Source organism: Stenotrophomonas sp. C3(2023), from assembly GCF_032911385.1.
Classification (GTDB): Bacteria; Pseudomonadota; Gammaproteobacteria; order Xanthomonadales; family Xanthomonadaceae; genus Stenotrophomonas.
On sequence record NZ_JAWJLO010000001.1, the window covers coordinates 1,975,445 to 2,033,115 of the forward strand.

The following is a 57,671-nucleotide window of genomic DNA, read 5'->3' on the forward strand; positions in this document are numbered from 1 at the left end:
TGCCGCTGCCCTGCTGGCAGTTGTGCTGTGCCACGCCGCAGATGCTGCGACGGACCCAGCCGTAACCGATCGGCCGGCGCCTGTGCGGCCGACGCCAGCAGCGACCCGGCCGTGGCCGCCGCACTTGGCCGGCCCGCGCCGGCGCCGACGGCCGAGCTGAGCTGGGACGAGCTGCGGCCGGTCGATCCGCTCGGCCTGGAGGTGGGCTACCGGCTGATCCCGCTGGTCGATGCCGCCCAGGGTGGCGAGCTGATGGCGCGCATCAAGGGCGTACGGCGCAAGCTGACCCAGGACATCGGCTTCCTGGTTCCCTCGGTCCACATCCGTGACAACCTGGAACTGCCGGCGACGGGCTACCGCCTGCTGGTGCACGGCGTGCCGGTGGCCACTGCCGAAATTCATCCCGACCGTGAGCTGGCCCTGGACCCGGGCAGCGCGCTCGGCGCACTGGACGGCATCGCCGGCAAGGACCCCGCGTTCGGGCTGGACGCCACCTGGATCCAGCCGCACCAGCGTGCGCAGGCCGAGTCGATGGGCTACACCGTGGTCGATCCGGCCACCGTGGTCGCCACCCACCTGAGCCATCTGATCCGCGAGCATGCACCGGAACTGCTGGGTCACGAGGAGGTGCAGCACCTGTTGGCCAACCTGGCCAAAAGCGCGCCCAAGCTCGTCGAGGATCTGACGCCCAAGGCGCTGCCGCTGTCGGTGGTGGTGCGCGTGCTGCAGAACCTGCTGATCGAACGCATTCCGGTGCGCCAGCTGCGTCGCATCGCCGAGGCACTGGTCGAGAATGCCGCGATCAGCCAGGACCCGGCCACCCTCACTGCCGCCGTGCGCGTCGCGCTGGGTCGCTTCATCGTGCAGGAGATCTCCGGCATGGCCACAGAACTGCCGGTGTTCACCCTCAATCCCCAACTGGAACGGGTCTTGCAGGAGTCCACGCAGGGTAATGGCGCTGCGCTTGAGCCCGGTCTCGCCGAACGGCTGCATCAGAGTCTTGCCGACTGTGTCAGCAAGCAGGAAGCCCGCAACGAACCGGCCGTGGTGCTGGTACCGGGCCCGGTCCGCGCCGCACTGGCACGGCTGGTCCGGCACAGCGTCCCGTCACTTTCGGTGCTGGCCTACAGCGAAGTACCGGAAGACAAGCGCTTGAAGCTGATCGGCACGATCAGCTGAGCGCCGCGCCAGAAAACAGACACCACTGATCCAACACGAACACAAACAGAAGGGGAACCCGCACCGTGCAGACCACCGAACCGTCGCGTTCCCCGCTTTCCCCGCCGTCTTCGTCCCGGTACCAAAGCATGAAAATCAAACGTTTCGTCGCCTCCGACATGCGCTCCGCCATGAACCTGGTGCGCAAGGAGCACGGCCCTGACGCGGTGATCCTGTCAAACCGACGGATCGAAGAAGGCGTCGAGATCGTAGCGGCGGCCCATTACGACGAGAGCGCGGTGCAGCGGGCCCTGGACGCGAGCCGCCAGGACCTTGCCCCGCCGCCGAAGCCCGCCCGTCCGCGCAGCGCGGCCGATGCGATGATCGCAGCGATGACCCGACGACGCACCACCGCGGTGGAGGCTGAACCGGTTGCCGCCACCACCTCGGCGGTGGCTGCATTGGCCCGCGCGGCGGTCGGTGCCACCGGTCGCACCTTGGACAGCGCCGATGAGATCGTGATGCGTCCTGGCAGCGATGGCTTCGCCGCCACTCTGGCCCGTGCAGGAACGGCGACCGGGATCTCCCACGCCGCCGTCAACGAAACGTCGCCGTCGCCATCGCTGCAGGCGTTTGCTGCCGTGGTACCCGCTGTCGACGCAGCGCCTGCGGTCCCGCCGCCCGCACTGGACCGGGCGGTATTCGTGGTCAACGATGACCAGCCCGCGCTGCCCCGCAACGACGCGCGCCCCCTGCCGCCACCGCTGCCCAGCGCCGCAGCACCGTCAACCGCCGTTGAAGGAGCGGCCAGTGCCGGCGCAGGAGCGGCCAATGATGCTGCCCTGGCGCCGGTACAGGTCCTGCCAGCATCGCTGCCCGTGGCTGCCGCCGCACCGGTGTTGACCGTGATCGAGCGCGACGACGAGGAGATGCGTCGTCTGCGCAACGAAGTGGCCGGCATGCGTACCGTGATCGAGCGCGAGATGCAGCGCTTCACCGACGAACGGCTGCGCGGCAGCGCGGTGCGTGCCGCGGCGCTGGATCTGATGGATGAGTACGGGTTTGATGCTGGCATCAGCCGCGACGTCGCCCTGCAGATTCCGCTGGAAACCGAGGCCCACCGTGGCCGTGGCCTGATGCTGGGGCTGATCTCCCGGCGCCTGCCTATCACACCGGCCGATCCGCTGGAGTCCGGCGGGGTCATCGCGCTGGTGGGGCCGACCGGTGCCGGCAAGACCACCACCATTGCCAAGCTGGCCTCGCGCTTTGCCGAAGCCAACGCTGCCCGCGATGTTGCCCTGGTCACCACCGATACCGCACGCATCGGCGCCCGCGAGCAGCTTTACGGCTTCGGCCGCCAGCTCGGCATCGCCGTGCACGAGGCCAGCAGCGGCACCGACCTGGACCAGCTGCTGGAGCGTCTGAAGGACTACAAGCTGGTGCTTATCGATACCGCCGGACTGGGCCCGCGTGACCGCACCCTCGCCGCCCAGCTGCAGTGGCTGCGGGCCGCGCCGAAGGTCAGCACGCTGCTGGTGCTGCCGGCCAACACCAGCTTCAACGACATGGACGAGGTGGTACGCCGGTTCAGCGCCGCCAACCTGCAGGGTGTGGTGCTGAGCAAGCTGGACGAAACCGGCCGCTTCGGCACCGCGCTGTCGGTGGCCGTGGACCACCGCCTGCCGATCACCTGGGTCACCGACGGCCAGGACGTGCCGGAAGACCTGCACCGGGCCAGCGCCGCCAATCTTGTACTTCGCCTTGAAGATTTGCGCCGCGCGGCCGATATGCCCTGCAACCCGGAGTTGAACCATGCCGTCGCGTGAGTACGCCAAGCTGACCACCACCTTCCCCTTGTCGGCCACCCGCAGCCAGCCGCTGGGGCCGGTACGTACCATCGCCGTCACCGGCGGCAAGGGCGGTGTGGGTAAGACGAACGTTTCGGCCAACATGGCCGTGGCGCTGGCCGGCATGGGCAAACGCACCCTGCTGCTGGACGCTGATCTGGGCCTGGCCAACATCGACGTCATTCTGGGTCTCAACCCGAAGTTCACTCTGGCCGATCTGGTGGCCGGCCGCTGCACACTGGAAGAGGTGATCATCGAAGGCCCCAACGGCCTGCTGGTGGTACCGGCCGCATCCGGGCGCCGGCACATGGCCGAGCTTGCACCGGCCGAGCATGTCGGCCTGGTCAACGTGTTCTCCGAGCTGGAGCGCGACCTGGACGTGATGGTGGTCGATACCGCTGCCGGCATCACCGACGGCGTGCTGACCTTCTGCCAGGCTGCGCAGGACACCGTGGTGGTGGTCTGCGATGAGCCGGCCTCGATCACCGACGCCTACGCGCTGATCAAGGTGCTTTCGCGCGAGCGCGGGGTGGACCGCATCCAGGTGGTGGCCAACATGGTGCGCGACCCCAATGAAGGCCGCGTCCTGTATGAAAAGCTGACCCGGGTCTGCGACAAGTTTCTGGCCGATGTCTCGCTGAACTATCTGGGCTGCGTGCCGCAGGACGACTGGTTGCGCCTGTCGGTGCAGCGGCAGCAGCCAGTGGTCAAGGCCTATCCGTCGAGCCCGTCGGCGTTGGCGATCAACGAGATCGCCCGTCGCACCGCACGCTGGCAGGCCCCGACCGAACCGCGCGGGGGCGTCGAGTTCTTCCTCGAGCGCATTCTCAAGCAGCGCGGGGTGGTGGCATGAAAGGCGCCGCACAGTACCGCGAAGTCCAGCGTACGGCGGCCAACGAGGTCATTGCCCAGCATTCGGACCTGGTGCGGCGTATCGCACATCACCTCGCGGCACGCCTGCCCGCCAGCGTGGAGGTAGATGACCTGATCCAGGCCGGCATGATGGGCCTGATAGAAGCCTCGCGCAGCTACGACGCCGAACAGGGGGCCTCGTTCGAGACCTACGCCTCGATCCGAATCCGTGGTTCGATGATCGATGAAATCCGTCGCGGCGACTGGGTCCCGCGCTCGGTGCACCGTCGCGCACGCGATGCGGCTGCCACCATCCGGCGGCTGGAACAGAGTACCGGCCGTGCCGCCAGTGCCACCGAGGTCGCCGCCGCGATGGACATGCCCCTGCCCGACTACATGCGGCTGATGGAAGACGCCTCGCGCGGGCAGGTGCTGAGCCTGGAGTCACGGATCGAAGACCAGGGCGAGCTGGACACCGCGGCGCAAGGGGGCCCCACCCCGCAGCAGGTGCTCGAGCGTGGCGAGTTCGGCCGCGAGCTGGGCAAGGCCATCGGCCTGCTGCCCGAGCGCGAACAACTGGTGCTCTCGCTCTATTACGAGCAGGAGCTCAACCTGAAGGAGATCGGCGCGGTGCTCGGCGTGAGCGAATCGCGGGTCTGCCAGATCCATGGCCAGGCAGTACTGCGCCTGCGTGGCCGCCTGAAAATCTTCGAGGCCGTCGATGCCGGTCTGGAAGAGTAAGCACAACCGAGGAATCAAGCTTTGAACAAGAACATGCGTATCCTGATCGTCGACGACTTCTCGACGATGCGCCGCATCGTCAAGAACCTGCTGGGCGACCTGGGCTTCACCAACACGGCCGAGGCCGAGGATGGGCATGCCGCGCTGTCCCTGCTGCAGAGCCAGTCCTTCGACTTCGTGGTCACCGACTGGAACATGCCGGTGATGACCGGCATCGAGCTGCTCAAGGCGATCCGTGCCGACGACAAGCTCAAGACGCTGCCGGTGCTGATGGTCACCGCCGAAGCCAAGCGCGAGCAGATCATCGAAGCCGCCCAGAACGGCGTCAACGGCTACATCATCAAGCCGTTCACTGCGCAGACCCTGGAAGAGAAGCTGGGCAAGATCTTCGAACGGCTGGCGGCAAGCGCCTGATGGACAGCATCCAGGACAAGACCGCGTTGGTGCAGCGCCTGCAGGACGCGCTGGCGGCGCTGGAAAGCGGCGACGAAGCCGCCTGGCGTCAGCAGATCGACGCGTTGGCCGCCCTGCGTACCCAGCCGATGATGGCCGGGCTGTCACGACTGGCCCGCGAACTGGGCCAGGCGCTGGGCGAACTGCCGTCGCTGCCCAGCGAGGCCGGCGAGCTGGATGATGCCTGCGCACGTCTGGACCATGTGGTGGCGATGACCGAACAGGCCACCCATCGGACCCTGGACCTGGCCGAAGAATGCCGTGGTCTGACCGAGCAGCTGCGTGACGGTGGGCTCAACGTCGACCAGGGCGCGCAGCTGGAGCGCATCCGCCACAACCTCACCGAGATCGCCCTGACCCAGAGCTACCAGGACCTGACCGGGCAGATCATCCGACGTGTCGTGGGCATCGTGCGCCGGGTCCATGAGGGCTTTGGCGCGCTCGGCCTGCCGCCGGAGAAGGCCAATGGCAACGGGCCGGAACTGGCCGGACCGGTGGTGCGCGGGCTCGATCGCCACGCAGTGTCGCAGCACGACGCCGACGACCTTCTCTCGGATCTGGGACTGTAATCATGAGCGGAATCGCGGACGACATCGCAGCAGACTTCATCATCGAGGCGCAGGAAATCCTCGATCGGCTGGGCGAGCAGCTGGTCACCCTGGAGCAGTCGCCAGAGGACAACGACCAGCTCAATGCGGTGTTCCGCGGGTATCACACCCTCAAAGGTGGCGCCGGCTTCCTCGGCATCACCGCCATGGTCGAGCTGTGCCATGCCGCCGAGGAAACGCTCGGCCTGGCCCGCTCGGGCAAGGCGGTGCTGGCCGCCCATCACTTCGACGCCGGCCAGCAGTCGCTGGACTATCTGCAGGCCATGCTCGACGCGGTCTCGGCAGGCGAAGAGCCCGGCCACGCGCCACCGGAGCTTATCGCCCAGTTCGACGTGGGTGGCGCTCCGGCACCCGCCAGCGTGGCGGCCGCCAGTGGCCCGGTCTCGGACCTGATCAGTGAAGACGAGTTCGAAGCCCTGCTCGACCAGCTGCATGGTGGCAAGGCACCGACGGCGGTGGCGGCACCCGCCGACGACGGACTGATCAGCGAAGACGAATTCGAAGCCCTGCTGGACCAGCTCCACGGTGGGGCCGCGCCCGGCGCGGTGGCGGTGGTCACGACGGCCGCAACGGCACCGCCACCGCCGCCCCCGGCAGGGGCTCCCGCCCGGCCTGCGGCCAAGCCCGCTGCCAAGCCGCTGGCCGAAGCCGAGCACACGGTGCGCGTGGATACCAAACGCCTGGACGCCATCGTCAACCTGATCGGCGAACTGGTTCTCTCGCGCAACCGCCTGAAGACACTGCGGGTACGGCTGCGCGATGAGGAACTCGACCGTGCAGTATCCACGTTGGACATTGCCACTGCCCGCCTGCAGTCGGCAGTCATGCGCACCCGCATGCAGCCGGTCGGCAAAGTGTTTTCCCGGTTCCCCAAGGTGGCGCGCGATGTGGCACGCAACCTGGCCAAGGAAGTGGAGCTGGAACTGATCGGCGCGGAGACCGAGCTGGACCGCAACCTGGTGGAAGCGCTGGCTGATCCGCTGGTCCACCTGGTGCGCAACGCCATTGACCATGGCATCGAGACGCCCGAGCTGCGCGAGGCCCAGGGCAAGCCACGCAACGGTCATGTGCGGCTGTCAGCGCAGCAGGAAGGCGACTATGTCAGCATCGAGGTGCAGGACGACGGCGCCGGCATCGATCCGGAGAAACTGCGCGCCAAGGCGCGCGAGAAGGGCCTGATCGACCCTGAAGCCGCCGCCCGCCTGAGCAGCGAGGAGTGCCTGCATCTGGTGTTCCTGCCCGGTTTCTCGACCAAGCAGGAGGTGACCGACATTTCCGGTCGCGGCGTTGGCATGGACGTGGTGCAGTCGCGCATCCGCGAACTCAGCGGGCAGATCCAGATCCAGTCCGAACTTGGCCGCGGCAGCCGGTTCCTGATCCGGGTGCCGCTGACCCTGGCCATCCTGCCCACCCTGCTGGTGCAGGCCGGCGAAGATGTCTACGCGTTGCCGCTGGCCCGTGTGATGGAGGTTCTGCATGCACCGTCCACCTCGCTGGGCTGGTTCGACGGGCGCGCCGTCCTGGATCGCCGCTCGCACACGCTGGCGCTGGTCGACCTGCGACGCTGGCTTGATGTCGAACCGGTGCATGCGCCGTTGCTGACCATCGTGGTACTGCAGGCAGGCGAGGCCCGCTTCGGCCTGGTGGTGGACCAGGTGCGCGGGCGCGAGGAGGTGGTGATCAAACCGCTGCCCAAGGCGCTGCGTGGCCTGCGCGGCTATGCCGGCGCCACCCTGATCGGGGATGGCCGCATGGCCCTGATCCTCGACGTGGACGGCCTGCGCAATCCGCAGGACTGATCGCTGAACTGTGACGACCTGCCCGCTGTACGCCGCCGCCAACTCAAGTCCCCCTATTCCAGGCCGATAAACGCTTCATGGACCGACTCAGCCTCATTGGACTCTTCCTCGCCCTGGCTTCACTGGTTGGAGGCAGCATCCTCAAAGGCGCCGGCCTCGCCTCGCTGTGGTCGCCGGCGGCCTTCGTCATCGTCATCGTCGGTACGCTGGCCGCCATCCTGCTGCAGACCGCACCGGCGGTGTTCAAGCGTGCACTGCATATCGTCCGCTGGGTGGTGCGACCGCCGCACAGCGACCGTCGCGAGCTGATCGCGCTGATCGTGGAATGGAGCAACATCGCCCGGCGTCAGGGTCTGCTGGGGCTGGAGCCACAGGTCGAAGCCCAGCGCGATCCGTTCCTGCGCAAAGGCCTGCAGCTGCTGGTTGACGGGGTGGAGCCGGAGAGCATCCGGCACATGCTCGAGATCGAGCTGAGCAGCCAGGAGCACCAGGACCTGGCTGCGACCCGGTTCTATGAAGGCATGGGCATCTATGCCCCCACCCTCGGCATCATCGGTGCCGTTCTGGGCCTGATCGCGGTGATGAAGAACCTGGCCGACCCCAGCAAGCTCGGCCATGGCATCGCCGCCGCCTTCACCGCCACCATCTACGGTATCGCCTCGGCCAACCTGCTGTTCCTGCCGATCGCCAACAAACTCAAGGGCATCATCGCCCACAGCAGCCGCGACCGCGAAATGGCCATCGAAGGCCTGATCTCCATCGCCCAGGGTGAGAACCCGCGCAACATCGAAACCAACCTGTCCGGCTTCCTGCACTGACATGGCACGTCGTCGCCACCACGAAGAACATGCCAACCATGAGGCCTGGGCGATTCCGTACGCCGACCTGATGACGCTGCTGCTTGCCTTCTTCGTGGTGATGTATGCCATTTCCTCGGTCAACGAGGGCAAGTACCGGGTGATGGCCGACGCGCTCACCGACGCGTTCGGTGGAGCGCCGCGCACCATCAACCCGGTCCAGGTGGGCAACCAGCAGGTGCAGGGCGGTGGCTGGGACAGCCCGTCGGTCATCAGGACGGGCAACCGGGTCGGGCCGTCGGCGCCGGCGCCGAGCACCGACCCGACCCTGCTGCCATCGATGGCCTCGCAGATGCGCATGCCGGTGTCGGTCCACGACCAGCAGCGCCTGCGTCAGGCCGAGCAGCAGCTGGAGCGCATCGCCGACCGGCTCACCTCCGCGCTGGCGCCGCTGATCGACAACGGCATGATTTCGGTCAAGCGCACCGAGCTGTGGATCGAGGTGGAGATCAACAGTGACATCCTGTTTCCTACCGGTTCGTCGAGTCTGGACGTGCACGCCCGCGACACCCTTTCGCGGCTGGCCGAAGTCCTGCGCGATGTGCCCAACAGCGTGCGCGTGGAAGGCCACACCGACAACCGACCCATCGCCACCGCGCAGTTTCCCTCCAACTGGGAACTGTCGGCCGCACGTGCCGCCAGCGTCGTCCACCTGTTCGCCGACCAGGGCGTCCAGCCGGCCCGGCTGGCCATGGTCGGCTACGGGCAGTTCCGACCGCGCGAAGACAATGCGCAGGCCGAGGGCCGTAACCGCAACCGGCGCGTGATGGTCGTCATCCTGGCCGATACCAGCCACGCCGTCGGCCCGCTCGGCGCACAGCTCGCTGCTGCAGGCACGCGGCCCGCCACCCCCGTTTCCCCCACAGCGGCGGCGCCTGACACCCCCCGCCGGCCGGCAGCCAGATCGGCGCCGCCGTCACCCCAGCAATGAAGGAGTAACCCCGATGCGCATCTGGGCTGTCGCCAACCAGAAAGGCGGAGTCGGCAAGACCACCACCACGCTCGCGCTTGGCCGCGGTCTGGCGGCGCTTGGCCACCGCGTCCTGCTGATCGATCTCGATCCACATGCCTCGCTCACGCGCGCCTTCGGCGTGGCGGTTGATCCAGCTCCGGCCGGCGTGCTCGAGCTGTTCGCCGCGCCCCCGGCCGAGCTCGCTTCGCTGTGCCACGGCAGTGATGTGCCGGGGCTGGCCTATGTCTGTGCACAGGCCGCTCTGGCCACCCTCGAACGGCGCAGCGCGAACCAGCCCGGCCTGGGCCTGGCATTGCAGAATGCGCTGGCCCAGCACGCGGGAGGACACGACTACATCCTGCTCGACTGCGCGCCGACGCTGGGACTGCTGATGATCAACGCGCTGGCTGCGGCTGACCGCCTGATCATCCCCACCCAGGCCGAGCCGCTGGCACTGCATGGTCTGGATGGCATGGTACGCACCGGCGAGATGGTGGAACGCTCGCGCCGACGCCCGCTGCCGATGTCGATCCTGCCGACCCTGTTCGACCGCCGCACCCGCGCCGGCAACGAGAGTCTGCGGCAGATGCAGGACAAGCACGGTGCCCGCGTATGGGAAGACGCCATCCCGGTCGACACCCGCATCAGCCAGGCGGCCGCGCTGACCCAGCCCGTCGTCGGCGATGACTACCCGGGCCGCGGACTGGCCGCCTACCGCCGCGCACTGAACTGGATCCTGAGCGACGACGCACGCGCGCTGGAGCAGGCCGCATGAACGCCACCGGCGTCCTCGACGACTATCTCGAGCAGCTGCTGGGCGACGCGCAGCCGCCTTCTGCCACCGCCCGTAGCGCCGAGCCATGCTCGGCGGCCGTTGCCGTTGGCGCCGAGCCCGACCGCGAACCCACCTGGGACGATCTGCCCGACGACGTCATCTACGAAACCGACAGCACCTGTAGCGCCGAGCCACGCTCGGCGGCCCCTGGCGCCGAACCCGACCGCGAACCCACCTGGGACGATCTGCCCGACGAAGTGATACATGAAACCGGCAGCGCCTGTAGCGCCGAGCCAGGCTCGGTGGCCCCTGGCGCCGAACCCGATCGCGAACCCACCTGGGACGATCTGCCCGACGAAGTCATCTACGAAACCCACGGCGGCGAAAGCACTGCGCTGACCAACGCCGACAGCCCGGCGCTCGAAGCAGCGTTCAGCGCTGCGGCGGCGCCTGCATCGCCGGCCACCGCACCCGTGCCCGCCCCCTCTTCTCCGGCCGTGCCGCCCCCGGCGCCGGCAGCCCGAGCTCCCATCGTGGCCGAACCGATCGCCGCTTCCCCCCACGCCGCCGTACCGGCAGCGCAACCCACCACCTGGCAGGAACTGCAGGCGCAAGCGCATCGCCCCACCGGTTCACAGCACCTGAGCCGACGCTCCACCGAGCGCAGTTCCCGTTGGTTGCGCCTGCGCTGTGGCAGCCAGGCCTACGCGCTGGAGCTGCTCAAGGTGCAGGAGGTGGTTCTGCCGGTGCCCCTGCTTCCGCTGCGCGGTACCGCACGGTCGATGCTGGGCATCATGAATCTGCGGGGCCAGGTCGTGCCGGTGATGGACCTGGGTCTCCATCTGGGCGGTGCCGCCGCCCAGGAGGATGCCCAGACCCGCATCGTCGTGCTTGAGGAGCACGGCGAAATCATGGGCCTTCGTGTCTCGGCGGTGGAAGATGTGACCAACCTGGCCGACTCGCAGATCGAGCCGCCGGACACCGCGCGTATCTGCCGGATCAGCAACGACGTGTTCCGCGGGGTGGCGCGTCTCCAGCAGCGTCCCATGATCCTGCTCGATGCGACCCGTCTGCTCAGCTGAGCCGCTCTGCGCCTGCCCTGACCGGGTCGGCGAAGATCGGGCCTAAAGAACCCTTCCGGTACGCCGCTAAGGAACTGGAACCGATTGTCCGGAGCAACGATGAGCACTGTGGACCTGGGTGAAGATCTCGGCATCGAGAGCTGCACCGAGCTCAAGAACCAACTGACGCCCCTGCTGGCGTCGGCCGACCCGTTGACGCTGGATGCCAGCCGCGTTGGCCGCATCCACACGGCCGCCGTGCAGGTGCTGTGCGCGTTCGTGCAGGACCGCCGCAATGCGGGCCTGGGCACCGGTTTCGCCGGTTGCACCGCAACCTTCACCGACGCCGCGCGACTGCTCGGCGTCAGCCAGGCCCTGGGCCTGGATGTACCCCATGACAACCTGAAATCTGTGGAGAACGCTGCATGAGCGCACGTATCTTGGTGGTGGACGATTCGGCGTCGATGCGCCAGATGGTGTCCTTCGCCCTCACCTCGGCCGGCTTTGCCGTCGAAGAAGCCGAAGATGGCGCGGTCGCGCTCACCCGCGCCAAAGGCCAGCGCTTCAATGCGGTGGTGACCGACGTCAACATGCCGAACATGGACGGCATTTCGCTGATCCGTGAACTGCGCCAGCTGGCGGACTACAAGTTCACCCCGATGCTGATGCTGACCACCGAATCGGCCGCTGACAAGAAGTCCGAAGGCAAGGCCGCCGGTGCCACCGGCTGGCTGGTCAAGCCGTTCAACCCCGAGCAGCTGGTCGCCACCGTGCAGAAAGTGCTGGGCTGATCGCCCGCGCCGCCCCCTCTTCTTCGCATCCGGATCGCTTCTGTCATGAGCATGGACCTGCAACGCTTCCACGCCACCTTCTTCGAGGAAAGCCGCGAAGGGCTTGATGCCATGGAGGCTGGCCTGCTGACGCTGGAATCGGGCCAGCAGGACCCTGAGATCATCAACTCGGTGTTCCGCGCCGCCCATTCGATCAAGGGCGGCGCAGGCACGTTCGGGTTCGACACCATCGCCGGGGTCACCCACGTGCTGGAAACCCTGCTGGACGAGCTGCGTGCCGGCAAGCGTGCGCTGGAAGCCAATGCGGTTGATGCCATGCTGGCCTCGGTGGATGTGCTGCGCGCCCTGCTGCGCGAGGCCGAACATGGCCAGGCTGCCGATCCGGACGCGGTGGCCGCGATCAAGGCAAGGCTTGAGGCCATCCTCAGCGGTCAGGCCGCCCCGTCTGCTGCTGCCGCCCCGTCGGCCGCAGCGCCGCAGGCCGAGCCGGAAGCCTGGGAAATCGCGTTCGTCCCATCGCCCTCGCTGTTCATGAGTGGCAACGACCCGCTGCGCATCATCCGCGAACTGGAGCACATGGGACCGCTGCAGGTCGCCGCACGACTGGATCGGCTGCCTGGCTTCAGCCAGCTTGACCCGCTGGAAGCACATCTGGCGTGGGACCTGGGTCTGGTCGGCAGGATCCCGCGCAGCCAGATCGAAGATACCTTTGCCTGGGTGGTCGACGATTGCGAGCTGGACATCCGTCCGGTTGCACCGCCCAGCCTGGCCACCCAGCCACCTGCCGCTGAGGCTGCGGCACCTGCCAGCACCGGCGCCGTCGCGCCTGCCGCCGGCGCGACCGCCACCGCTGGCGCCGCCGAAGCGGAAAGCTCGATCCGCGTCAGCGTCGACAAGGTCGACGCGCTGATCAATCTGGTGGGCGAGCTGGTCATCACCCAGGCCATGCTCAAGCAGGTCTCCAATGCGATCGACCCGGTCCACGCCGAACGGCTGTTCGCCGGCCTGGATCTGTTGGAGCGCAATACCCGCGACCTGCAGGAAGCGGTCATCGGCGTGCGCATGCTGCCGGTGGACGCGGTCTTCCGCCGCTTCCCGCGCCTGGTGCGCGATCTGTCCAGCCGGCTGGGCAAGCAGGTCCGCCTGCGCACCATCGGCGAAGGTACCGAGCTGGACAAAGGCCTCATCGAGAAGATCGCCGACCCGCTGGTGCATCTGGTGCGCAACTCCATCGACCATGGCCTGGAAATGCCTGACGTCCGTCGCCAGGCTGGCAAGGACGATACCGGCACCATCACCTTGGCCGCCTCGCATCAGGGCGGGCATATCGTCATCGAGGTCAGCGACGACGGCCGTGGCCTGAACCGCGACAAGATCCTGGCCAAGGCGCAGGAGCGCGGTCTGGCTGTGCCTGACAACCCCACTGACAGCCAGGTCTGGGACCTGATCTTCCAGCCCGGCTTCTCCACCGCTGATGCGGTGACCGATCTGTCCGGACGTGGCGTAGGCATGGACGTGGTCCGCCGCAACATCCAGGCGCTGGGCGGCGAGGTGCAGATCGAAAGCAGCCTCGGCAGCGGCACGCGCACATTGATCCGTCTGCCGCTGACCCTGGCGATCCTCGACGGCATGACCGTCTCGGTCGCCGGCGAAACCCTGATCCTGCCCCTGGCCTACGTGCTCGAAGCCCTGCAGCCGCAGGCCGAGGATGTGCGCAGCATGGCCGGCGACGGCCGGGTGCTGCGCGTGCGCGGCGAATACCTGCCGATTCTCTCGCTCAGCGAGTATTACGGTTACGAGCGTCGCCGCAGCGATGAGCCGTTGGTGGTGGTGGTTGAAGGCGATGGCCAGAAGATCGCCCTGGAGGTGGACGAACTGGTCGGCCAGCAGCAGGTCGTGGTGAAGAACATCGAGAACAACTACCGGCGCATCAGCGGGGTGTCCGGTGCCACCATCCTCGGCGACGGGCGCGTGGCGCTGATCGTGGACATCGGCGGACTGGTACGGTCGTTGAAGGTGCCGCAGGCGGCCTGAGCCCGGCGTACACGCCGGCTGGCGGGCGCGGGCGGCTTCGGCAACTAAAGTCATCGTCCGCGCTGCCGTTACCGGAAGGACCACACCTACAGGCACGGCAATGGATACCGCCCCTGTCGTTGCTTCACCTGCCCCGTTCTGCCGGAACCGGGCGATGGCCGGCCTCGCGCTGTTGGCGTTGTGGCTCGGCTGGACGGTGCCAGCATTATGGATGCAACGACTCCCCACACATGATGGCAGCTGGGACGATGCAGCCGTGCTGGCACAGATACCTGCCAGCGTGCTGATGCACGGCATCGGCCAGCCGCGTCTGCTGCTCGGCCGTGGCGAGTGCAGCTGCAGCGCTGTCCCGCCGGCTGAAACGGGCGCTGGAGTGGGTGTCGATCATCTGCCGTTCGAGTGGGTCGTGCTCGATGCAGGCCACCGGCTGGTCTATGCCGGCCCAGCGATGCTGGAGCGGCACTGCGGCGCCAGACAGGTATCGGCCGCAGCACTTGTTACCGGCCTGCTCAGCCACCCCCAGCCCGCGCTGATCCTTTCCGACCGCTGTTCATGCCGCCAGGAGTAACAAGCATGTCCGCACCGTCACGTAATGCCACCGCGTTTGCAGGTCACGAGCCTGCACCGTTCCTGCAGGCGCTCGGCGCGCAGGCCGATCGCCTGTTCGTCGGGGTCACCGCTCTGCTCAGCCTGGTCAGTCTGGTGCTGGCGATGCGCAGCGGCCTGTATACCGCCTTCCTGGCCGTCAGCCTGCCTGCGCTGCTGGTGGTGATCCTCCAGGCCTGCCTGTTGCCAGGAACACGCCTGTCACGCTGCAGCATCGCCCTGGCGTGGATGGTCCAGGCCGCCACGCTCATCCACCAGACCAGCGGACTGCTGGAGACCCACTTCACGGTCATCGTACTGATCGCACTGCTGCTCTACTACCGCGACTGGCTGCCCTTGGTGGTCGCCGCAGGTGCCATCGCGCTGCACCACGTGTTGTTCTTCCTTCTGCAGCAGCGTGGGTTGCCATTCCCGGTGTTCGAGGCCGGCAGCGGGCTGGGCGTGCTCGCCCTGCATGCCGGCTATGTTGCCGTGGAGACAGCCCTGCTCTCGGTGATGGCGATACAGATGCGTCGCCAGCTGCTCCTGCTTGGGCATGATCCGGTGCAGCTGGCACAGCTGGCGCGCGACGTTGCCGCCGACCAGCCGCTGCCCGCCGGCATGGGCGCCGAACAGTTCCCCGCCAACTCGCTGGCCCGGACCCTGGTACAGACCAGCGCGCAGCTGCTGCAGCGACGCGATTCCGAGCGGGCGACGCTGCATGAGACACTGCGCGTGCGTGCCGCACTGGACGACGTCACCACCAACGTGATGATCGCCGACCGCGACCGCAACATCGTGTTCGTCAACCGGCCACTGCAGCGCATGCTGTCCGACGCCGAGGCCGATCTGCGCCGCGACCTGCCGCAGTTCGATGCCAGCGACCTGCTCGGCCGCAACATCGACATCTTCCACCGCAACCCCGCCCACCAGGCAAGACTGCTCGATACGCTGACTTCCACCTACCGCGCGCAGATCCGCGTCGGTGGGCGCCTGTTACGGCTGATCGTCAATCCGATCATCGGCGAGGACGGCCAGCGCCAGGGCTTTGTTGTTGAATGGGCAGACCGCACGCTAGAGGCACAGGTCGAGGATGAGCTTGCCCGCATCGTACAGGCAGCAGCGCAAGGTGATTTCAGCGCACGGGTCAGCGTCGAGGGCAAGGACGGTTTCTTCCTGCAGCTCGCCCAGCAGCTCAATGCCCTGCTGGATGCCAATGCCACCAGCATCGAGCAGATCTCCGTGCTGCTGTCCTCGCTCTCGCGCGGCGACCTGACCGCGCGGATGGAAGGCAACTTCCAAGGCGTCTACGCGCGGATACGCGACGATGGCAACGCCACCATCGCCCAGCTTACCGCCATTGTCTCCAGCATCCAGGGTGCGTCGCGGAGCATCAACGATGCCGCCGCCACCCTCTCGCAGGGCAATGGCCACCTGGCCAGCCGCACCGAGCAGCAGGCTGCCAGCCTCGAAGAGACCGCTGCCACCATGGAGGAACTGACAGCAACGGTGCGGCAGAACGCCGAGCACGCCCGCCAGGCCAACCAGCTGGCCAGCAGCGCGGCGGAGGTGGCGGCCAGCGGTGGTGATGTGGTCGGCAGCGTGGTCGTCACCATGAGCGGCATCGAGCAGTCGTCGCGACGCATCGCCGAGATCATCACCGTCATCGACGGGATCGCGTTCCAGACCAACATCCTGGCGCTCAACGCGGCGGTCGAGGCGGCCCGTGCCGGCGAGCAGGGGCGCGGCTTCGCCGTGGTCGCCGCCGAGGTGCGCACGCTGGCGCAGCGCTCGGCCGAGGCGGCCCGGCAGATCAAGGGACTGATCGATGACTCGGTCGGCAAGGTCAGCCACGGCGCGGATCTCGTCCAACGCGCCGGCACTACGATGAACGACATCGTGCAATCGGTACGCCAGGTAAACCAGATCATGGGTGAAATTGCCGCCGCCTCCCAGGAGCAGAGTACCGGCATTGAACAGGTAAACCAGAGCATCGCGCAGATGGATGTAAACACGCGCCAGAACGCCTCGCTGGTCGAACAGGCGGCCCAGGCGACCCGCGCCATGGACGAGCAGGCCGGCCACCTCTCGGACGCCGTTGCACGCTTCAGGCTCGCAGGTCACGAGGGCGGCACGGTAAGCGTGCAGCGGCTGCGCAGCCTGGCGGGCCTGGACCCGTAGCCTTGCGGCCGTGCGGCATGGCGTAGATCCGCCCCGCAGTCGGCTGCTCTTCGGCCAGATCGCGACGACCTGGCCGCGCTTGCGCGCGGTGAGCCGACCATGGGTCGACCCTGCAGGCAATCCGACATGAACTTGCAGCTTTCCCTACAGCTTTGATTGGCGCTGCCGATAGGGTTATCAAGGCGCGCTTGTCGTGCCACCCGATGCACAACGACCCAGCGCAGAGCCGATGTCCGAAGCAAGCATGCAGAACAGCGAACATCCCGAAGACGCGCACGACGGTGCCGAGGACGAGCGCTTTCTGGTGCGCAATGCGCTGCAGATCCGGCAGCTGATCCGCCAGCTGATCGACCAGCGCTCCTTGATCAACGCCCATATCGGCGGCCGCGACCAGCACTTCCCCACCGCCATCCTGGAACTTGATGAAGACCAGGACAGCCTGGTGCTGGATGGGAGCCCATTGGAGTCAGCCAACCGCGCCGCTGAAGCAGCAGGCGATCTGCTGTGCTTTGCCCAGCTCGAGAAAGTGCTCGTACGCTTCCACGTACATGGGCTCCAGCGCGTGGACAACGGTCCGCACGTTGCGTTCCGCGCCGACCTGCCCGAGGAGCTGGTGCATCTGCAGCGACGGGAGATGTACCGGCTGGAAACCCCGATCACCGATGCTCCCCACCTGCTGCTGCCGATCGGCACCGACGGCAGCGCCGAGCCACTGTCGCTGCGGGTGGTGGACATCAGCGGCGGCGGCCTGGCCGTTACCGTGCCGCAGGAGAGCAGCCTGTTTGCTCTGCAGCGCTTCTACGAAGTCGAGCTCAACATTCCTGAAGGTCCACAGATGCAGGTCGGCCTGGTGGTCTGCAACATGCGTGAGCAGCGCCTGGCCAACGGCAGTGAGATCAAGCGCATCGGCATGCGCTTTGAACGCATGCCGCGCGGTGCCGACAGCGCAATCCAGCGCTACATCTTCCGTATTGACCGCCAACGAAGCGCGCGCAAGAACGGCGAGTCGTGACGCCGGGTACTGCCCGGCTGCGCCGACGCGCGGCGTCATCGGCCAGCGGCAGATCCGCCCCGCTCCGCGCACGGCAGACCTAAAGTCCCACGGGGCGACGCCGATATAAAGCCTGACGCTGGCAAAACCGCCGAACCAGGACCCCCCGATGAACGACAAGACCCAGGACGCAGCCTCCTCCGGCGGCGAATACCTCAGCTTCACCCTCGGCGCCGAGCATTATGGCGTGGACATCCTCAAGGTGCAGGAAATCCGCGGCTACGACGCGGTCACCCGCGTACCGGACGCGCCGGACTACATCAAGGGCGTGATCAACCTGCGTGGCACCATCGTGCCGGTCATCGACCTGCGTCTGAAGCTGCGGCTGGACAATGCGCGCTACGACGCCTTCACCGTGATGATCGTGCTTAACGTCGAAGACCGCGTCGTCGGCATCGTGGTCGACAGCGTCTCCGATGTGATTCCGCTGACGGCCGAGCAGATCCGGCCGACCCCGGAATTCGGTGCCGCTGTCGATACCCGCTTCATCTCGGGCATCGGTACGCAGGATGACCGGATGCTGATCCTGCTGGACATCGAAACGCTGCTGGACAGCGCCGACATGGGCCAGGCCGTGCTGCCCGAAGACGTTGCCGCCTGAAAACAGCGCGCAATCGACCCTTCAGTTTGTCGCCCGACTGCCGATACGTGGTTGAAGCGCCGCGCAAGGGCCTATGCCCCGGCCTGCGGCCTGCCCCTTCTTTTTACCGGAGATGTGTTGATGAAGTCCCTGCTTGCCTTTGCTTCGGCCGCGCTGCTGGCCACCACCGCCCTGACCGCCGCTGCCCAGTCGGCCATGATTCCGCCGGAAATGGCGGCCCGCCAGGTTGGCAAGGACGGCATGGTCTGCGGCAAGGTTGAGAAGGCTCGCTACGCAGAAGGCTCCGAAGGCCAGCCGACCTTCCTGCACATGGGTGGCGCGTTCCCCCGCCACACCTTCTCGGCCCGCATCACCGGCGCCAACCGCAGCAAGTTTTCCTTCCCGCTGGAATCGCTGGAAGGCAAGACTGTCTGCGTGATCGGCAAGATCGAGCGCGACGCCTCGCGCGCCGAGATTGAAGTGAGCTCGCCGGCCAACCTGAAACTGGCTGACATCAAGTAAGCCTTGACCGCCCCGCCGCGCCGGCCTGCCGGCGTGGCGGATGCTGCACCCGGGCCACGCTTCGGTCCGGACGCGTCTGTCACTGGAGAATGTTACGCCCATGCCCTGGATCAACAACCTGAAACTGATGCCGAAGCTGCTGCTGACCTTCGGCGTCATCCTCGTGGTAATGCTGCTGCAGGGCATCGTTGCCTATCGCGGCCTGCATTCGCTGAACAGCGTAACCAGCGAGCTGGCCGAGCGGCGCATGCAGAGCATCCGCCTGGCGGGTGAAATCCGCGGCATGATGGGCGAGTTCCGCAATTCCGAATACCAGCAGCTGGTGCGTGCCAGCGCCGAGGTCAAAGCCGAAGCCCGGCAACGTGTCGAGAACCTGCAGGTGAAGCTCGACGAGGCGCTCGCCGCCTACCCGAAGCTGATTGACAACCCGCAGCAGAAGCAGCTGTTTGACACCTATGCCGCCAACTGGAAGTCCGCGCTGGCCTCCTATGCCAGCGTGCACGAATTGATCGAACTGGAACTGCCCGACGACGCCGTCGACACCTTCGTCGGTGAAACGCGCACCAAACACCTGGCGGCCTCCACGGCGCTGGAAGCGCTGATTGCCGAAGACAACCGGCTGGCGCGCGCGGCAGCCGAACAGGCCTCCAGCACGTACAGCGCTTCGGCAACCCTGATGGTGCTGGCACTGCTCGGCGGTGCGGCGCTGGGCCTGGTGCTGGTCTGGCTGTTTGCCCGCGCCCTGGTCGGCAGTGTCCGTGGCGCGGTCGCGGTGGCCAGCGATGTGGCCAGCGGCAAGCTCGACGGCCATATCGACGTGTCGCGCCAGGACGAAGTGGGTGAGCTGCTGCAGGCCATGCAGCGCATGCAGCGCGACCTGCGCGAGCGTATCGAGCGTGACCAGCGCATCGCCGGTGAGAACCTGCGCATCCGCACCGCGCTGGACTACAGCTCCACCGGCGTCTACCTCACCGACGCCAGCAGCACCATCGTCTACAGCAACCGTGCCCTGCAGCAGTCGCTGCAGCAGTACCAGGACGAACTGCGCCGTGACCTGCCGGAGTTCGACGCACAGGCTTCGCTGGTGGGTCATCCGGTTACCGTGCTCGAACATGGCGGCCGGATGGACAGCGAGTTGATGGCCACGCTCAAGCAGCACGATGTGGCCCGCCGCCCCATGCAGTACGGCGATGCCCAGTTTGCCCAGGTCGTGTCGACCATCCGCGGCGAAGACGGGGAGCCGGTCGGTTACGTGGTGGAATGGCGCGACCGCACCCAGGAAGCAGCGGTGGAAGCGGAAGTCGCACGTGTGATCGCCCAGGCGGCGTCGGGCGATCTGTCCGGCCGCATCGACGATGACGGCAAGGATGGCTTCTTCCTGCAGCTCGCTCAGCAGATCAATGGACTGCTCGACGCCAACGCCAGCAGCATCTCGCAGATCTCCAACCTGCTCACTGCGTTGTCGCGCGGCGACCTCACCGTTCGCATGCACGGCGACTACGAGGGCGTGTTCGCCCGTATGCGTGACGACGCCAACGCCACTGCTGACCAGCTGAGCGGCATCGTCACCCGGATCAAGCACTCCAGCCGCGCCATCAGCACCGCCGCGGGCGAGATCGCCAGCGGCAACAGCGACCTGTCGCGGCGCACCGAGCAGCAGGCTGCCAATCTGGAGGAAACGGCCGCATCGATGGAGGAGCTGACCTCCACCGTGCGCCAGAACGCCGAGCATGCCCGTCAGGCCAACCAGCTCGCCATCGGTGCGCACGGCGTTGCCAGCCAGGGCGGCGAAGTGGTCGGCCAGGTAGTCACCACCATGTCCGCCATCGAAGCGTCCTCGAAGAAGATCGCCGAGATCATCTCGGTCATCGACGGCATCGCATTCCAGACCAACATCCTGGCGCTCAACGCAGCGGTCGAGGCGGCACGTGCCGGAGAACAGGGTCGTGGCTTTGCGGTGGTGGCCAGCGAAGTGCGGACGCTGGCGCAGCGTTCGGCAGCTGCAGCAAAGGAGATCAAGGGCCTTATCGACGACTCGGTGGGCAAGGTCGCCGACGGCTCGGCGTTGGTACACAAGGCTGGCGCCACCATGGGCGAGATTGTCGCCTCGGTGCAGCGTGTGACCGACATCATGGCCGAGATCTCGGCCGCCTCGCAGGAACAGAGCACCGGCATCGAGCAGGTCAACCAGACCGTGGTGCAGATGGATGAGACCACCCAGCAGAACGCTGCGCTGGTGGAGGAAGCCACTGCCGCCGCGCGCGCGATGGAGGAACAGGCCGGCCAGCTGAGCGAAGCGGTGTCGGTGTTCACGCTGGACGAAGCAGAAGGGGAACGCCAGCCCGATTCGCTGGCAGCGGCCGCCTCGCGCCCGCGCCCGGCAGTTGCGGCCGCCGCTGCACCTGCCACTGCTCCTGCACGACGCCCGGCACCGCGCAGCGTGGCGGCCGAGCTGGCTGAGGGCGACTGGCAGGAGTTCTGAGCCGCGCGTCATTGCTGTCGACACCACCCCGGCCCCGCGCCGGGGTGGTCGTTTCTGCGTCTCCGATTTTCCATCGGACATGCCCGCAGCGCAGGCGCCCTGGCTGAGCGATGCTTCCGGTCGCTGCTGCCGCTGCATGCCGGCCCTGCGCAGGCCTCAACTGTGCCCATCACCGGCCGATAACAGGTCTGCCATATCCACAATTCCCGCCCATTGATCAAGGGCCCTCAGTTCCGGTGTTGAATACATGACGCTCACGTACTCCTGGCAACGCGCCTTCGACAACCTGCCGGTGCGGCGCAAACTCGGTCTGCTCACGGTGCTGATCGCCCTGGGCGTGATCGTCCTTTCGATGGTGGCTGCGCGCATGCAGTACCTGGACCTCACCGAAACCCGCAAGGACTCCCTGAAAATCCAGGTCGAGCTTGCCGAGGGTGTACTGGCCCATTACCACGGGCTGGCAGAGAAAGGCGAGCTGAGCGAGGACGCGGCCAAGGCGGCGGCGCTGCAGACGCTGTCGGCAATGCGCGCGCAGGGCCAGAACTACTACTACAACGTGCTGGACACCAACTACGTGCTGCTCCTGCACCCGTTCCGCGCTGACCGCGTGGGCAAGAGCATGAAGGACTACGAGTCGGTCGACGGCGTGCGCCTGTATTACTACCAGGTGGGCATGGCCCGCCTCGGCGGTGGCTATACCAACTACAAGGCGCCCAAGTACGGCAGCAGCGGTGCTGAAGGCGAACCGATCGAAAAGGTCAGCTATGCAACGCTGTTCAAGCCGTGGAACTGGGTCGTCTTCAGCGGCGTGTACATGGACGATGTGCAGGCCCAGGCCATGACCTTCACCGGTGTAATGGCCCTGGCCGGCGGCGTACTGGTGCTGCTGGTGATCGGCCTGAGCTGGGTCATCGGCACCCGCATCAGCGAGCCGCTGCGCAAGGCGACCGCAGTTGCCCAGGGCATCGCGGCCGGCAAGCTGGACAACGCCATCGGCTCGCAGCCGCGCGACGAGCCGGGCCGCCTGCTGGACAGCATGGGCCAGATGCAGCAGCAGCTGCACGCGGTGATCAGTGGCCAGCGCGAGATGGCCCGCCGCCATGAAGCCGGCGAACTCAGCTACCGCATCGATGCCAGCACGGTGCCCGGCGAATACGGACAGATGGTCGAGGAAACCAACACGCTGGTCGGCAACCACGTACAGACGCTGCACGACGTGCTGGACGTGGTGCAGGCCTATGCGGTGGGCGACCTGCGCGCCGACATCGCCCGCTACCCGGGCGAGAAGGCAGCCATGACCACGACGGTCGATGCGGTCAAGGCGAACCTGGGCCGCATCAATGCCGAGATCAAGCGGCTGGCCACCTCGGCGGCTGCCGGTGATTTCAGCCAGCGTGGCGATGCGGCCAGCTTCCAGCACGACTTCCGCGTGATGGTGGAGAACCTCAACGCAATGATGGCGGTCAGCGACGAGAATCTCGGCAAGCTCTCCCAGCTGCTGTCGGCCATCGCCGAGGGTGACCTCACCGTACGCATGCACGGCGATTACCAGGGCGTGTTCGCCCGCATGCGTGACGATGCCAACGCCACGGTCGCCCAGCTGACCCAGATCGTCGGTCAGATCCAGGCTTCGACCAGCAGCATCACGCTGGCCTCGGGCGAAATCGCCAGTGGCAACAGCGATCTGTCACGCCGCACCGAGCAGCAGGCCGCCAACCTGGAGGAAACCGCAGCCTCGATGGAGGAGCTGACCTCCACCGTGCGCCAGAACGCCGAGCACGCCCGCCAGGCCAACCAGCTGGCCATCGGCGCCCATGGCGTGGCAAGCCAGGGCGGCGACGTCGTGGGCCAGGTGGTCGGCACCATGACGGCCATCGAAGCGTCTTCGAAGAAGATTGCCGAGATCATCTCGGTGATCGATGGCATCGCCTTCCAGACCAACATCCTGGCACTCAACGCCGCCGTGGAGGCAGCACGCGCCGGCGAACAGGGCCGTGGCTTTGCCGTGGTGGCCAGTGAAGTGCGCACGCTGGCACAGCGCTCGGCAGCAGCCGCCAAGGAGATCAAGGGTCTGATCGATGACTCGGTCGGCAAGGTTGCCGACGGCTCCGCACTGGTGCACAAGGCGGGCACGACCATGGGCGAAATCGTCGCCTCGGTCCAGCGCGTGACCGACATCATGGCCGAGATCTCGGCAGCCTCGCAGGAGCAGAGCGCCGGCATCGAGCAGGTCAACCAGACCGTGGTGCAGATGGACGAGACCACCCAGCAGAACGCCGCGCTGGTGGAAGAAGCCACCGCTGCGGCACGCGCCATGGAGGACCAGGCTGCCCAGCTCGCCGATGCGGTGGCGATCTTCCGCCTGGACAACCAGGTGCGGGCCGCCGTCAGTGCAGTCACCGCACCGCTGCGTCCGGCGACCCCGCCGGTGGCCCCGCCGCGCCCGGCAGCCAAGCCCGCGCGTGCCGTTGCTGCCGCCACCCCGCGCCCTGCCCGTCCGTTGCCGACCAACGACGATGGCCAGTGGCAGGAGTTCTGAGCTTCCCTGAGCTGACCGGCGCGGCGGCAACGCCGCGCCCCCACCGGACCCACGCTAGTGAGCACTCCCTCTTCCAACATCGCCCGCAGCGAAGGCCGCGAGTTCGAGTTCGATGACCGCGACTTCCGCCGCGTCTGCGAGCTGATCCATCAGCGGGTCGGCATCGCGCTGGCACCGGCCAAGCGGGACATGGTCTACGGCCGGCTTTCCCGCCGCCTGCGCGTGCTGGGCATGCGCAGTTTCCAGCAGTACCTGGACCAGCTCGAACGCGATGGCGGCGAAGAATGGCAGGCCTTCACCAATGCCCTGACCACAAACCTCACCGCGTTTTTCCGCGAGCCCCACCACTTCGACCGTCTGCGCGAAGAGCTTCAGCGGCGCGCCCATACCGCCACCAGCGCGCAGCCGCTGCTGCTGTGGTCATGCGCGGCCTCCACCGGTGAGGAGCCCTACTCGATGGCGATCACCGCCTGCGAGGCGTTCGGCACGCTCAAACCGCCGGTGCGCATCGTCGCTACCGACGTGGACACCCAGGTACTGGCTACCGCCGCGCGCGGCGTCTACACCATCGACCGCGTGTCCGGCCTGGACATCGACCTGAAGCGGCGCTACTTCCAGCGCGGCAGCGGCCCCAACGAGGGACAATGCCGGGTGCTGCCTGCCCTGCGCGAGCTCATCGACTACCGGCCGCTCAATCTGCTGGCGCCGCGTTACGACGTCGGCGGGCCGTTCACCGCGCTGTTCTGCCGCAATGTGATGATCTACTTCGACAAGCCCACCCAGCGTGACATCCTTGGCCGTCTGGTGCAGCACCTGGCCGATGACGGTCTGCTCTACACCGGGCACTCGGAGAACTACCTGCACGCGGCTGACCTGATCCAACCGTGCGGGCGGACGCTGTACCGTCGTGCCACCGGGGCCGCACGATGAGCCTGCCCTTGGCCAATGATCAAGTGATGCGCTACAACGACTCGCGCTTCGGGGTGACGGCGGCCAAGCTGCTGCCGACCCAGTACCTGGTGGTTGATGACGCTACCGCGCTGACCACTACACTGGGCTCATGCGTGGCAGCGTGCATCCGTGACCCGGTGTTGAAGATCGGCGGCATGAACCACTTCCTGCTGCCGGAAGGCAATGTCGGCGACGGTGCGCCGGCGCGCTACGGCAGCTACGCCATGGAACTGCTGATCAATGACATGCTCAAGCGCGGTGCGCACCGCAAGCGCCTGGAGGCCAAGGTGTTCGGCGGCGCCAACGTGCTCAAGGGCTTCACCTCCAACCCGGTGGGCACACGCAACGCCGAGTTCGTGCGCCATTACCTGCACGCCGAGCACATCCCCATCATCGCCGAAGATCTCTGTGGCATCCATCCGCGCAAGGTGTGGTTCTTTGCCGATACCGGCCGCGTGGTAGTGCAACGGCTGCCGCACGCACACGAGGCCGAAGTCGCCGCGGCCGAGTCGGCCGTGCGTGCGCGTCTGTCCAAGGCGCCGGTTGCCGGGGCCGTGGAGTTGTTCGAATGAGCCCCACCGCACCCTGCCGCGTTCTGATCGTGGACGACTCGGCGGTCGTCCGCCAGATGCTGAGCGAGATCCTTGCCAGCGACCCGGGCATCGAAGTGGTCGGCACCGCGGCCGACCCCCTTCTGGCCCGCGAGAAGATCAAGCGGCTTGCGCCGGATGTCATCACGCTCGACGTGGAAATGCCACGGATGGACGGGCTGGCCTTCCTGGAAAACCTGATGCGGCTGCACCCGCTGCCGGTAGTGATGATTTCCTCGCTGACCGAGCGCGGCGCCGACACCACGCTGCAGGCGTTGGCGCTGGGAGCGGTCGATTTTGTCTCCAAACCCAAGGCGGACGTGTCGCGTGGGCTTCAGGGCTATGCCGACGAGATCATCGCCAAGGTCAAGATGGCCGCCCGCTCGCGCGTGCGCAGTCTGCCGCGCATGCCGGCCGGCAAGGTGATTCTGGATGCCCCCGCGATCGGCCGCGCGGCATCGCTGCAGTTCCGTACGACCGACCGGCTGATCGCGATCGGCTCGTCAGCGGGCGGCACCGAAGCGCTGCGCGTGGTGCTGGAAGGCATGCCGGCCGACTCGCCTGCGGTGGTAATGACCCAGCACCTGCCGGCCAGCTTCAGCACCGCCTTCGCCGAGCGCCTGGATCGCCACTCGGCGATGGCCGTGCGCGAAGCCACTGATGGCGAAGCGGTGCTGGCCGGTCATGCCTACCTGCCTCCAGGTGGCAAGCACCTGCGCATCATCCGCGATGGCGCGCGCTGGCGCTGCCGCATCGATGACGGCCCGGCGGTGAACCGGCACAAGCCTGCGGTGGATGTGCTGTTCCAGTCCGTCGCCCAGAGTGCCGGTGCCAATGCCATCGGCGCGATCCTCACCGGCATGGGCGATGACGGTGCGCGTGGCCTGCTGCAGATGCGCCAGGCCGGTGCGCCAACCCTGGTGCAGGATGAGGCGACCAGCGTGGTCTGGGGCATGCCCGGCGCAGCGGTCAAGCTCGGCGCGGCCGACGAGCAGCTGCCATTGGAGCGCATCGCCGAGCGCCTGCTGGCGTTGAGCCGGGGCTGAGCGATACGTTTGCAGCTGCGCGGCATCCGGTCGTTGAAGCGCTGGCGCGATTGCGACGCGTCACGCTACATGCGGTCGCTTAGAGCCTGGCTCTGCCCGGCTGAAATGCCAGGTTCGCCCGCTGCCGGGCAGAGCCCGGCACTACGTGTCAGCCGCCTGCGGGTGCGACGACGCCATCAGGCAGAACGTCAGTTCAACCTGAATGACATGGGCACCTGCACCTCGCCCGGCACCGCAACGCCATCCTGGCTGGCCGCCGTGTACTGCCATCGGCGCGTCGCCTCCATCGCGGCCTGATCCAGATCAGGCCAACCGGTACTTTGCAGCACACTGGCATCGGTCCACTGACCCTTGGCATCGACCTTGATCAACACGATGGCGTCACCTTCCCTGTTCTCCCGGAACGCCGCAGGCGGATAGCGCGGCGGATTGGCGTTCTTCGACGCGATCCGCACTGAGGCATGGACGTCGCCGGCCTGGGCGGCCGACGTCGCTGGCGCGTCGGCGCTTGCGGCGGCCTTCGCCGTCGCGTTGCCGCCCGCGACCGCCAAGACCAGCATGACCGCTACGCCGAGTCCGTGTCGCGTTCTGCTGCCCACTGCAGTGTGCTGCCGCTGGGACATCCGTGTTCTCCTTCAACGTGGTCGCACAGTCTAGTGGCAGCGCGTGCGGTTGCGAAACCCGATGGGGCAGCACTCGCCCTGCGCTGCTCCGTAATCGAACGCATCACAAAAAACCCCTGGCTCACGCCAGGGGTCTGTGTGGCAGCGGCACGGCCGGCCAGCGACCGGCGCTACCGTCAGGCGGCGACTGTTTTAGCCACGTCCTGATACTCCTCGATCTGGTCGAAGTTCATGTAACGGTAGATCTCGGCACCGCTGGCGGCGATGACGCCGACGTCGGCCATGTACTCTTCCCGGGTCGGGATGCGGCCCAGACGCGAGCAGATCGCGGCCAGCTCGGCCGAACCCAGGTACACGTTGGTGTTGCGGCCCAGACGGTTGGGGAAGTTGCGGGTCGAGGTCGACATCGCCGTGGAGCCTTCACGGATCTGCGCCTGGTTGCCCATGCACAGCGAGCAGCCCGGCATTTCCATGCGCGCGCCGGTGGCGCCGAAGGTGCCGTACACGCCTTCCTTGGTCAGCTCGGAGGCATCCATCTTGGTCGGCGGGGCCACCCACAGGCGGGTCGGCAGGTCACGCTTGCCTTCCAGCAGCTTGGCGGCGGCGCGGAAGTGACCGATGTTGGTCATGCACGAACCAATGAACACCTCGTCGATTTTGGCGCCGGCGACCTCGGACAAGGTCTTCACATCGTCCGGATCGTTCGGGCAGGCCACGATCGGCTCGTGGATGTCGGCCAGGTCGATCTCGATGACGGCCGCGTACTCGGCATCTGCATCCGGTTCGAGCAGCTGCGGATCGGCCAGCCACTCCTTCATCTTGTCGATGCGACGCTGCAGCGAGCGCGGGTCCTGATAGCCCTCGGCGATCATCCACTGCAGCAGCGTGATGTTGCTGGTGAGGTATTCAATGATCGGTTCCTTGTCCAGGCGCACCGTGCAACCGGCCGCCGAACGCTCGGCCGAGGCATCGGACAGTTCGAACGCCTGCTCGACCTTCAGCTCCGGCAGACCTTCGATTTCCAGGATGCGACCGGAGAAGATGTTCTTCTTGCCGGCCTTGGCCACGGTCAGCAGGCCCGACTTGATCGCATACAGCGGAATGGCGTTGACCAGGTCACGCAAGGTCACACCCGGCTGCATCTGGCCCTTGAAGCGCACCAGCACCGACTCGGGCATGTCCAGCGGCATCACGCCGGTAGCGGCGGCGAAGGCGACCAGGCCCGAACCGGCCGGGAACGAAATGCCCACCGGGAAGCGGGTATGCGAGTCACCGCCGGTGCCGACGGTGTCCGGCAGCAGCATGCGGTTGAGCCAGCTGTGGATGACGCCATCGCCCGGACGCAGCGAGATGCCGCCACGGGTGGAGATGAACTCCGGCAGGGTGTGATGGGTCTTGACGTCCACCGGCTTCGGGTAGGCGGCGGTATGGCAGAACGACTGCATCACCAGGTCGGCCGAGAAGCCCAGGCAGGCCAGATCCTTCAGCTCGTCACGGGTCATCGGACCGGTGGTGTCCTGCGAGCCCACCGAGGTCATCTTCGGTTCGCAGTAGGTGCCCGGGCGCATGCCCTGTCCTTCGGCCAGGCCGCAGGCGCGGCCGACCATCTTCTGCGCCAGCGAGAAGCCCTTGCCGGTGTCGGCCGGCTGCACCGGCAGGCGGAACAGATCGGTCGGCGCCAGGCCCAGCGCTTCGCGTGCCTTGCCGGTCAGGCCACGGCCGACGATCAGCGGGATGCGGCCACCGGCACGCACCTCGTCAAACAGCACCTCGCTCTTCACCTCGAACTCGGCAATCACTTCGCCGTTCTTCAGTGCCTTGCCGTCGTACGGGCGCAGCTCGACAACATCGCCGTGCTCCATCTGCGAAACGTCCAGCTCGATCGGCAGCGCGCCGGCATCTTCCATGGTGTTGTAGAAGATCGGGGCGATCTTGCCGCCCAGGCAAACGCCACCGGCGCGCTTGTTCGGGATGTACGGAATGTCATCACCGGTCCACCACAGCACGCTGTTGGTGGCCGACTTGCGCGAGGAGCCGGTACCGACCACATCGCCGACGTAGGCCACCAGATGGCCCTTGTCCTTCAGCGAGAGGATCTGCTGGATCGGACCGCGCTTGCCATCCTCTTCCGGAGTGAAGGCGGCATCGTCACGCTTGTTCTTCAGCATCGCCAACGCGTGCATCGGAATGTCCGGACGGGTGGTGGCATCCGGCGCCGGGGAGAGGTCATCGGTGTTGGTCTCGCCCGGCACCTTGAACACGGTGATGGTCAGGCTCTGCGGGACTTCCGGCTTGCTGGTGAACCACTCGGCATCGGCCCAGCTCTGCAGCACGGCCTGCGCGTTGGCGTTGCCGGCCTTGGCCTTCTCCTGCACGTCATGGAAGGCATCGAACACCAGCAGGGTGTTCTTCAGCGCAGCGGCGGCGATGGTGCCGACGGCGGCATCGTCGAGCAGTTCGACCAGCGGGGCAACGTTGTAGCCGCCGAGCATCGTGCCCAGCAGTTCGGTCGCGCGCTCGCGGCTGATCAGCGCGCTCTTCTCGCTGCCAAAGGCGATGGCGGCCAGGTAGGAGGCCTTGACCTTGGCAGCGTCATCCACGCCGGCCGGAACGCGATGGGTCAGCAGGTCGAGCAGGAACTCGGCTTCGCCGGACGGCGGGTTCTTCAGCAGTTCGATGACATCGGCCGTCTGCTGCGCGCTCAGCGGCAGCGGCGGGATGCCAAGCGCAGCGCGCTCGGCGACGTGGTGGCGGTAGGCTTCCAACATGACAACTCCCGGGTAATGCTTGATGGAAAAAAACGAGAATGGGCTCAGGCGTGCGGCACGATCAGCTTCAGGCCCTTGAAGTAGTCGCGATGAAACGTGTCATTCCAGGTGATCAGGCCGTCGCACTGCAGCAGTGCATGGGCTCCCACCATGAATTCGGCCAGGCTGCGGCGGTCGGTGCCGCGTTGGCGGTGACGGCGCTGCATTTCACCCGCACGAAGTGCCGACTTGGCCTCCATCGGATTGAAATGCACGCCCATCTCTTCCAGCGCCTCGAGCACCTCGGCACCACCGCGCAGGCTGGCGCAGATCTCGGCGAGCGTCGCGCTACAGACCACCACTTTCCCGCCGACCAGGCTCTGCCGCAGGCAGGCCTCCACCGCGTCGGCCTGCGGGCCGTTGCTGAGCAGCTCGATCAGCACCGGTGAATCCACCGCGATCATCACGCCTGGCCTTCCTCACGTACGGCGCGCACCGCGTCGTCGGCCGAAGCGAAGCCGTCCAGGGCGAACTTGCCCCGCGCACGGGAAATCGCGTCGTCGACACTCTTGCGCAGGATGATGCGGCTGCCCTCGAGCTCAACCTTGAGCTGGGTGCCTTTGGTCAGCCCGAGGGCATCCCGGACCGCCTTGGGCAAGGTGATCTGTCCGCGTTCAGCAACCGTGGCTTCCATGAGGGGCCTCCTGAGTATGTACGAATTATACATACCTGCGACGCCATACCGCCAGCAGGGCTCTCCTCGCTGACAGAACGGCATGCCGGAACAAGGTAACCGGCTACCGCCCTGCTGCTGCACTTCGCTGATCGCCGCCAGCTATCGGTCTAGTCGTTACCTGAGGTCAGCACTTTTCCGTGGCAATGCGCTGCTTCGCGTAACTGTGATCCTGGCCCGATCGCGAGGCGGGCGCCCCAATAGACTCCGCGCGCGGCGGACCGTACCGAGGAATACACATCCGGATACACCCCCGCTCCCCCAATCAACAAAAAGGAGCTTCGATGCGTACCTATGCCCTTGCCCTGCTGCTGGCCGCCCCGCTGGTTTTCGCGGCGGCGCCGGCCCACGCCAATCCGTTCGGCGACCACGTCACCGGTATCGAGTTTACCCAGGCACAGCTCGACGAACTTGAAATCGGCAAGACCACCCAGGACCAGATCCGTGGCAAGTACGGCGCCCCGACCCGTCGCGAACAGCTCGGCGACACCCAGGTCTGGTACTACGACTACGCCCGAATCAAAGCCTTCGGCAGGAACGTGCAGGAATCGACGGTCTTCGAGTTCGGCAAGGACGGCAGGCTGAAGGAGAAATCGAAGGGTGGCGCGCCGGCCAGTACGGGCAACCCCCTGCTCGGCGGCTGACCGGGACGGACAGGCCACTGCGGTGGCGTGCAGCGGGACCTCGGATACTGACGCTTTCGGCATTTCGCTGCGCGTCATCTCCGGGGGACCGCGGCATATCGCGACGCGTGCCGTCGCCGCTCCAGCCCCTTCAGCAGCGGATGCGCGAAGCGTGACGGCGGTCCGTGGGCCGGGTGCTGGCGCATGACAGGCTGCTGGCTGCCTCCCATGCAGGTCTGCCGGACCTGCCCACCCACCCTCAAGCAGGCCTTGATGACGCCATACGAGTTCACGCAGTTCATTACCGAAGACGCGCTTGCGAGCGCCCTCTCCAACCAGCGCATGGGCATCGTCGTAGCGCGCGCCAAGCGCGAGACCCGAAGGCTGCTGGCGCAGCATTTCAGCATGTGGCAGGCCGGCAGCGACCTGCTGACGACGCTGATCGGTCGACCAGCGTCGGCCGCCGCTCGCCAGCACCACCTGCAGCAGCACCTGCTCGGGTTGCGGCAGCTGCGGATCATCCAGACGCTGCAGCACGCGCTCAGGTTTCGCCGTGACATCACGCCACCGGCGCACGTCGAGCTGATGCGCTTCAGCCAGCGCGTGACCACCGCCGAGACCAGCCAGTCGATGCTGTTTGACGCCTCTGCGATCAGCAGGGTCATCAGCCATCTCGGCCGCGCACCCGACAACGACCTCGGCACCGTTCCGGTGGAGGAAGCGCTGCGTGCTGCAGGCGAGCTGCCGCCTGCCGAGGTGGATGTCGAAGCGGCGATCCTGCTGACCGCCCGCCCGGGTGCTGCGGGTTGGGTCATGTCTGCCGAAGCGCTGGCACAGCTGGCCAGCCCGCTGCTGCATGCAGCGCATCACGAGGTCCGCAGCGCAGGCGCCCTGCGCGCCCACCTCCAGGAGCTGAAAGAGGACGCGTCTGCGCTGCGCAACCAGACGTCGGCCGGCGCAGGCCTCTACCGCATGCGGGAGGCACGCATGCAGGCCGGCATGGTCGAAAGCTGGATCGAGGTGCTCCAGTACCCGCAGGATCCTGCAGCACGCGCCCTGTTCGAGCAGCAGCAGCAGCGTCTGTCCGAGCTGCAGGCGCGCCGCGGGATGTCGCGCGATCAGCTCAGGGCGCGGCACAACCAGTGGCAGTCCACCGCCCGAAACCCGGTGGTCACCGCAGCTTCCGGTGCAGCGCAAGGCTCACGCGCGCTGACCGTGAGCTGGCCGCGTGGCGCAGCTGCATCCGGCGCTGCTCCGCCGCACCGGGAGACGCCGTGCGCGCCGGGCCGCTACCGCAGCGCACCCCGGCGTGACGGAACCACGGTATGTCTTTCGCCTGTTGACCTGGATGTGGGTCCTGACCTGCCTGGGCGTGGTCCACGCCCGGTTTACCCGACGGTACAGACCGCCCCCGAACTGCAGGCGCTGCTGGACACGCAGGAAGATCGACCTTCGCAAAAGGCTGTGCAACGTCATCGCAACCCGTGGATGGGGGTCTACATCCGCAATGCCAGTCCGGAGGTGCGTGCCGCTCTGCAGGCGTCCTCCGGCCCGCCCTTCAATGCCACCACTGGCACGCTCGCGCAGGCCCGCGCGCGCATCCATGCAACGAACCAGCTGCTGAACCGTGGCATGTTCCAGCATGCTGCACATCCGGCGGCTTTCGTGCAGGCCTACCTCGAAACGCATTTCCCCGCCGTGCCGGAGGACCTGATCCAGGGCAGCGCAAGCCTGACCGGCACCGCCATCGTCATCGACATCCTCGATGCGAGACGCCGGTTTCCCGGCACACCTGCCGAGCCCTGGCCGCAGACGCAACAGCGGTCCCTGCCCTTCAGCTGCACCCTGCCCATGCTGCAGGCCATCATCCACACACCCGACGAGCGCTGCAGCAGCGCCTCGATCGGTGACCTGCTGCGCCGCGACCGGGCGGACGGCCGCAACCTGCAGCTGGCAGCGGTCCAGGATTGCCAGACCCACTGGCCCGTGCATGGTCCTCGGCACCAGCAGCTGCATGCCGCGCTGGACAACATGACGCCGCCGCTGTTCGTGACGCTGCGCAGGCAATGGGACACACTCTTCAGCACGCTTCGCCACGATGCCGGCTACATGGCGGCGCTGGCCCAGCAGTTCGATCTGTTTATGTCAGCGCGGCTGGATGACCTGCGCCTGCGGCGGCGCTCGACCACCCTGGCCGGTGTGCCGGCCCCGGAGCGCCGCTTCCACGCAGGGCAGGCACAGCGCGCCCGTATAGGGCGGCAGATGATGACCCTGCTCAAACTGCAGGATCATGGTGTTGTTGCCGACGGGCTGATTCTGCTGCCGGGCAGACACAGCGGAGAGTACCTGGCCATACCGGTATGCAAGGCACTGCCGGCCCGCACGCTGCGGTTTGTCCACGATGCGCGCAGCCGGGCGCTGGTGCTCGACGACAACGACATCGACTGGCTGGGCAGCTTCTTCGCCCCCGACCTGCTGCAGAAGTCCATCGATCCGTCGGCCGCGATCCCGCTGCCCAGCGATCCCCGCTGCACGCGACAGGAACTGGAGCGCTCCGGCACCCGCCACTACCTGAGCACCTTCACGCTGCTGGACAGCACAGACCCGATCGCCACCTTGTCCGAAGCGCGGCTGGCACGCCAACAGCAGGCCGGGCGCGCGCTGCTGCGCTCGCAGGATGAGCTCGATGCCGGGCAGCGCGCCAGGCTTCTGAGCGAGATCGCCACCGTTGCGACGGTGGCGTCTTTCGTGCTGCCGTTTGGACAGGCCCTGCTGCCGGAAATGCTTGCGCTGGATGGCACGGTCCTGACCGTGCTCGACGGCGCCATCGGCGTCGCCAACTACGGCGGGCTCGCAGGCAGCTTCGCGGCAGGCTGGGAGCAGACCCGCGCCGACGCTGACAACCCGGACCAGGCCCGCAAGGACGTGGAGAACCTGTTGGAGAGCGCGGTCCTGAACCTGTTGCTGCTGACCCCTGGCCTGCCGCATGGCGCCGGCAGGGGAGCGAAGCTGCGGCACGCGGACCAGCAGCTCGCGCAGACACGGGCCCGCAGCGTGCTGGCCAGGCCTGCCACGCGCGGCCCGCATGCCCAGGTACACATGCTGGGCGAGGAGCAGTTCATCGCGCTGGAGGGGAACACGCTGCATCGAGTGCGTTGGGACCCTGCGGCGCGTGGTTACCGGGGCATGACGCAGGCGGAAGAAGCGGCGGGCAAGCCGCTGCACGACTGTCCTCTGTTCAAACGCCGCCGACACGGGTTCAAGCACGCGCGGGGACGCCGCAAGGGGCCGATACGGGAAACAGATGCAGCGCCGGCGCCGGGCGGCGCGGAGGCGGACGCCGTCCGACGTGGCGGTGGGCAGGCGGCCAATACGGCGCCGGCGTCGGCTGCCGCTGCCGGTCACCAGAGCGTCCTCAGCCCGCCACTGGTGCTCCCCGAGGGCATCACCCGCACGCCGGTGCCCGACTCGCCCTACGTGCTGTTCGCAGCCGCCCATCACAACGGGCAGCCGGCAACGAGCACCCGGCTTACTGTGGTGGCCCATGGCTACTATCTCAGTGCAGAAAACGAGTTGGCGGCGGGCACCGTGCCGGTGAGCATTCCCGCCGATGTCACTGTCCAGATGGCAGCACCGCATGGCGAGTTCCTCAACGCAAATCTCGATTCCCTGCTCAACCCGCCCGCCGGCACCCGCCCCTACGTCACGCTGAAGGTCCAGCGGGGCGCGGTTAGCGTGGTCGACATCAATTTCATGCAGGACCAGCCGGAGCTGTACTACGACAACATGGCCACGCACTTCAATCCGATGGGCCGGCAGGCCACGCTGGGACGGACCGATGGTCTGCAGAACTACCGGCACCACCTCGGTGGCGACCCCGAGCAGGAGATCGCCGACAGCGTGCACTGGAACCGCCAGCAGGCCCAGGCAGAGGGCGTGGCCGCCACCGATGTGCTGGCAATCGGGCCGGAACACGGTGTCGATTCTTCCGCGCGTGCGGTGGCGCATGACACGGGGGTGCAGCGGGTGCTGGACCTGATCGACCAGGGCAGGCTGACCAATCCGGCCGGGCAGAAGTACACGACGGTCTACTTTGCCCATTGCCGCAATCTCGAGACCGCTGCGCCGGGGTCAGTGCAGGACTACTACATCACCGCCGAGGCCGCCCGCGCCGCCGAGGCCGCCGCGCAGCCTCGCCACAGGCGCCATGAAGCGCAGCGCGCGCCCCCTCTGCAGGTGACCCTGGAGATCTACCGACGGGATGATGACCGCTCCGCCTTCCGCCGCACGGCGCTCACCTTCACCGCACTGGCCCGGACCCGCCGCCCGCTGCGGGCACCGACACAAGTGCCGGCGAACGGGCCCCGGATACCTGCAGCTTCGCCGTCCAGGCGCGCGCGTCCCCGCGCGGAACCGGTGCGCTGACGAACACTTGACGGGTTGCGGTCATGACATCGGCGCTACATATGAACGTGTAAGCTTTGTCGATGATGCCCCTTGCCGACAGGACGTGTCAGCCTGGCCGCGATGGGGATGGACACAAGCGCGCATGCCGTCCGTCAACGGCAGCAAGCCATTCGCAAGAGGAGTCATCGGCAATGAGTGATTCGTTCTCCACCCGCAGCCAGCTGGACGTCGCCGGCACGCGCTACGAGTACTACAGCCTGCCCAAGCTGGGCCAGCGCTTCGACATTTCCCACCTGCCGTACTCCATGAAGATTCTGCTGGAGAATCTGCTGCGTCACGAAGATGGCGGGGCGACCGTGGGCGCCGATCACATCGAGGCAGTGGCGCGCTGGCAGCCTGCCGCCGAGCCGGAGACCGAGATCGCGTTCATGCCGGCGCGCGTGGTGCTGCAGGACTTCACCGGCGTGCCCTGCGTGGTGGACCTGGCCGCCATGCGCGACGCGGTGGTCAAACTCGGCGGTCGGCCTGAGCAGATCAATCCGCAGATCCCCTCCGAACTGGTCATCGACCACTCGGTGCAGGTCGACGTGTTCGGCAAACCCGATGCGCTGGATATCAACGGGCGGATCGAGTTCGAGCGGAACCAGGAGCGGTACGGCTTCCTGCGCTGGGGGCAGAAAGCCTTCAACAACTTCAAGGTAGTGCCACCGAACACCGGCATCGTGCACCAGGTGAATCTGGAGAATCTGGCCCGGGTGGTGATGACCGGCGAGCGCGACGGCCGCCTGCTTGCCTACCCGGATACCGTGTTCGGCACCGACAGCCATACGACCATGATCAACGGTATCGGCGTGCTGGGCTGGGGCGTAGGCGGCATCGAGGCGGAGGCTGCGATGCTGGGCCAGCCGTCGTCGATGCTGATTCCGCAGGTCGTCGGCTTCAAGCTCAGCGGTCGTCTGCCCGAGGGCGCCACAGCGACCGACCTGGTGCTCACCGTCACCCAGATGCTGCGCAAGCTCGGTGTGGTCGGCAAGTTTGTCGAGTTCTTCGGCGACGGCCTGCAGCACCTGCCGCTGGCCGACCGCGCCACCATCGGCAACATGGCACCCGAGTACGGCGCCACCTGTGGCATCTTCCCCATCGATGCCGAGTCACTGAACTACCTGCGCCTGTCTGGCCGCAGCGAGGATCAGATCGCGCTGGTGGAAGCCTATGCCAAGGCGCAGGGTCTGTGGCACGAACCGGGCAGCGCGCCGGCCCAGTACAGCGCCACCCTCGAACTGGACATGGCCACGGTCAAGCCTTCGCTGGCCGGCCCCAAGCGTCCGCAGGACCGTGTGCTGCTGGAGGACGTCAAGGCCAACTACCGCGAGGCGCTGGTCGGCCTGACCGCCAGCCGGGACCGCAAGGATACAGATGTGGCAACCTTCGTCGGCGAAGGCGGCGGCGCTGCGGTGGGCAACGAGCAGCTGGCCAAGGGCCAGGCCGACATCGAGATCGACGGGCACACGGTGCGGCTGAAGGACGGCGCCGTGGTCATCGCGGCCATTACGTCCTGCACCAACACCTCCAACCCTGCGGTGATGATCGGCGCGGGACTGTTGGCACGCAACGCAGCAGCCAGGGGGCTGAACCGCCAACCCTGGGTTAAAACATCGCTCGGGCCAGGCTCGCGGGTGGTCACCGACTATCTGGAAAAGGCCGGTGTGCTCAAGGAACTGGAGAAGATCGGTTTCTACGTGGTCGGCTACGGCTGCACCACCTGCATCGGCAATTCCGGCCCGCTGCCGGCCGAGGTCAGCGCCGGGATCACCGCTGGCGACCTGGCGGTGACCTCGGTGCTGTCGGGCAACCGCAACTTTGAAGGGCGTGTGCACCCGGAAGTGAAGATGAACTACCTGGCCAGCCCGCCGCTGGTGGTGGCCTACGCCATTGCCGGCACCACCGACATCGACCTGACCACCGAGCCGCTGGGTACCGGCAGCGACGGGCAGCCGGTCTACCTGCGCGACATCTGGCCGAGCAACAAGGAGATCGGTGACGTCATCGCCGCGACGATCGGGCCGGAAATGTTCAAGCAGAACTATGCCGACGTCTTCAAGGGCGACTCGCGCTGGAACACCATTGCCTCACCCGACGGCGAACTTTACGCGTGGAGCGATGCGTCCACCTACATCAAGAACCCGCCCTATTTCGACGGCATGACGATGCAGACCGGCCGCATCGAGGACGTACAAGGTGCGCGCGTGATGGGGCTGTTCGGCGACTCCATCACCACCGACCACATCTCACCAGCGGGCAACATCAAGAAGGACTCGCCGGCCGGTCGTTTCCTGCAGGAACGCGGCGTGCAGCCGCCGGACTTCAACAGCTACGGCAGCCGCCGCGGCAACGACGATGTCATGGTCCGCGGCACCTTCGCCAACATCCGCATCAAGAACCTGATGTTCGGCGGCGAGGAAGGCGGCAACACGCTGTATTACCCGCCTGCGGGCGGCGAGCCGGAGAAGCTGGCGATCTACGACGCGGCGATGAAATACAAGGCCGACGGCGTACCGCTGGTGGTACTGGCCGGCAAGGAGTACGGCACCGGTTCCTCACGTGACTGGGCCGCCAAGGGTACCTTGCTGCTCGGCGTCAAGGCGGTCATCGCCGAGAGTTTCGAGCGCATCCACCGCTCCAACCTGGTCGGCATGGGCGTGCTGCCGCTGCAGTTCCGCAACGGGGAGAGTGCCCGGTCGCTGGGGCTGGATGGCTCGGAGACCTTCGACATCACTGGATTGCAGGACGGCGCCAGCAAGCGCGCCACGGTGAGGGCCACCCGCGCAGACGGCAGCCAGACGACATTCGAGGTGTCGGTAATGCTGCTGACGCCGAAAGAGGTGGAATACTTCCGCCACGGCGGACTGCTGCAGTACGTGCTGCGCCAACTGGCATCACGCTGACGCTTCTGGGCCTGCTCCCGCTCCCCCGCAAGCGGCGGGGGCGGGCCCGTCAGCCGGTGCGGCGCGGGTGAAAGCGCACACACGGGTGCCTGGTCGGTGAATTATCAATAATTCCCAATTCAGATATTTATCCTGAAACGGGTGTAGGCTGGGACCATCTTCCGGCTGGAGTCGGCCATGTTGCACGCACCTGTACGCTTCGACCCGATCAACGAGCTCACCCGCACCACGGCGTCGTCGGTGAAGGAGCATTGGCGCAAGGTCATGCAGGAGGTCCGCGAGCAGCGGATGGTGGTGGTCACCAACCACAATGAGCCGCAGGCGGTCATCGTGTCGGCCGAGCAGTACCGCGCATTGCAGTCCAGGGTGGAGGCCCTGGAGCAGTCGCTGGACGCCCTGCGCGCCCAGGCGCCGCAACTGGCTGAACTGCGCGACAGCTTTGATCAGCGTCTGGCGGTACTGCAGCAGGCAGATGCTGGCCTGCGTGCACGCGACCTGCTGCGCCAGCCGGCCCGCCTCCATGGCGCGGTTAAGGCCGGCAGCGGCTACTGATGCCGCGCCCGTTCCTGTACGTGCTTGCCGGGGTAAATGGTGCCGGCAAGAGTTCGATTGGCGGACAACTTCTGCGCCAGGCCGGGCTGGACTGGTTCAACCCGGACACCTATGCGCGGCAGCTGGTCAGGCAACCAGGCCTGGCCCAGAGCGAGGCCAACAGCCAGGCATGGCAGGAGGGGATGCGCCGGCTGCACCACGCCCTGCACCACGGCCGGAACCACGCATTCGAGACCACCCTCGGAGGGCGCTCGATCAGCGCGGCCCTGCACGAGGCGTCGGCCACGCATGACGTGCTGGTGTGGTTCTGTGGGCTTGCCAGCCCGGAGCAGCACCTGGCCCGCGTGCAGGCCAGAGTCGAAGCAGGTGGCCATGCCATCAGCGAGGCCGACATACGCCGGCGCTACCCTGCGGCCCAGGCGAATCTGGTTGCCCTGATGCCAGTGCTCGCCCAGCTGCAGGTGTATGACAACAGTGCCGACGCAGCCCCGGGAGATGCGGTTCCGGACCCTGTACTCGTGCTGCAGATGGAGGCCGGCCGCCTCTGCTGGCCTGTAGCCGACGACCTTGCCCAGCTGCAGCGGACACCGCGCTGGGCTGCCCCGCTGCTGGAAGCTGCCCTGCGCCTGTCGTAGAGCGGGCCGCTGCCCCGCTGCCGCCCTGCACCACACCGCTTACCGCGGCGGCGCCTCCGGATCGGTCCGCAACGCGCGCACCAAGCCGACCATGTAGAACGCCAGCGTGAAGGAGAACGGCAACCCGCACAGCACCACCGCCGTCTGCATCGCGCTGAAATTGCCGGCCAGCAGCAGCCCGATGCTCACCACGGTGATCACCACCGCCCAGAACACCCGCAGCCAGACCGGCGCATCATGACCGTCCTCGACACCGCCATCGACCCGGCGCGTGCACAGGTTGGCGATCATCAAGGTGCCCGAATCCACCGGGGTCAGGAACAGTACAAAGCCGATCACCACGGCGGCACCGGCTACATAGGGCGCGCCCGGCAGATACTCCAGCAGCTTGAACAGCGTCATCGCCGCGTCCGTGCGCGCCACCTCGCCGAGCACCGCCTGACCGTGGTTGAGAACCAGATCGATCGCGGTGTTGCCAAAGATCGACAGCCACGCAAGCGTGAAGCCCAAGGGAATCAGCAGCACGCCCAGAATGACCTCACGGATGGTCCGCCCGCGCGAGATGCGCGCCACGAAGAGACCGACGAACGGGGCCCAGGCGATCCACCATGCCCAGTAGAACAGCGTCCAGCTGCCCAGCCATGCACGCCCGTCCGGCTGGTTGAGGTAGATGTCGAAACTCTTGCCGACAAAGGAAGCCAGATAATCACCGGTGTTCTGCACCAGCCCGTCCAGCAAATGCAGCGTCGGACCGCAGACCAGTACGAACAGCAGCAGCAGGCACAGCAGGCGCACGTTGAGGTTGGACAACCAGGCAATGCCCTTTTCCACACCGGCGACCACGCCGATGGTAGCCACCACCATCATCACCAACACGATCACCACCAGCACCTGCGGGGTGTTGGGCACGTGGAACAGATAAACCAGCCCTGACTGCACCACCAGCGCGCCGATGCCGAGGTTGGTCACCATCGAGATCATCGTGGCGAGGATGCCAAAACCGTCAACCATGTCGCCGATGGTCCCGTGAATGCGTTCGCCGAACACGGGGTACAACGCCGAGCGCAAGGCCAGGGGCAGGTTTCGCCGGTAGGCGAAGTAACCCAGCGCCACCCCAACCAGCGCATACAGCGCCCAGCCATGCAGGCCCCAGTGCAGGAAGGTCAGCATCATCGCCTCGCGCGCGGCCGACACCGTGCCGCCGGGCTGGTCGGGCGGCAGCAGGAAGTGATCGAGCGGCTCGTAGGCACCGTAATAGAGCAGCGCGATGCCGATACCGGCCGAGAACAGCATCGAAACCCACGGCACATAGCCAAAGGCCGGTGATTCCTCGTTGTGGCCCAGGCGGATACGCCCGTGGCGCGAGAAGGCCAGCCACGCCACGAAGCACAGGCAGGCCACCATCAACACCATGTACCACCAGCCAAACGCAGCGGAGACCTGCGCCTGTGCGACCTGCAGCCAGTGTTCGCTGGCCTGGGGATTGAGGACGGTCAGCAGGCCCAGCACGCCGATGGACACAGCGGAACTGAGGAAAACAAAGCCGTTCAGGCGCAACGGCGAAGAGGGCGAGGGAGGAGAGGTCGAGGACATCAGGGGCGTCTCGAGGAGATCCAGGGGCATGGGAGGCCGGCCGGATCCGGGAGCCGGCCACCCAACGCTGGGGCGCGCACGGGTATCCTGATCTTTATTGATTGAACGTTCAATCAATAAAAAGCATAATGCGACCCTGACTCGGTTCAGCCGGGCCCCCGATGAGGATGCACAATGCCAAAAAAAGGCGTAGAGCCGGTCCGGCGCGAGCAGTTGATCCGGGCGACCTTCCAGACCATCGACGAGATCGGCCTGGCCGACGCCACGGTCGCCACCATCGCGCGCAAGGCAGGCCTGTCCACCGGCATCGTCGCGCATTACTTCGGCGACAAGGATGGGCTGCTCAATGCAGCCATGCGCCAGATCCTGCGTGAGCTGAAGGCCGCTGTGGCCCAGTACCGCCAGCATGCCGGCGACACCCCGCAGCAGCAGCTGCGCGCGATCATCGACGGCAATTTCGATGAAAGCCAGACCAACGGCACCGCCATGCGGGTCTGGCTGACCTTCTGGGCCGCCAGCATGCATCAGCCCGAACTGGCTCGACTGCAGCGCGCCAACGACCAGCGCCTGTATTCGAATCTATGCCACCAGTTCCGCCGCGTGCTGGCCGACGGTCCGGCCCGTCACGCCGCCCGTGGTCTGGCCGCGTTGATTGACGGCCTGTGGCTGCGCGGCAGTCTGGTCGGCGGGCAGTTCAACGCCGACAAGGCGCGCCAGATCGCCTATGCGTATGTCGACTCGCTCTTGCACGACAACGCGCTATAAGCGCTGTGCAACCGATCCCTCTCCCCTCCCCTTCGCCCCTTCCCCCTTCCAACAGGAGCACGTCATGACCTCACTGCCTGTGCAGCAGCTCTACATCCACGGCCGCCGGGTCGATGCCACCAGCGGCCGGACCTTCGACACCGTTAACCCGGCGACGGGCGAAGTAATCGCCCAGGTCCAGGTGGCCAGCCAGGCCGACGTTGAAAGTGCGGTGGACAGTGCCAGCAAGGGCCAGCAGGTCTGGGCGGCGATGACCGCCATGGAGCGCTCGCGCATCCTCCGCCGCGCCGTGGACATCCTGCGTGAGCGCAACGATGCTCTGGCCCAGCTGGAAACCCTGGACACCGGCAAGGCCCTGAGCGAAACCACCACGGTGGACATCGTCACCGGCGCCGACGTGCTGGAGTACTACGCCGGCCTGGCCACCGCGATCGAAGGCAACCAGGTGCCCTTGCGCGAGTCCAGCTTCTTCTACACCCGCCGCGAGCCGCTGGGCGTGGTCGCCGGTATCGGCGCCTGGAACTACCCGATCCAGATCGCGCTGTGGAAGTCCGCCCCCGCGCTCGCCGCAGGCAACGCCATGGTGTTCAAGCCCTCGGAAGTGACGCCGCTGACCGCGATCAAGCTGGCCGAGATCTATACCGAAGCCGGCGTGCCCGATGGTGTGTTCAACGTCGTGCAGGGCCCGGGCCGTGAGGTTGGCCAGTGGCTGACCGAACACCCGGTGATCGAGAAGATCTCCTTCACCGGCGGCGTGGAAACCGGCAAGAAGGTCATGGCCTCGGCCGCTTCCTCGTCGCTGAAGGAAGTGACGATGGAACTGGGCGGCAAGTCGCCGCTGATCGTGTGCGACGACGCCGATCTGCAGCGCGCCGCCGATATCGCGGTGATGGCCAACTTCTTCAGTTCCGGGCAGGTCTGCACCAACGGCACGCGCGTGTTCGTGCCGCGCAGGCTGCTGTCCGCATTCGAAGCGGCGGTGGTCGAGCGCGTCAAGCGCATCCGTATCGGCGACCCGCAGGACGCGCAGACCAATTTTGGTCCGCTGACCAGCTTTGGCCACATGGACAACGTGCTGCGCTACATCGAAAGCGGCAAGGCCGAGGGTGCACGTCTGCTGGTGGGCGGTGAGCGCGCCAGCGACGGCGCGCTGGCCAAGGGCGCCTACGTGCTGCCGACGGTCTTCAGCGACTGCCGTGACGATATGACCATCGTGCGCGAGGAGATCTTCGGGCCGGTGATGAGCATCCTGGCCTACGACGATGAGGACGAAGCGGTTCGCCGCGCCAACGACACCCACTTCGGTCTGGCCGCCGGTGTGGTCAGCTCGGACATCAACCGGGCACACCGCATCATCCACCGCCTGCAGGCGGGCATCTGCTGGATCAACACCTGGGGTGAATCGCCCGCTGAGATGCCGGTGGGCGGCTACAAGCAGTCCGGCGTGGGCCGTGAAAACGGCATCTCCACCCTCGCCCATTACACCCGCATCAAGTCGGTCCAGGTCGAACTGGGCGACTACGCCAGCGTGTTCTGAGCGCCTTCCTGCCCCCCCCTTCCATGACAGCCGGCGCCGCCCAAGGCGCGCCGGCGCGGAGAACACCACGATGAGCACCATCGACGAATACGACTACATCATCATCGGTGCCGGCTCGGCCGGCAACGTACTGGCCACCCGGCTGACCGAAGACAGCGACGTGCGCGTGCTGCTGCTGGAAGCCGGTGGCCCCGATTACCGCCTGGATTTCCGTACCCAGATGCCGGCCGCTCTGGCCTACCCGCTGCAGGGCAAGCGTTACAACTGGGCCTACAAGACCGATCCCGAGCCGCATATGAACAACCGTCGCATGGACTGCGGCCGTGGCAAAGGACTGGGCGGCTCATCGCTGATCAACGGCATGTGCTATATCCGCGGCAACGCGATGGACTACGACAACTGGGCCAGCATGCCCGGCCTGGAAGACTGGACCTACGCCGACTGCCTGCCCTATTTCCGCAAGGCCGAGACGCGCGACATCGGGCCCAACGATTACCACGGCGGTGACGGCCCGCTGCGGGTGACCACGCCGAAGGCAGGCAACAATGAACTGTTTGCCGCGATGGTCGAGGCCGGGGTGCAGGCCGGCTATCCGCGCACCGATGACCTCAACGGCTACCAGCAGGAGGGCTTCGGTCCGATGGACCGTACCGTGACCCCGCGTGGCCGCCGTTCCAGCACGGCGCGCGGCTATCTGGACCTGGCCAGGCCGCGTCCCAACCTGACCATCGTCACCCATGCGCTGACCGACCGCATCCTGTTCGACGGCCGCCGCGCCGTCGGCGTGGCCTGGCTGCACCACAACCAGTCGCAGCAGGCGCGCGCGCGCCGCGAAGTGCTGCTGTGCAGCGGCGCGATCGCCTCGCCGCAGGTGCTGCAGCGCTCCGGCGTTGGCCCTGCCGACCTGCTGCGTGGGCTGGACATCGAGGTAGTGCACGATCTGCCGGGCGTGGGGGCCAACCTGCAGGATCACCTGGAGATGTACCTGCAGTACGAGTGCAAGAAGCCGGTGTCACTGGCTCCGGCGCTGAAGCTCTACAACCAGCCTGCCATCGGCGCGGAGTGGCTGTTTGCCGGCACCGGCATCGGCGCCAGCAACCAGTTCGAGGCCGGCGGCTTCATCCGCAGCGAGGACGAGTTCGACTGGCCGAATCTGCAGTATCACTTCCTGCCGGTGGCGATCAACTACAACGGCTCGAACCCGATCAAGGAACACAGCTTCCAGATGCACGTCGGTTCGATGCGCTCGCCCAGCCGTGGCCGCGTCCATCTGCGCTCGAAGGACCCACGCGTGCACCCGAGCATCCTGTTCAATTACATGTCCCACGACCAGGACTGGCGTGAGTTCCGCGCCGCGATCCGGATCACCCGTGAGATCTTCGCCCAGCCGGCGCTGGCCCCCTACAGCGGGCGCGAGATCTCCCCGGGCAAGGACCTGCAGACCGACGCGCAGATCGACGCCTTCGTGCGCGAGCATGCCGAGACCGCCTACCATCCGTCCTGCACCAACAAGATGGGCAGCGCCGCTGATCCGATGGCGGTGGTCGATCACCACGGCCGCGTACACGGGCTCGAAGGCCTGCGGGTCATCGATGCCTCGATCATGCCGCAGGTGGTCACCGGCAACCTCAACGCGCCGACCATCATGATCGCCGAGAAGCTGGCCGATGTGATTCGCGGCCGTGCTCCGCTGCCGCGCAGCACCGCGCCGTACTTCAAGGCCAACGGCGCACCGCCGCGCCGCGCCTGACGGCCACAGGTGCCGGGCGTGCCCGGCACCTTTCTGCAGCTCCGGCGTTGATGGGCCCGGCCGGCCAAGGGCGGGCCCTTCGCGTTTTCCATCCGTACCGGTATGCTTCGATGGCGGGAACCGCGCGACAATCGCGCCCCCGCACCCAACATCACCGTTTCCTGGAGGGGGAAATATGAGCCTGGAACAACCCTGGCTGCAGAGCTATCCGAACGGCGTACCCGCGCAGATCGATGTCGACGAGTTCCATTCGGTATCTGCAGTCTTCGATGCTTCCGTGGCCAATTTCCGTGACCGGCCAGCCTACTCCAGCTTCGGCAAGGAGCTCACCTACGGGCAGACCGATGCGCTGGTCGAGCAGTTCGCTGCGTACCTTCTGGGCGAGCTGCAGCTGAAGAAAGGCGACCGCGTCGCCCTGATGATGCCCAACTGCCTGCAGTACCCGGTAGCTACCTTCGGCGTGCTGCGCGCCGGCCTGACCGTGGTCAACGTCAACCCGCTGTACACCGCGCGCGAACTCAAGCACCAGCTGGTCGACGCTGGCGTATCGGTGCTGGTAGTGGTGGACAACTTCGGCGACACCGTGCAGCAGGTCATCGCCGATACGTCGGTCAAGCACGTGGTCACCACCGGCCTGGGCGACATGCTCGGCGCCAAGGGCGTGGTGATCAACTTCGTGCTCAAGTACATCAAGAAGATGGTGCCCAACTACCATCTCAAGGGTGCCATCCGTTTCCGCCAGGCGCTGAAGCTTGGCAGCGCGCATACCCTGCCCAAGGTGGAAGTCGACCACGACGACATCGCTTTCCTGCAGTACACCGGTGGCACCACCGGCGTGGCCAAGGGCGCGATGCTCACCCACCGCAACCTGATCGCCAACATGCAGCAGGCCTCGGCGTGGATCAGCGCCTCGGGCATCCAACCGGGCAAGGAGGTGATCATCACCGCCCTGCCGCTGTACCACATCTTCGCGTTGACGGCCAACGGGCTGGTCTTCATGAAATTCGGCGGCTGTAATTATCTGATCACCAATCCGCGCGACATGAAGGGTTTCGTCAAGGAGCTCGGCGCGACCCGCTTCACTGCCATCACCGGCGTCAATACGCTGTTCAACGGCCTGCTCAATACCCCTGGCTTCGACCAGCTCGATTTCTCCGCGCTGAAAGTCACCCTGGGCGGCGGCATGGCCGTGCAGCGTTCGGTGGCCGAGCGCTGGAAGAAGGTGACCGGCGTGACCCTGGTGGAGGCCTACGGCCTGACCGAGACCTCGCCGGCGGCCTGCATCAACCCGCTCACGCTGGAGGAGTACAACGGTTCCATCGGCCTGCCCATCCCCTCCACCGACGCCTGCATCAAGGATGACAACGGCAAGGAGATGCCACAGGGCGAAGTCGGCGAGCTGTGCATCCGCGGGCCGCAGGTGATGAAGGGCTACTGGCAGCGCCAGGACGAGACCGCCAAGGCGATCGACAGTGATGGCTGGCTGCATACCGGCGACATGGCGCGCATGGATGAGAAGGGCTACTTCTACATCGTCGACCGCAAGAAGGACATGATCCTGGTGTCCGGCTTCAACGTTTATCCAAACGAAGTCGAAGACGTGATCGCGATGATGCCCGGCGTGCTCGAGGTGGCTGCGGTCGGCGTGCCCGACGAGCGCTCAGGCGAAGTGGTCAAGGTGGTCATCGTCAAGAAGGATCCGAACCTGACCGCAGAACAGGTCAAGGAGCATGCGCGCGCCAACCTTACCGGTTACAAGCACCCGCGCATCGTCGAGTTCCGCAAGGAACTGCCCAAGACCAACGTGGGCAAGATCCTGCGTCGCGAGCTGCGCGACGCGCCGCCGCAGGGCTGAGCAGTGCCCTGCCGCACGCTGCATCAGGAGCCGGCCGAAAGGCCGGCTCTTTCCGTTCTGACTTTCCGATAGAGCGTAAGGCTCTGTTGTGCAGGTCGATTTCATCGGTGCAGGTGAACGGCGGTGTAGCATCGCGGCGTGTGGACCCGTCCGGCCCGCCGACCACCGACTCTCTCGCGGGCCAGCCCAGCTGAGGAACCTGCCATGAGCACTATTGAAAAGCTGCCCGTCACCCGTCCGTTCACCACCATCCGTACTGAGGACAGCACGGACGGCGCAGCACACTGGCTGTACATGCACGCCGATGCGGCCACGGGTATCCGCCCGTGCTGCCGCAAGGACATGCTCGATGAGATGTGGAGCTACATGAGCGCCATCACCCGTGGCCCATCCACCCATCATGACGGTCGCCTGCGCCACTTCGTGCTGGCCTCCGACGCCGCTGCCTACAACCTCGGCGGCGATCTGGATCTGTTCACCCGGCTGATCCGCGAAGGCAACCGGGATCGTCTGCTGGCCTACGCGCAGCGCTGTGTTGAAGGCGTGCATCATCTCCACACCGGCTTCGGCGGCGACGTACGCTCGATCGCGCTGATCCAGGGCGACGCGCTGGGCGGTGGGCTGGAGATGGCCTTGGCCTGCCACACCATCGTGGCCGAGGAGGATGCCGGGATGGGGCTGCCCGAGGTGCTGTTCGGCCTGTTCCCCGGCATGGGCGCGTACTCGTTCCTGTGCCGCCGCGTGGCCCCGCAGGTGGCCGAGAAGATCATCCTGGACGGTCAGGTGTACTCCGCACAGGAAATGCACGCGCTGGGCGTGGTCGATGTGCTGGTGAAGAAGGGCGAAGGCCGCAAGGCGGTCGAGGACCTGATCCGCCAGCACCAGCGCATTCCGCATTCCTACCTGGCGATGAACGCTGCGCGCAATCTGGCGCAGGCGGTGAGCTACGACGAACTTCTGGAAATCACCAAGCTGTGGGTCGACTCGGCGCTTGCGCTGGGTGACCGGTCGCTGCGGACCATGGATCGCCTGATCAAGGCGCAGACCCGCCGCGCGGGCCTGGATGCTGCCTGAGCGGACCTCCCCCCACGGAGACCAAGCCCGGAGTATCTCCGGGCTCTTCCGCGGGGCAGCTGACGACCGTAGGTCGTCACGCTTCTGCCCTCGCCCTACACATCGTCCATCTGGCTGCGCGCCTTGCGCTGGGCGCGCGCATCGAGCGCCTGGCGACCTTCCTTCAGCGTGTCGGCCAGCACCGACATCCGCTGTCGCCACTCGGCCTTGAGCTGCCAGTCGGCCATGCGCATCAGCTCACCGGCGCGGTTGGCAACGCGTTCCAGGCCAAGGTTGCTGGCCACGCCCTTGATGGCGTGGGCATGGTCGCGGACCTTGTCCCACTGCGCGCTCTCTCCGGCGCTGCCAGCCTCGCGCAGACAGGTCGCGGCATCGTCCAGGCACTGCCGGATGAACTCACGCTCAAAGCCCTCCCCCATGCCCAGCGACGCCAGTTCGTCCAGCACCCTTGAATCGAGCACGCCATCCAGACGTGTGGCGGTTCTGGGCGTGGGTGCCACCGCCTTCAGGTCGCGGTTGCCGGCGACCTCGGCCAGCGTATCGAGCAGACGGACAGCCACCACGGGCTTGGCCATGAACGCGTAAGCGCCGGCCTGTGTGCAGCGTTGGATGGCCTCGGGTGTGACGTCGGCACTGAGGACCAGCACCGGCGTACGCGGGCCGCCACCGGCCTGCATCACCCGCAGCTGCTTGAGCATGTCGAGCCCGCTCATGCCCGGCATGTGCAGATCCACGATGGCTGCGTCAAAGTCGGTCTCGGCCAAGGCATCAAGCACCGCTTCGCCGCCGTCCACGCACATCGCGCGATGACCGGCCTTCTGCAGCAGCCGCTGCAGCACCATGCGGTTGGCTTCGTGATCGTCGGCCACCAGGATATTGAGGCTGCGCACGCGGGCGCGATGACGCAGGAACGGGTCGGCAAAGGCAATCACATTGCCTGTCTCCGCGCTGGCGGTCTCTCCTGCCAGCGCCGGAACCGGCGTGACCAGTACCGGACGCGGCGGCAGGAACGGCAGCTCGACCCAGAACCGGCTGCCCTGCGGCGGGTTGTCCTCGTGCCCGATGACCCCACCCATCGCCTCGACCAGGCCCTTGGCAATCGTGGTGCCCAGACCAGTTCCCTCATGGCGCCGGGCCATGCTGACATCGGCCTGTTCAAAGGCTTCGAACAACCGTCCGCGCATGGTCTGCGGCACGCCGATACCGGTGTCGATGATGTCAAACCGCAACCGCACCGCGCCGGAGACATCGGCCTGGACCACGCCCACGCGCACCTCGACGCTGCCGTTGTCGGTGAATTTCACCGCGTTGCCGGCCAGATTGAGCAGAATCTGCCGCAGGTGCCCGACATCACCGCGCAGGCGCGGCGGCACTTCCGGCGCCACATGGACGCGGTAGTCCAGCCGCTTGGCCTTGGCCTGCGGCAGTAGGATCAGGCCGATGGCCTGCATCACGTCGACCAGGGCGAAGTCCTCGGCCGCCACCCGCAGCTTGCCCGCTTCGATGGCCGAGATGTCCAGCACCTCCTCCACCAGCGCCAGCAGGCTGCGCGAAGACGCCTGGATCGTGTTGAGGCATTCGCGCTGCTCGTCGTCCAGGCGCGTGGTGGCCAGCACCTCGGTCATCCCGGCCAGACCATTGAGAGGGGTGCGGAACTCATGGCTCATGTTGGCCAGGAAACGGCTCTTGGCTTCGCTGGCACGCCGCGCCTCGTCCATCGCGGCGGTCAGCTGCCGCAGCAGGGTCGAGAAATACAGCGGCACGGCGGCCAGACCCAGCCAGAGCCCCAGGGCGAGGTTGCCGTTGATCTGCCAGTACGGGGTGTACATCACCGTGCAGCCGAAGCTGACCATGGCCATCGCCACGGCCAGGTACAGATAGTTGTTGCCAAACCGCAGGCCGTTGCCCACGGTCACCCACATCACCACGATGTAGACCCAGGCCAGCGGCTCTCCCATCTGGATCATGCCTGCGGCGATCAGGCCGTAGTCGGCCAGCATGCCCAAAATCCGGCGCGGGTCCGAACGCTGCGGCAGCAGCAGCAGCCACACGAAGGCCAGCAGCGAGAGCCCCAGCCCGGTGAGCACGATCGCCAGCACGCCGTTGTACTGGTGGTAGGGCAGCTCGTCGCGCACCCCCGGCAGCAGCACATAGGCCAGGATCAGGCTGATCAGCACGATGCGCACGATCTGCTGGCCATGCTCGCTGTCCGGGCGATGACCCAGACGGCGGCGCAGCGCACCGGTCAGCGCGGCGGTGTTCATTGCCCGGGGCGCGCCGACGCTGTCGAGTGCTCCGCGCAGATCTGCTCGAGCTGCGAACGGCCACGCAGCAGCGCATCGACCACCCGCGGGTCGAACAAGCGGTTGCGCTGGGCGTAGAGATAAGCAAGCGAGGCATCCACGGTCCACGCTTCCTTGTAGGGCCGCGGCGAAATGAGCGCATCGAACACATCGGCCACCGCGACTATCCGCGCTTCGAGCGGGATCGCATCGCCGACCAGCCCATCCGGGTAGCCGCTACCGTCGTAGCGCTCATGGTGGCGCAACGCGATCAGCGCACCAATCTGGATGAAGCGGTTCTGGCTTCCGCTGAGCAGCTCGTGGCCGATCCGTGGATGACGGCGCATGATCGCCTGCTCCTCTTCACTGAGCTTGCCCTGCTTGAGCAGCACCGCATCGGGAATGGCGATCTTGCCCATGTCGTGCAGCGGCGCGGCGGCTTCGATCAGGCGCGCTTCCTCTTCCGGCAGGCCCAGCTGCTCGGCGATGAGGCCGGCCACGCGGGCCATGCGCTCGAGGTAGGCACTGGTGCCGGCGTCACGGAACTCGATGGCCCGCGCCAGCCGTGACAGCGTCTCGCGTTCGCGCTCCTCCACCTCATGCATGCTGGCCAGCAGCCGCTGCTCCAGCGAAAGTGCGCGTTGTTTCACCGTTTCCGACTGCTGCCGCAGCTGCAGCAGGTTGTAGCAGCGGGCGCGCAGCTCGCGTGGGCGGATCGGCTTGACCAGAAAATCGATGACGCCCGCTTCCAGTGCTGCCTGGCGGATCGGCTCATCGCCCACCACCGTCACCAGGATGACCGGGATGTCGCGGTGCTTGGGCAGCCGGCGGAAGCGGCGGGCAAACTCCAGCCCATCCATTTCCGGCATGCGGTAGTCCAGGAGCAGCAGGTCCACGGCGTTGGCCTCGCACCAGGCCAGCGCGGCCAGCGGGTCGCCGTAGTCATGCACACTCAGTTCCGGCGCGATGTCCTCGATGACATGGCGCAGCATGGTCCTCGCAGAGGTCTGGTCATCGACGATGACAATATTCAACGCTGCTTCCGCTTGCTTGTTCGTCCACCCCGGAATCAGGGCAGGCGAGGATAACCCGCCCCCCTGCATGCTCGCACCCTGCATCAGCCCGCCTCCCGCTATCAGCGTCACGGATCATGATCGGCATCACAATTTGGCCTGTCGATCGCTGTGCTGCTTCCTGCCCGCCCCTTCGGGAACGGGCCATAAACGCTGTCAAAGCAGCATGGATAACCATACTCCAGCGCCATCGGGAGTCAACGGTACGACCATGACGGGAGCGCCCCGTTACCCTGTTACTGCTGGGGACGCATGTACGGGAACAGCAACACGTCGCGGATCGAACTGCTGCCGGTGAGCAGCATGACCAGGCGGTCAATGCCGATGCCAAGGCCTCCGGTCGGCGCCATTCCGTACTCCAGCGCACGGATGTAATCGGCGTCAAAGTGCATCGCCTCATCATCGCCGCCTTCCTTGGCCGTCACCTGGGCCTGGAACCGCTGGGCCTGGTCTTCCGGGTCGTTCAACTCAGAGAATCCGTTGGCCAGTTCCTTGCCGTTGATGAACAGCTCGAAACGATCGGTGTAGCCCGGCTCGTTGTCGCTGGCCCGGGCCAGCGGCGAGACCTCGACCGGATGGTCGGTGATGAACGTCGGCTGCACCAGTGTGTGCTCGACCGTGGCTTCGAAGATCTCCAGCAGCAGCTTGCCCCAGCCGTAGGACGGCTTGACGCGGATCTTCAGGCGCTCGCAATGGCGCAGCAGTGCCTCGCGGTCAGTGCAGTCGGCCACCGAGATGTCCGGATTGTGGTGTCGCACCGCCTCGTCCATGCGCCAGCGGCGGAACGGTGCGCCCAGGTCGATGGTGGCGCCATCCCACTCCACCGTCGTGGTACCCAGCACGGTGCTGGCCACGTGGCGGATCACCTCTTCGGTCAGATCCATCACTTCGGTGTACGTGGCATAGGCCTCGTACAACTCCATCATGGTGAACTCCGGGTTGTGCCGTGTGCTGACGCCTTCGTTGCGGAAATTGCGGTTGATCTCGTAGACGCGCTCCAGCCCGCCCACTACCAGACGCTTGAGGTACAGCTCCGGCGCCACGCGCAGGTACAGGTCCAGATCCAGCGCGTTGTGGTGGGTAGTGAACGGCTTGGCCGTGGCACCGCCGGGGATGTAATGCATCATCGGCGTCTCCACTTCCAGGAAGTCACGATTGTCCAGCCAGGCGCGCATGGCGCGGATGATGCGCGAGCGCTTGATGAAGACATCGCGCGATTCCGGGGTCACGATCAGGTCGACATAGCGCTGGCGGTAGCGCTGCTCCACATCGGCCAGGCCGTGCCATTTGTCCGGCAGCGGGCGCAGCGACTTGGTCAGCAGCCGGATCGAAGTGGCCTTGATCGACAGCTCGCCGGTCCGGGTGCGGGTCAGCCCGCCTTCAACACCGATGATGTCGCCCACATCCCAGCCCTTGAAGGCGGTATAGGCATCACCCAGCGTGTTGCCCTGCAGGAACAGCTGCACGCGGCCGGACTCGTCCTGGATCTGCGCGAAGCTGGCCTTGCCCATCACCCGCTTGGCCATGAGCCGCCCGGCCAGCTTGACCTGACGATCTCCGGCTTCCAGCGCTTCGGCGGTCCACGCCTCGGTATCGGCATACTCCGCCTGCAGCGCACCGGCATAGTCGGCGCGGCGGAAATCATTCGGGTAGGCGATTCCCTGCTGGCGCAGCGCGGTCAGTTTCGCGCGACGCTCGGCGATGAGGCTGTTCTCGTCGACGGGGGGCTGCGGCGCGGCGGTCTGCTCGTTCATGGCGTGGTCGGTCTGTTCTTTGAAAGGGGGCGTGGTGCAGGAAACGGCCCGCCGAGCATACGACGGGCCGGGAGTGGCCGCGAACGGCCACCGGGCGGGTCATCGGCCGATGACCCGCAGGCTCAGGCGTCGCTGCGTTTGGAACCAGCAGCCAGGCCGGCCTTGAGGCTGGCCTCGACGAACTCGTCCAGGTCGCCGTCGAGCACCTTCTGGGTGTCCGAGCGCTCGATACCGGTGCGCAGGTCCTTGATCCGGCTCTGGTCGAGCACGTAGTTGCGGATCTGGCTGCCCCAGCCGATGTCGGACTTGGTGGCTTCCAGCGCGTCCTTCTCGGCGTTGCGCTTCTGGATCTCCAGCTCGTACAGCTTGGCGGCCAGCATCTTCATCGCGTTGTCGCGGTTCTGGTGCTGGCTGCGGCCGGTCTGGCAGGCCACAACCGTGTTCGTCGGAATATGCGTGATGCGCACCGCCGACTCGGTCTTGTTGACGTGCTGACCACCGGCACCGGAAGAACGGTACACGTCGGTACGCAGATCGGCCGGGTTGATGTCGATCTCGATGTTGTCGTCCACTTCCGGCGACACGAACACCGAGGTGAAACTGGTATGCCGGCGGTTGTCCGAGTCGAACGGCGACTTGCGCACCAGACGGTGCACGCCGATCTCGGTCTTCAGCCAGCCATAGGCATAGTCACCTTCCACCCGTACCGTAGCGGACTTGATGCCGGCCACGTCGCCGCCGGAAACTTCCATGAGCTCGGTTTTCCAACCACGCGACTCGCACCAGCGCAGGTACATGCGCAGCAGGATTTCCGCCCAGTCCTGGGCCTCGGTGCCACCGGCGCCGGCCTGGATATCGACGAAGGCGTTGGCCGTATCCAGTTCGCCGGAGAACATCCGCTGGAACTCCAGCTTCTCCACCTGCGACTGGTAGCTGTCCAGGTCGGCCACCACCGCCTGCGCGGTCTCTTCGTCCTGCTCGGACTCAGCCAGTTCCAGCAGTTCGGTTGCATCGCCCAGCCCCTCCAGCACCGAGGCGATGCCGCCCACGGTCTTGTCCAGGCTGGCGCGCTCACGACCCAGGTTCTGCGCGTATTCGGGGTTGTTCCAGACGTCGGGGCTCTCCAGCTCCCGCGTTACTTCTTCAAGACGCTCTTTCTTGGCGTCGTAGTCAAAGATACCCCCTGAGCGACACCACACGATCGGTCAGATCGGTGATGCGCTGGCGGACAGGATTCAGTTCCATCATGTCGGCATTGATGCAGTGCGAGATTGACCGCAGATGATAGCGCAGCGGCCGCCACGGGGCGAGGCGCGCCGCACGCTCCCCCTTCACGTCGGTTCCGGCTAGACTTCCGCCCCGCCGCTGCGGACACAGGGGGACGCCGGCGGTCATCCCTCACCCAAGGAGCACCACTTCAATGACGATTCTGCGTACCGCCCTGTGCCTGTCGGCGTGCCTGCTGGCCGCCAATGCCTCGGCCATCGACCTCAAGGGTCTGACCAGCACCGGCCTCAAGGCCGGCAAGGCGCTGACCCTGTCCGACGCCGAGATCGCCGCAGCCGCCAGCCAGGGTTGCGCCTACATGGACAGCAAGGAACAGGTTGTTCCCGCCAACGACCCCTACGCCCAGCGTCTGGCCCGCATCACCCAGGGCCTGGCCAACGAAGACGGCATGGCGCTGGACTTCAAGGCCTACCGCACCGACGAGGTCAACGCCTGGGCCATGGCCAATGGCTGCGTCCGCGTCTACACCGGCCTGATGGACATGGCCACCGATGACGAGATCCGCGGCGTGATCGGGCATGAGATCGGCCACGTCAAGCTGGGCCACAGCAAGACCAAGATGCGCACCGCCCTGCTGGCCTCGGCCGGCCGTGACGGCCTGGCGGCCGCAGGCAACGACAACCTGGCCCAGCTGAGCCAGAGCCAGCTCGGCGAACTGGCCGAAGGTTTCATCAACGCGCAGTTCTCGCAGAAGGAAGAGAGCGCGGCCGACGAATACGGCTACGGCTTCATGAAGCGCCACAACTACGACCCGAAGGCGCTGGCCAGCATGTTCCGCAAGCTGTCCAGCGAAGGTGGGCTGATGTCCTCGCACCCGGGCTCGGAAGCCCGTGCCGCGCGCATCGACAGCATGATCCAGCGCGACGCCCGCTGATCCCTGTAGCCGGGCTCTGCCCGGCTGCTCTTCGCACAGATCGCAACAACCCCACCGCGCTGCGCGCGGCGAGCCGACCATCGGGTCGGCTCTACCGCTCAGGTTGCCGACAACGCCTGCCGCAGCAGCGGCAACTGCCGGCGGCTGCATGGGACCTTCGCACCGTCGGCCATATGCAGGACCGCCTCGCCGCCGTCCAGCGGTTCGATGGAGCGCAGCTGCGCCCGGCTCACCAGCCAGCTGCGGTGTGGCCGCAGGAACTGCTCCCGGTCCAGCCGCTGTTCCAGCACAGCCATGGTGATGCGCAACGGGTAATCGTGCCCGCGCACGCGAAGATTCACGTAGTTGCCACTGGCCTGCGCATACTCGATATCAGCCGTGGCCACCAGGAACTCCTTGCCCAGCTTGCGCACCAGAAAATGCGCCGGCTGTTCCACCGGTTCCACCGCCGGCCCCTCGTCCGGTTCTGCCAGCAGGCGCGCCTCACCCTGCTGCCGCCGCCCATACCAGCTTGCCAGGTGCTCCAGCACCACAAACAGCGCAAAGGTCTGCACGTCTTTCAGGTACTCATAAGCAAAGCGCTGGACCAGGCCGGCATCGTCGTGGAAATCATGTCCCAGCCCGGCATAGGCCAGGTGCCGCAGCAGCAGCATGCCCACCACATGCAGCATCGACCAGACCACACTGGCCAGCACGTAAAACGGCAGCACGCGCTTCCAGGTATCAGCATGCAGCGGCCAGCGCCGGCATCCCCACCACAGCAGGGGCAGGATCAGCAGCAGCGCGCCGACGCTGCTGAACTCCCAGATCAACGGCTCCCAGAACGCGATGCCGGAGCCGCGCCGATGCGCATCCATCAGCGCGACCAGTGCGTTGATCGTGGCGGTCAGCGACAGGATGGCGGTCCAGACCAGCAGGTGGGTGCCATCGCGCCAGCGCGGCGGACGGGAATCGGGCATTGCAGCTTCCAGGGTATGGGGGCCGTCCAGACTGGCCGACCCACCGCAGAATAGCGCTACCACTGGCCCCTGCACGCCCGCCATTGGTCACTGCGACCACGCCGGCCGGCCCTTTCCGCTGGCGTTCGATCGAAGGCAGACCGCACCGTGGTGGTTCCTCCCCGCTGGATGCGCCCATGCAACGCCGCCACGACCTGGACGCCCTGCGCGTACTGGCCTTCGCTCTGCTGATCCTCTACCACCTGGCGATGGCCTACGTGGACGATTGGGGTTTCCACCTCAAGAGCGTACACACCGCCGAATGGCTGCAGTGGCCGATGCTCTTCCTGAACAAATGGCGCATGTCGCTGTTGTTTCTCATTTCCGGCATCGCCATCGCGCTGATGCGACCGGAAGCCCTGCTGCTGCGCTTTGCTGCCCTGCGCACCTGGCGTCTGTTGCTGCCGCTGGTATTTGCCATGTTCGTGGTGGTGCCGATCCAGCCCTACTGCGAAGGCGTGACCAACGGTTACGTAACACCCGGCTTTGGCCACTTCCTGCTGCGCTACTGGCAGGTGCGCCCCTGGCCGGAGGGCAGCTTTGCCGGCGCCCCCTACGGCATCACCTGGAACCACCTGTGGTACCTGGCCTACATCTGGGTCTACACGCTGATACTGACGCTGCTGATGCCCCTGCTCGCGCGACCAGGTCTGCGTCGGGCCGTGGCCGGATTCAGTGCGCGGCCGTGGCTGCTGCTGGGCATGCCGACGCTGCTCCTCCTGGTCTGGATCTGCTGGCTCGATCCTCGCTTTCCTTCCACCAACACGCTGGTGGGCGACTGGTACCAGCATGCCAAGTACGGAACGGTGTTCGTGCTGGGCTATCTGCTTGGGCGTGACACGCATTTCTGGCAGCAGGTGCTGGCCCTGCGCCGGATGACGCTGTACTGGGCACTCGGGGCGATCGGCTGGTACATGACGCTGCGTATCCTGGGCCGGGTGCTGCCGCCCGATGCCTACCTGCGTACGCTGCCCGAGGGTTTCTGGGATTTCCAGTCGCGACTGAGCCAGAGCCTCTACCTGTGGGCCGCTCTGCTGACCCTGCTGGGCTGGGCACAGGTGGCGTTGAACCGGCCGTTCCGCTGGCTGCCCTACTGCACCGAGGCGGTC

Annotated in this window: 46 protein-coding genes and 1 pseudogene (1 of these 47 cut by a window edge); 36 read left to right on the forward strand and 11 right to left on the reverse strand. The window is 66.6% G+C overall.

Going from position 1 to position 57,671, the window contains the following annotated elements:
* Positions 1-147: 147 nt before the first annotated feature.
* From RZA67_RS08695 to RZA67_RS08810, 24 genes and pseudogenes are all read left to right on the forward strand, one after another.
* A pseudogene (locus RZA67_RS08695) lies at positions 148-1,179 on the forward strand (FHIPEP family type III secretion protein); the annotation flags it as partial.
* Between the two features lie 128 nt (positions 1,180-1,307).
* On the forward strand, positions 1,308-2,984 hold the full coding sequence (locus tag RZA67_RS08700) for an AAA family ATPase (RefSeq protein ID WP_317212328.1): 1,677 nt from the start codon (positions 1,308-1,310) through the stop codon (positions 2,982-2,984).
* Positions 2,971-3,858, forward strand: a complete 888-nt coding sequence (locus RZA67_RS08705) for a MinD/ParA family protein (protein ID WP_317212329.1) — start codon at positions 2,971-2,973, stop codon at positions 3,856-3,858. The genes RZA67_RS08700 and RZA67_RS08705 overlap by 14 nt, the downstream gene beginning before the upstream one ends.
* Entirely contained in the window at positions 3,855-4,598 is a 744-nt protein-coding gene (locus tag RZA67_RS08710; protein WP_317212331.1) for an RNA polymerase sigma factor FliA, read from the forward strand. The genes RZA67_RS08705 and RZA67_RS08710 overlap by 4 nt, the downstream gene beginning before the upstream one ends.
* Before the next feature lie 21 nt (positions 4,599-4,619).
* Positions 4,620-5,012, forward strand: a complete 393-nt coding sequence (cheY, locus tag RZA67_RS08715; RefSeq protein WP_317212332.1) for a chemotaxis response regulator CheY — start codon at positions 4,620-4,622, stop codon at positions 5,010-5,012.
* The gene (locus RZA67_RS08720) at positions 5,012-5,620 is read left to right on the forward strand and encodes a protein phosphatase CheZ (protein WP_317212333.1); all 609 of its coding nucleotides are present in this window, start codon (positions 5,012-5,014) and stop codon (positions 5,618-5,620) included. Before cheY ends, RZA67_RS08720 begins: the two co-directional genes overlap by 1 nt.
* 2 nt (positions 5,621-5,622) lie before the next feature.
* Complete coding sequence (locus RZA67_RS08725) at positions 5,623-7,458, forward strand: chemotaxis protein CheA (RefSeq protein ID WP_317212334.1); 1,836 nt, start codon at positions 5,623-5,625, stop codon at positions 7,456-7,458.
* A gap of 77 nt (positions 7,459-7,535) precedes the next feature.
* On the forward strand, positions 7,536-8,276 hold the full coding sequence (locus tag RZA67_RS08730) for a flagellar motor protein (protein WP_317212335.1): 741 nt from the start codon (positions 7,536-7,538) through the stop codon (positions 8,274-8,276).
* A gap of 1 nt (position 8,277) precedes the next feature.
* Positions 8,278-9,246, forward strand: coding sequence for a flagellar motor protein MotD (gene motD / locus RZA67_RS08735; RefSeq protein WP_317212336.1), 969 nt, complete (start codon positions 8,278-8,280; stop codon positions 9,244-9,246).
* 13 nt (positions 9,247-9,259) lie between these two features.
* Positions 9,260-10,042 (forward strand): ParA family protein, encoded by a 783-nt coding sequence (locus RZA67_RS08740; RefSeq protein WP_317212337.1) that lies wholly within the window; start codon positions 9,260-9,262, stop codon positions 10,040-10,042.
* Entirely contained in the window at positions 10,039-11,124 is a 1,086-nt protein-coding gene (locus RZA67_RS08745) for a chemotaxis protein CheW (RefSeq protein ID WP_317212338.1), read from the forward strand. Before RZA67_RS08740 ends, RZA67_RS08745 begins: the two co-directional genes overlap by 4 nt.
* 99 nt (positions 11,125-11,223) lie before the next feature.
* The gene (locus RZA67_RS08750; RefSeq protein WP_317212339.1) at positions 11,224-11,532 is read left to right on the forward strand and encodes an STAS domain-containing protein; all 309 of its coding nucleotides are present in this window, start codon (positions 11,224-11,226) and stop codon (positions 11,530-11,532) included.
* Positions 11,529-11,894, forward strand: a complete 366-nt coding sequence (locus tag RZA67_RS08755) for a response regulator (RefSeq protein WP_166927007.1) — start codon at positions 11,529-11,531, stop codon at positions 11,892-11,894. The genes RZA67_RS08750 and RZA67_RS08755 overlap by 4 nt, the downstream gene beginning before the upstream one ends.
* 45 nt (positions 11,895-11,939) lie before the next feature.
* Entirely contained in the window at positions 11,940-13,928 is a 1,989-nt protein-coding gene (locus RZA67_RS08760; protein ID WP_317212341.1) for a chemotaxis protein CheA, read from the forward strand.
* A 154-nt stretch (positions 13,929-14,082) separates the two neighbouring features.
* Positions 14,083-14,496: a hypothetical protein gene (locus RZA67_RS08765; protein ID WP_317212342.1), complete on the forward strand. Its 414-nt coding sequence runs from the start codon at positions 14,083-14,085 to the stop codon at positions 14,494-14,496.
* 5 nt (positions 14,497-14,501) lie between these two features.
* Complete coding sequence (locus tag RZA67_RS08770; RefSeq protein WP_317212343.1) at positions 14,502-16,694, forward strand: methyl-accepting chemotaxis protein; 2,193 nt, start codon at positions 14,502-14,504, stop codon at positions 16,692-16,694.
* Between the two features lie 244 nt (positions 16,695-16,938).
* The gene (locus RZA67_RS08775; protein ID WP_317212344.1) at positions 16,939-17,706 is read left to right on the forward strand and encodes a flagellar brake protein; all 768 of its coding nucleotides are present in this window, start codon (positions 16,939-16,941) and stop codon (positions 17,704-17,706) included.
* 148 nt (positions 17,707-17,854) lie between these two features.
* Positions 17,855-18,346, forward strand: a complete 492-nt coding sequence (locus RZA67_RS08780; RefSeq protein WP_317212345.1) for a chemotaxis protein CheW — start codon at positions 17,855-17,857, stop codon at positions 18,344-18,346.
* Between the two features lie 120 nt (positions 18,347-18,466).
* Positions 18,467-18,847: a hypothetical protein gene (locus RZA67_RS08785; protein ID WP_317212346.1), complete on the forward strand. Its 381-nt coding sequence runs from the start codon at positions 18,467-18,469 to the stop codon at positions 18,845-18,847.
* Positions 18,848-18,947: 100 nt separating this feature from the next.
* Positions 18,948-21,329, forward strand: coding sequence for a methyl-accepting chemotaxis protein (locus RZA67_RS08790; protein ID WP_317212347.1), 2,382 nt, complete (start codon positions 18,948-18,950; stop codon positions 21,327-21,329).
* Between the two features lie 247 nt (positions 21,330-21,576).
* Positions 21,577-23,868: a methyl-accepting chemotaxis protein gene (locus tag RZA67_RS08795; protein ID WP_317212348.1), complete on the forward strand. Its 2,292-nt coding sequence runs from the start codon at positions 21,577-21,579 to the stop codon at positions 23,866-23,868.
* A gap of 57 nt (positions 23,869-23,925) precedes the next feature.
* On the forward strand, positions 23,926-24,798 hold the full coding sequence (locus tag RZA67_RS08800; protein WP_317212349.1) for a CheR family methyltransferase: 873 nt from the start codon (positions 23,926-23,928) through the stop codon (positions 24,796-24,798).
* Positions 24,795-25,391 carry a chemoreceptor glutamine deamidase CheD gene (gene cheD, locus RZA67_RS08805; protein ID WP_317212350.1) on the forward strand — a complete coding sequence of 199 codons (597 nt, stop codon included), beginning with the start codon at positions 24,795-24,797 and terminating at the stop codon, positions 25,389-25,391. Before RZA67_RS08800 ends, cheD begins: the two co-directional genes overlap by 4 nt.
* Positions 25,388-26,455, forward strand: a complete 1,068-nt coding sequence (locus RZA67_RS08810; protein ID WP_317212352.1) for a chemotaxis response regulator protein-glutamate methylesterase — start codon at positions 25,388-25,390, stop codon at positions 26,453-26,455. The genes cheD and RZA67_RS08810 overlap by 4 nt, the downstream gene beginning before the upstream one ends.
* Before the next feature lie 188 nt (positions 26,456-26,643).
* On the opposite strand, the gene RZA67_RS08815 is transcribed toward RZA67_RS08810, so the two are convergent.
* From RZA67_RS08815 to RZA67_RS08830, 4 genes are all read right to left on the reverse strand, one after another.
* Positions 26,644-27,078: an energy transducer TonB gene (locus RZA67_RS08815; RefSeq protein WP_317212353.1), complete on the reverse strand. Its 435-nt coding sequence runs from the start codon at positions 27,076-27,078 to the stop codon at positions 26,644-26,646.
* A gap of 176 nt (positions 27,079-27,254) precedes the next feature.
* A complete protein-coding gene (gene acnB / locus RZA67_RS08820) occupies positions 27,255-29,846 on the reverse strand; it encodes a bifunctional aconitate hydratase 2/2-methylisocitrate dehydratase (protein WP_317212354.1) in 2,592 nt (863 codons plus the stop codon).
* Positions 29,847-29,890: 44 nt separating this feature from the next.
* Entirely contained in the window at positions 29,891-30,289 is a 399-nt protein-coding gene (locus RZA67_RS08825; RefSeq protein WP_317212355.1) for a type II toxin-antitoxin system VapC family toxin, read from the reverse strand.
* Positions 30,289-30,519, reverse strand: coding sequence for an AbrB/MazE/SpoVT family DNA-binding domain-containing protein (locus RZA67_RS08830; protein WP_317212356.1), 231 nt, complete (start codon positions 30,517-30,519; stop codon positions 30,289-30,291). Before RZA67_RS08830 ends, RZA67_RS08825 begins: the two co-directional genes overlap by 1 nt.
* A gap of 323 nt (positions 30,520-30,842) precedes the next feature.
* Between RZA67_RS08830 and bamE the strand changes: the two genes are divergently transcribed.
* From bamE to RZA67_RS08855, 5 genes are all read left to right on the forward strand, one after another.
* Positions 30,843-31,202: an outer membrane protein assembly factor BamE gene (bamE, locus tag RZA67_RS08835; protein WP_317212357.1), complete on the forward strand. Its 360-nt coding sequence runs from the start codon at positions 30,843-30,845 to the stop codon at positions 31,200-31,202.
* 252 nt (positions 31,203-31,454) lie between these two features.
* Positions 31,455-35,606: a putative adhesin gene (locus tag RZA67_RS08840; RefSeq protein WP_317212358.1), complete on the forward strand. Its 4,152-nt coding sequence runs from the start codon at positions 31,455-31,457 to the stop codon at positions 35,604-35,606.
* Positions 35,607-35,779: 173 nt separating this feature from the next.
* A complete protein-coding gene (gene acnA, locus RZA67_RS08845) occupies positions 35,780-38,533 on the forward strand; it encodes an aconitate hydratase AcnA (protein ID WP_317212359.1) in 2,754 nt (917 codons plus the stop codon).
* A gap of 177 nt (positions 38,534-38,710) precedes the next feature.
* A complete protein-coding gene (locus RZA67_RS08850; protein ID WP_317212360.1) occupies positions 38,711-39,085 on the forward strand; it encodes a type II toxin-antitoxin system Phd/YefM family antitoxin in 375 nt (124 codons plus the stop codon).
* Positions 39,085-39,720, forward strand: a complete 636-nt coding sequence (locus RZA67_RS08855) for an AAA family ATPase (RefSeq protein WP_317212362.1) — start codon at positions 39,085-39,087, stop codon at positions 39,718-39,720. The genes RZA67_RS08850 and RZA67_RS08855 overlap by 1 nt, the downstream gene beginning before the upstream one ends.
* A 39-nt stretch (positions 39,721-39,759) precedes the next feature.
* On the opposite strand, the gene RZA67_RS08860 is transcribed toward RZA67_RS08855, so the two are convergent.
* Entirely contained in the window at positions 39,760-41,313 is a 1,554-nt protein-coding gene (locus RZA67_RS08860; RefSeq protein WP_317213969.1) for a BCCT family transporter, read from the reverse strand.
* Positions 41,314-41,487: 174 nt separating this feature from the next.
* On the opposite strand from RZA67_RS08860, the gene betI reads away from it, so the two are divergent.
* From betI to RZA67_RS08885, 5 genes are all read left to right on the forward strand, one after another.
* On the forward strand, positions 41,488-42,078 hold the full coding sequence (gene betI, locus RZA67_RS08865) for a transcriptional regulator BetI (RefSeq protein ID WP_317212363.1): 591 nt from the start codon (positions 41,488-41,490) through the stop codon (positions 42,076-42,078).
* A 64-nt stretch (positions 42,079-42,142) separates the two neighbouring features.
* Positions 42,143-43,615 (forward strand): betaine-aldehyde dehydrogenase, encoded by a 1,473-nt coding sequence (betB, locus tag RZA67_RS08870; RefSeq protein WP_317212364.1) that lies wholly within the window; start codon positions 42,143-42,145, stop codon positions 43,613-43,615.
* A gap of 70 nt (positions 43,616-43,685) precedes the next feature.
* Positions 43,686-45,365: a choline dehydrogenase gene (gene betA / locus RZA67_RS08875; protein ID WP_317212365.1), complete on the forward strand. Its 1,680-nt coding sequence runs from the start codon at positions 43,686-43,688 to the stop codon at positions 45,363-45,365.
* 175 nt (positions 45,366-45,540) lie between these two features.
* Positions 45,541-47,220 (forward strand): long-chain fatty acid--CoA ligase, encoded by a 1,680-nt coding sequence (locus RZA67_RS08880; protein WP_317212366.1) that lies wholly within the window; start codon positions 45,541-45,543, stop codon positions 47,218-47,220.
* 204 nt (positions 47,221-47,424) lie between these two features.
* Positions 47,425-48,294, forward strand: a complete 870-nt coding sequence (locus RZA67_RS08885; RefSeq protein ID WP_317212367.1) for a crotonase/enoyl-CoA hydratase family protein — start codon at positions 47,425-47,427, stop codon at positions 48,292-48,294.
* Positions 48,295-48,389: 95 nt separating this feature from the next.
* On the opposite strand, the gene RZA67_RS08890 is transcribed toward RZA67_RS08885, so the two are convergent.
* From RZA67_RS08890 to RZA67_RS08910, 5 genes are all read right to left on the reverse strand, one after another.
* The gene (locus RZA67_RS08890; protein WP_317212368.1) at positions 48,390-50,558 is read right to left on the reverse strand and encodes an ATP-binding protein; all 2,169 of its coding nucleotides are present in this window, start codon (positions 50,556-50,558) and stop codon (positions 48,390-48,392) included.
* The gene (locus RZA67_RS08895; RefSeq protein ID WP_317212369.1) at positions 50,555-51,694 is read right to left on the reverse strand and encodes a two-component system response regulator; all 1,140 of its coding nucleotides are present in this window, start codon (positions 51,692-51,694) and stop codon (positions 50,555-50,557) included. Before RZA67_RS08895 ends, RZA67_RS08890 begins: the two co-directional genes overlap by 4 nt.
* Before the next feature lie 191 nt (positions 51,695-51,885).
* Complete coding sequence (gene lysS / locus RZA67_RS08900; protein WP_317212370.1) at positions 51,886-53,403, reverse strand: lysine--tRNA ligase; 1,518 nt, start codon at positions 53,401-53,403, stop codon at positions 51,886-51,888.
* A 122-nt stretch (positions 53,404-53,525) separates the two neighbouring features.
* A protein-coding gene (prfB, locus tag RZA67_RS08905; RefSeq protein ID WP_317212371.1) for a peptide chain release factor 2 occupies positions 53,526-54,651 on the reverse strand; the annotation gives its coding sequence in 2 pieces (ribosomal slippage) (positions 53,526-54,575 and positions 54,577-54,651; 1,125 coding nt in all).
* On the reverse strand, positions 54,574-54,738 hold the full coding sequence (locus RZA67_RS08910; RefSeq protein ID WP_317214061.1) for a hypothetical protein: 165 nt from the start codon (positions 54,736-54,738) through the stop codon (positions 54,574-54,576). The genes prfB and RZA67_RS08910 overlap by 78 nt, the downstream gene beginning before the upstream one ends.
* A gap of 85 nt (positions 54,739-54,823) precedes the next feature.
* Here RZA67_RS08910 and RZA67_RS08915 point away from each other — a divergent pair, with 85 nt between their 5' ends.
* Positions 54,824-55,564: a M48 family metallopeptidase gene (locus RZA67_RS08915; protein WP_317212373.1), complete on the forward strand. Its 741-nt coding sequence runs from the start codon at positions 54,824-54,826 to the stop codon at positions 55,562-55,564.
* Between the two features lie 98 nt (positions 55,565-55,662).
* Here RZA67_RS08915 and RZA67_RS08920 read toward each other — a convergent pair whose 3' ends face one another.
* Positions 55,663-56,523, reverse strand: a complete 861-nt coding sequence (locus tag RZA67_RS08920; protein ID WP_317212374.1) for a LytTR family DNA-binding domain-containing protein — start codon at positions 56,521-56,523, stop codon at positions 55,663-55,665.
* Between the two features lie 176 nt (positions 56,524-56,699).
* Between RZA67_RS08920 and RZA67_RS08925 the strand changes: the two genes are divergently transcribed.
* Positions 56,700-57,671, forward strand: the 5' portion of a protein-coding gene (locus tag RZA67_RS08925) for an acyltransferase family protein (RefSeq protein ID WP_317212375.1). The gene runs 198 nt beyond the window's last position; 972 of the gene's 1,170 nt are visible here — the first part of the coding sequence; it begins with the start codon at positions 56,700-56,702; its stop codon lies beyond the right edge, outside the window.

Excerpts from the sequence above, each read along its gene's own strand:
- RZA67_RS08700 (WP_317212328.1), top strand. The coding sequence starts at position 1,308 with ATGAAAATCAAACGTTTCGTCGCCTCCGACATGCGCTCCGCCATGAAC.
- RZA67_RS08705 (WP_317212329.1), top strand. The coding sequence starts at position 2,971 with ATGCCGTCGCGTGAGTACGCCAAGCTGACCACCACCTTCCCCTTGTCG.
- RZA67_RS08710 (WP_317212331.1), top strand. The coding sequence starts at position 3,855 with ATGAAAGGCGCCGCACAGTACCGCGAAGTCCAGCGTACGGCGGCCAAC.
- RZA67_RS08720 (WP_317212333.1), top strand. The coding sequence starts at position 5,012 with ATGGACAGCATCCAGGACAAGACCGCGTTGGTGCAGCGCCTGCAGGAC.
- RZA67_RS08725 (WP_317212334.1), top strand. The coding sequence starts at position 5,623 with ATGAGCGGAATCGCGGACGACATCGCAGCAGACTTCATCATCGAGGCG.
- RZA67_RS08730 (WP_317212335.1), top strand. The coding sequence starts at position 7,536 with ATGGACCGACTCAGCCTCATTGGACTCTTCCTCGCCCTGGCTTCACTG.
- motD (WP_317212336.1), top strand. The coding sequence starts at position 8,278 with ATGGCACGTCGTCGCCACCACGAAGAACATGCCAACCATGAGGCCTGG.
- RZA67_RS08740 (WP_317212337.1), top strand. The coding sequence starts at position 9,260 with ATGCGCATCTGGGCTGTCGCCAACCAGAAAGGCGGAGTCGGCAAGACC.
- RZA67_RS08745 (WP_317212338.1), top strand. The coding sequence starts at position 10,039 with ATGAACGCCACCGGCGTCCTCGACGACTATCTCGAGCAGCTGCTGGGC.
- RZA67_RS08750 (WP_317212339.1), top strand. The coding sequence starts at position 11,224 with ATGAGCACTGTGGACCTGGGTGAAGATCTCGGCATCGAGAGCTGCACC.
- RZA67_RS08755 (WP_166927007.1), top strand. The coding sequence starts at position 11,529 with ATGAGCGCACGTATCTTGGTGGTGGACGATTCGGCGTCGATGCGCCAG.
- RZA67_RS08760 (WP_317212341.1), top strand. The coding sequence starts at position 11,940 with ATGAGCATGGACCTGCAACGCTTCCACGCCACCTTCTTCGAGGAAAGC.
- RZA67_RS08765 (WP_317212342.1), top strand. The coding sequence starts at position 14,083 with ATGGCCGGCCTCGCGCTGTTGGCGTTGTGGCTCGGCTGGACGGTGCCA.
- RZA67_RS08770 (WP_317212343.1), top strand. The coding sequence starts at position 14,502 with ATGTCCGCACCGTCACGTAATGCCACCGCGTTTGCAGGTCACGAGCCT.
- RZA67_RS08775 (WP_317212344.1), top strand. The coding sequence starts at position 16,939 with ATGCAGAACAGCGAACATCCCGAAGACGCGCACGACGGTGCCGAGGAC.
- RZA67_RS08780 (WP_317212345.1), top strand. The coding sequence starts at position 17,855 with ATGAACGACAAGACCCAGGACGCAGCCTCCTCCGGCGGCGAATACCTC.
- RZA67_RS08785 (WP_317212346.1), top strand. The coding sequence starts at position 18,467 with ATGAAGTCCCTGCTTGCCTTTGCTTCGGCCGCGCTGCTGGCCACCACC.
- RZA67_RS08790 (WP_317212347.1), top strand. The coding sequence starts at position 18,948 with ATGCCCTGGATCAACAACCTGAAACTGATGCCGAAGCTGCTGCTGACC.
- RZA67_RS08795 (WP_317212348.1), top strand. The coding sequence starts at position 21,577 with ATGACGCTCACGTACTCCTGGCAACGCGCCTTCGACAACCTGCCGGTG.
- cheD (WP_317212350.1), top strand. The coding sequence starts at position 24,795 with ATGAGCCTGCCCTTGGCCAATGATCAAGTGATGCGCTACAACGACTCG.
- RZA67_RS08810 (WP_317212352.1), top strand. The coding sequence starts at position 25,388 with ATGAGCCCCACCGCACCCTGCCGCGTTCTGATCGTGGACGACTCGGCG.
- RZA67_RS08815 (WP_317212353.1), bottom strand. The coding sequence starts at position 27,078 with ATGTCCCAGCGGCAGCACACTGCAGTGGGCAGCAGAACGCGACACGGA.
- acnB (WP_317212354.1), bottom strand. The coding sequence starts at position 29,846 with ATGTTGGAAGCCTACCGCCACCACGTCGCCGAGCGCGCTGCGCTTGGC.
- RZA67_RS08825 (WP_317212355.1), bottom strand. The coding sequence starts at position 30,289 with ATGATCGCGGTGGATTCACCGGTGCTGATCGAGCTGCTCAGCAACGGC.
- RZA67_RS08830 (WP_317212356.1), bottom strand. The coding sequence starts at position 30,519 with ATGGAAGCCACGGTTGCTGAACGCGGACAGATCACCTTGCCCAAGGCG.
- bamE (WP_317212357.1), top strand. The coding sequence starts at position 30,843 with ATGCGTACCTATGCCCTTGCCCTGCTGCTGGCCGCCCCGCTGGTTTTC.
- RZA67_RS08840 (WP_317212358.1), top strand. The coding sequence starts at position 31,455 with ATGACGCCATACGAGTTCACGCAGTTCATTACCGAAGACGCGCTTGCG.
- acnA (WP_317212359.1), top strand. The coding sequence starts at position 35,780 with ATGAGTGATTCGTTCTCCACCCGCAGCCAGCTGGACGTCGCCGGCACG.
- RZA67_RS08850 (WP_317212360.1), top strand. The coding sequence starts at position 38,711 with ATGTTGCACGCACCTGTACGCTTCGACCCGATCAACGAGCTCACCCGC.
- RZA67_RS08855 (WP_317212362.1), top strand. The coding sequence starts at position 39,085 with ATGCCGCGCCCGTTCCTGTACGTGCTTGCCGGGGTAAATGGTGCCGGC.
- RZA67_RS08860 (WP_317213969.1), bottom strand. The coding sequence starts at position 41,313 with ATGTCCTCGACCTCTCCTCCCTCGCCCTCTTCGCCGTTGCGCCTGAAC.
- betI (WP_317212363.1), top strand. The coding sequence starts at position 41,488 with ATGCCAAAAAAAGGCGTAGAGCCGGTCCGGCGCGAGCAGTTGATCCGG.
- betB (WP_317212364.1), top strand. The coding sequence starts at position 42,143 with ATGACCTCACTGCCTGTGCAGCAGCTCTACATCCACGGCCGCCGGGTC.
- betA (WP_317212365.1), top strand. The coding sequence starts at position 43,686 with ATGAGCACCATCGACGAATACGACTACATCATCATCGGTGCCGGCTCG.
- RZA67_RS08880 (WP_317212366.1), top strand. The coding sequence starts at position 45,541 with ATGAGCCTGGAACAACCCTGGCTGCAGAGCTATCCGAACGGCGTACCC.
- RZA67_RS08885 (WP_317212367.1), top strand. The coding sequence starts at position 47,425 with ATGAGCACTATTGAAAAGCTGCCCGTCACCCGTCCGTTCACCACCATC.
- RZA67_RS08890 (WP_317212368.1), bottom strand. The coding sequence starts at position 50,558 with ATGAACACCGCCGCGCTGACCGGTGCGCTGCGCCGCCGTCTGGGTCAT.
- RZA67_RS08895 (WP_317212369.1), bottom strand. The coding sequence starts at position 51,694 with ATGCAGGGTGCGAGCATGCAGGGGGGCGGGTTATCCTCGCCTGCCCTG.
- lysS (WP_317212370.1), bottom strand. The coding sequence starts at position 53,403 with ATGAACGAGCAGACCGCCGCGCCGCAGCCCCCCGTCGACGAGAACAGC.
- RZA67_RS08915 (WP_317212373.1), top strand. The coding sequence starts at position 54,824 with ATGACGATTCTGCGTACCGCCCTGTGCCTGTCGGCGTGCCTGCTGGCC.
- RZA67_RS08920 (WP_317212374.1), bottom strand. The coding sequence starts at position 56,523 with ATGCCCGATTCCCGTCCGCCGCGCTGGCGCGATGGCACCCACCTGCTG.